The organism is Micromonospora sp. L31, assembly GCF_052068075.1.
In the GTDB taxonomy this organism is placed as follows: Bacteria; Actinomycetota; Actinomycetes; order Mycobacteriales; family Micromonosporaceae; genus Micromonospora; species Micromonospora purpureochromogenes.
On the sequence record NZ_JBQHDC010000010.1, the window covers coordinates 165,070 to 222,740 of the forward strand.

Sequence of the window (57,671 nt, forward strand, 5' to 3'; positions counted from 1 at the left end):
TGCTCTGAGGGCCCGACCGACGCACGCGGGGCCGCGGACGACGATGTCGTCCGCGGCCCCGCAACGTCTGTGCCCGCTCGGGCCGGGTCAGTCCTCCTCGGCCTCCGGGCCGGCCACCTCGACGCCGTCGCTGCCGCGCACGACGTGGATGCAGTCGCCCGGGCACTCCTTCGCCGAGTCGATCACCTCCAGGCGCAGGTGCTCCGGCACGTCCACCCGGCTGCCCGGGGCCAGTCGCAGCTCGCCGTCGGGGCCCTTGACGTACGCCAGGCCGTCGACGTCGAACTCGAAGACCTCCGGCGCGTACTGCACGCAGAGCCCGTCGCCCGTGCAGAGATCCTGGTCCACCCAGACCTGAAGCTGGTCCGTCACGACCTCCGCCACGATGCACCCCCCATGTTCTCCCGTCCCACGCCCCGACGGTACCCGAACGCCCGTACCCGCCCCGGAGGCGACCCTTGGCGATCAAGGTTCGGTGACGAGGGTGTTGCGTAGGACCGAATCGCGCTCATAGCGGCTAGTGTTAGGGCAGAACGTTCAAGCCCCCCGGGGAGGTGGGACGTGGCACGCAGCGACGACGCGGACTCGCGCGCCGCACGGTGGGAGAAGGAAGCCCACGATCTCTCCACGCAGGTCGCGTTCCTGCAAGAGGAACTCGCTCTGGTGCGGCGCAAGTTGACCGAAAGCCCCCGACACGTCCGGCAGCTCGAAGAGCGGCTGGCGGCCACCCAGGCACAGTTGGCGCGGCTGACCGAGAACAACGACCGGCTCGTGAGCACCCTCAAGGAGGCTCGCGCGCAGATCGTGACGCTCAAGGAGGAGATCGACCGGCTCGCGCAGCCACCGAGTGGCTACGGTGTCTTCCTCGCGCGGCACGAAGACGGCACGGTGGACATCTTCACCGGCGGACGCAAGCTCCGGGTCGCCGTCTCGCCCTCGCTGGACGCCGCCGAGCTGCGGCGTGGCCAGGAGGTCCTGCTCAACGACGCGCTCAACATCGTCGACGCCTTCGGCTACGAGCGGGTCGGCGAGGTGGTGATGCTCAAGGAGATCCTCACGGGTCCCGACGGCAGCACCGGCGACCGCGCGCTGGTGGTCTCGCACTCCGACGAGGAGCGCATCGTGCACCTCGCGGAGACCCTGATCGGCTCGCCGATCCGGGCCGGCGACTCGCTCATGATCGAACCCCGCTCGGCGTACGCGTACGAGCGGATCCCGAAGAGCGAGGTCGAGGAGCTCGTCCTGGAGGAGGTGCCCGACGTCGACTACGGCGACATCGGTGGCCTCCAGTCGCAGATCGAGCAGATCCGCGACGCGGTGGAGCTGCCCTTCCTGCACGCCGACCTGTTCCGCGAGCACCAGCTCCGGCCGCCGAAGGGCATCCTGCTCTACGGGCCGCCCGGCTGCGGCAAGACGCTGATCGCCAAGGCGGTGGCCAACTCGCTGGCCAAGAAGATCGCCGAGCGCCGGGGTGAGGAGAAGCACACCAGCTTCTTCCTCAACATCAAGGGCCCCGAGCTGCTCAACAAGTACGTCGGCGAGACCGAGCGGCACATCCGGCTGATCTTCCAGCGGGCCCGGGAGAAGGCCGGCGAGGGCACCCCCGTCATCGTCTTCTTCGACGAGATGGACTCCGTCTTCCGCACCCGTGGCTCCGGCGTCTCCTCCGACGTCGAGAACACCATCGTCCCGCAGCTGCTCAGCGAGATCGACGGTGTGGAGGGGCTGGAGAACGTCATCGTGATCGGCGCCTCCAACCGGGAGGACATGATCGACCCGGCCATCCTGCGCCCCGGCCGGCTCGACGTGAAGATCAAGATCGAGCGTCCGGACGCCGAGGCGGCCAAGGACATCTTCTCCAAGTACATCCTCTCCGGGCTGCCCCTGCACCCGGACGACCTCGCCGAGCACGGCGGTGACCCGCAGGCCACCGTGGCAGCGATGATCGACGCGGTCGTGCTCCGGATGTACTCCGAGACCGAGGAGAACCGCTTCCTCGAGGTGACCTACGCCAACGGCGACAAGGAGGTCCTCTACTTCAAGGACTTCAACTCCGGCGCCATGATCCAGAACATCGTCGACCGCGGCAAGAAGATGGCGATCAAGGAGTTCCTCACCTCCGGGCGCAAGGGCCTGCGCCTGCAGCACCTGCTCGACGCCTGCGTCGACGAGTTCCGCGAGAACGAGGACCTGCCCAACACCACCAACCCGGACGACTGGGCCCGGATCTCCGGCAAGAAGGGCGAGCGGATCGTCTACATCCGCACGCTCGTCTCCGGCGGCAAGGGCGCCGAGGCCGGCCGGTCCATCGAGACCGCCAGCAACACCGGCCAGTACCTCTGACCGGACGACGAGGAAGCCCCGCGGCGCCCGCGCCGCGGGGCTTCCTCGCATGTCACGACACGTTCACCTGGGCGATGCGTCCCCACGGAGGGGAATGCCGGACTCGTCGGTAGACTTCGCACACCGCCGTCGACCGTCCGAGGAGCTTCGTGTCGTCCGAGGTCACCGTCGTCGAGCCGCCCACCACGGCGGTCGAGGACGCGCACCCGCCCGCCCCGACCCGGCGCCCCTGGCGACGGGTCCCGGTCGTGCTCGCGGCGCTCGTGGCGGCCTGGGCCGTACCCGCCGCCACGCACGCCCTGCACGGCGACTGGCTGCTGCCGCCGCTCGTACTGCTCGCCACCGCCAGCGTGCTGCGCGGCGGCCGTACCCTGCTCGACCGGCTGGTGCTCGCGCTCGCCCTGCTGCTCGGTGCGGCCACCGCCGGCGGACTGCTCTTCGCCGTCTGGCCCTGGGGCATGCGGCCCGTGCCGCTGACCGGCCTCGCCCTCACCGTGGTCGTCCTCGGCGCCGCCGGGCTGCGCCGACGCCCCCGCCTGCCGCGCCCCGGCCGGGTCGACCTGTTCCCCGTCGCCGGCACCGCCGCGATGCTCACGTACCTCTCCGCGCCCTGGCAGCGCGCCACCGACCTCGCCGACCAGCTGACCATCCTCGCCCGCGGCGAGGACAACTGGCGGCACCTGGCCCTCTTCGACGTCGTCGGCCGCCTCGGCGGCTACGCCTTCGTCGACCCCGCCGCCGCCAAGGACCAGATCCTCTCCCAACTGCTCTACTACCCGCAGGGCTGGCACCTGGTCACCGCCCTGCTCGACGGCTTCCTCACCCCCGTCGGCGCCGCGCCCCGCGGCCCCGCCGCCGTCGACCACTACGCCGGCTGGCTGATGGCCAGCTTCGGACTCCTCGTGCTGGTGCTGCTCTGGGCCGCGCACCGCATCGCCGGACCCGTCCACCCGATGCACCGCATCGTGCTCACCGTCGTCGTCGGCGCCCTGATCCTCGGCACCCAACTGCCCCGCCTGATCGTCTCCGGCTACCCGACCGAGATCCTCGGGCTCGCCCTCACCGTGCTGCTCGCCGCGCTGGTCGGCCGGCCGCTCGCCAACACCCGCGAACAGGTCGTCCTGCTCGCCGCGCTGCTCGTCGCCATCGGCTTCACCTACTACCTGTTCCTCCCGCCCGCCGCCGTGCTGGTGCTCTGCTGGGTGCTCGGCCACCGGCGGGAGGCGCTGCGCCGCTGGCCCACCGTGCTCGCCGTCGGCCTCCTCACCGCCCCCCTCGCCCTGGTCGCCCCGCTGCTCGGCGTGCTGCGCGCCAAGCAGACCGAGGCGCTGGCCGTCAACGGCGGCATCGAGGCCCGCACCGAAGCCTGGCGCGCCCTCATCTGGCTCGGCGGCATCGTCGGGGTGGCCCTGCTCGTCCAGGTCCGCCGCGCCGATCCCACCTGGCGGCGCTGGCTGCTCGTCGCCGCCATCGGCGTCGCCCTGCCGTTGGGCATCGCCCAGTACAACACCACCTCCGGCGTCGAGCCCGGCTACTACTTCATCAAGTCCACCCACCTGGCCACCGCGCTGCTCGTCGTCGGCGCCGCCGCCGTGGTCCGGCTGCTGCCCGTACCCCGGCCCGGCCGGTCGCCGCGCGGCGTCGCGACCACCGTCGCCGGCGTCGTCGTCATGGCCATCGCCGTGACGCTCTGCGGCGTCACCGGCTGGCACCCCAGCCTGCTCATCGCCAACGAGCGGACCTGGACGCAACGGTGGGTGCACCAGGACCTGCACCTGCCGTCCAAAGAGGCGTGGGTCTGCGCCGCCGCCGTGCAGCGCTACCCCGACCTGCCCGACACCACCACCATCGTCCTCGACCGCGGCCCCTACCGGGGCTACGTCGAGACCCTCTGCGTCGACGCCCTGCACGGCACCACCGCGCGCACCGAACCCGGCGTATACAACCTGGACTTCCTCGAACCCGAACGCACCGACCAGATCGTCCGGCGGGTCTCCGGGCCGATCCGCTTCATCACCGCCGACCCCCGCGCCGAACGCCGGATCCAGCGGCTGATCAGGACGGACCCGTCACTGCGGCACCGGGTCAGCTTCGTCTCCCTCACCGTTCCCGAGTGCGACGTGCTCCCCTCCGAGCCGCCCCCCGTGCCCGGCGCCCCGCCCGCGACACCCGCGCCGCCTGTGCCGGCGTGCCCCTCTACGCCCTGAGGCGGACTACGCTCGACGTGACGGGGGACCGGGTCGGGCGAGCGAAGCGGGTAGGTCGATGAGCGTAAGACGGATCATGGGCACCGAGGTCGAGTACGGGATCTCCGTGCCCGGCCAGGCCGGAGCCAACCCGATGGTCACCTCCTCCCAGGTGGTCAACGCCTACGGAGCGCGCCCCGAACTCAACCGGGGCGGCCGGGCCCGGTGGGACTACGAGGAGGAGTCGCCACTGCGCGACGCCCGCGGCTTCACCTACTCCGGAGCCGCGTACGACCCCGCCGAGGCGCTCGCCGACGAGGACCTCGGCCTGGCCAACGTGATACTCACCAACGGCGCGCGGCTCTACGTCGACCACGCCCACCCCGAGTACTCCACCCCCGAGGTGACCAACCCGCTGGACCTGGTGCGCTGGGACAAGGCGGGGGAGCGGGTGATGGCCGAGGCCGCCCGCCGCGCCGCCACCATCCCGGGCACCCACCCGATCCACCTCTACAAGAACAACACCGACAACAAGGGCGCCAGCTACGGCGCGCACGAGAACTACCTCATGCGCCGGCAGACCCCGTTCGCCGACATCGTGGCGTACCTGACGCCGTTCTTCGTCACCCGGCAGATCGTCTGCGGCGCCGGCCGCGTCGGCATCGGTCAGGACGGCGGCCAGAGCGGTTTCCAGATCTCCCAGCGGGCCGACTTCTTCGAGGTCGAGGTCGGCCTGGAGACCACCCTCAAGCGGCCCATCATCAACACCCGGGACGAGCCGCACGCCGACGCGGACAAGTACCGACGGCTGCACGTCATCATCGGCGACGCCAACCTCTCGGAGATCTCCACCTACCTCAAGCTCGGCACCACCGCGCTGATCCTCACCATGATCGAGGAGAAGGCGCTCGGGTCCGACCTGGGCATCGCCGACCCGGTGAGCGAACTGCGCGCGGTCAGCCACGACCCGTCGCTGAAGCACCTCATGCGGATGCGCGACGGCCGCCGGCTGACCGCCCTCGACGTCCAGTGGGCCTACCTGGAGCGGGTCCGGTCCTTTGTCGACGACCGGTACGGCGACGACGTCGACGAGCAGACCACGGACGTGCTGGACCGGTGGGAGAGCGTGCTGGACCGGCTCGGCCGCGACGCGTTCCTCTGCGCCGACGAGCTGGACTGGGTGGCCAAGCTGCGGCTGCTGGAGGGCTACCGGGAGCGGGAGAAGCTCGGCTGGGGCTCGCACAAGCTCCAGCTGGTCGACCTGCAGTACTCCGACGTGCGCCCGGAGAAGGGCCTCTACCACCGGCTGGTGTCCCGCGGGTCGATGAAGACGCTGCTCGACGACGAGCAGACCCGCACCGCGATGGTCCAGCCGCCGGAGGACACCCGCGCCTACTTCCGGGGCCGCTGCCTGGCCCAGTACGCCTCCGAGGTGGTGGCCGCCAGCTGGGACTCGGTGATCTTCGACGTCGGCCGGGAATCGCTGGTCCGGGTACCGATGATGGAGCCGGAACGGGGCACCCGCGCGCACGTCGGCGCGCTGTTCGACCGGTGCGCGAGCGCCAAGGACCTGCTGGAGACGCTCACCGGCGGCTGACCGGCCGCCGACGTACGCCCGTCGGGTGCCGCGAGCCGGCGCGCGGCGGGCTTTTCGTCGCTCAGGCGAGGTAAGTTCATCGCAGACGATCGTGGAGGAGGCAGCCATGGCCACTCGTGACAGCGGCGGGCAGTCGCAGTCGGGCAAGGCCCGTCAGGGCGAGGAGATCGAGGACGTCACCACCGAGGCGAACCCGGAGGTCGCCGAGCGGCACGCCGAGATCACCGAGGACGTCGACGACCTGCTCGACGAGATCGACTCCGTCCTCGAGGAGAACGCAGAAGAGTTCGTGAGGGGCTATGTACAGAAAGGGGGCCAGTGAGGGATATGTCCGATTTGCCCTCGGACAAGGTGTGTCCGCAGTGCAAGCGGGCACTTCCCCTCACTGAGTTCCACCGCGACCGCCGACGGGTGGACGGGTTGGCCTTCTACTGCAAGGCCTGCGCGGCCGCCCGGTCGGAGGCGAGCCGTCGCAGGCGCGGCATCGCCCCGCAGAAGAGGTCTCCCGTGCCGGTCGCCGAGGGTCTCAAATGGTGCCCGGACTGCGAGCAGATCAAGCCGGTGGAGGACTTTCCCAGCACCACCAAGGCCAGCGGCCGGCACAGCTACTGCAAACCCTGCCATAATGCGCGGGGCAAGGAGACCCGGCAACGGCTCTACGGCGGCAGTCGCGAGTACCACCTGCGCCGCCGCTACGGCGCGGGGCAAGAGGAGTTTGACGAGCTCCTGGCCGAGCAGGGCGGCGTCTGCGCGATCTGCGGCGGCGAAGATCCGCAACACCTGGACCACGATCATCGCACCGGATGGGTGCGCGGGATACTCTGCTTCAACTGCAACGGTGGTCTTGGCCAGTTCCGTGACAGTCCCACGAGGCTGGCCAGGGCGATCACGTACCTGAGAGGAACCACGTGGCAGCGGGCTTTGATCCATCCGGGCGTCTACCAGATGTGTTCACCAACGCGGGGACGTCCTCCTTCACCTCGTTCCTGAGCAGGGTGGCCCCCGAGATGCTGCCCGGCCGACGGCCGCTGCCGCCGGGCATGGCCGCCGACCTGGCGCCGCACGCGACGACCATCGTGGCCATCTCGGCCACCGGTGGCGTGGTGATGGCCGGCGACCGGCGGGCCACCATGGGCAACCTGATCGCCCAGCGCGACATCGAGAAGGTGCACCCGGCCGACGCGTACTCGCTGGTCGGCATCGCGGGCACGGCCGGCATCGGCATCGAGCTGATGCGACTGTTCCAGGTGGAGCTGGAGCACTACGAGAAGATCGAGGGCGCGATGCTCTCGCTCGACGGCAAGGCCAACCGGCTCGCCTCGATGATCCGCGGCAACCTGGGCGCGGCCATGCAGGGGCTCGCGGTCGTGCCGCTCTTCGCCGGCTTCGACCTGGCCGCGAAGGACCCGGCGACGGCCGGTCGGATCTTCAGCTTCGACGTCACCGGCGGCCCCTACGGGGAGACCGGCTACGACGCGATCGGCTCGGGCTCGCTCTTCGCCAAGTCCGCCCTGAAGAAGCGCTTCCGCCCCGGGATCTCCCTGGACGACGCGGTCCGGCTCGCCGTCGAGGCGCTCTACGACGCCGCGGACGACGACACCGCCACCGGCGGCCCGGACCTGACCCGGCGGATCTACCCGGTGGTGATGACGGCGACGGCCGATGGCACCCACCGGCTCACCGACGCGGAGACGGCGGCGATCGCCGAGGCGGTCGTGGCCGCGCGGATGGAGAACCCGGGCGGCTGAGGCCCGCTCCCACCTCACAGTCAGCAGTCGTCAGCACAGCGCCCGAAGGAGAACCGCCGCCGTGGCCATGCAGTTCTACGCCTCGCCCGAGCAGATCATGCGCGACCGCTCCGAGCTGGCCCGTAAGGGCGTCGCCCGGGGTCGCAGCGCGGTGGTCCTGAGCTATGCGGGTGGGGTGCTCTTCGTCGCGGAGAACCTCTCCAGCGCCCTGCACAAGGTCAGCGAGATCTACGACCGGATCGGCTTCGCCGCGGTCGGCCGTTACAACGAGTTCGAGAACCTGCGCCGGGCCGGGGTGCGGATGGCCGACCTGAACGGTCTGAGCTACGACCGGCGTGACGTCACCGGCCGGGCGCTGGCGAACGCGTTCGCGCAGACGCTGGGCTCGATCTTCACCGAGCAGTCCAAGCCGTTCGAGGTGGAGATCTGCGTGGCGCAGGTGGGTGCCACCGCCGAGGACGACGAGCTGTACCGGATCACCTACGACGGTTCGGTCAACGACGAGCCGGGCCGGATGGCCATGGGCGGTCAGGCCGAGGCAATCACCGGGGTGCTCAAGGCGCAGCACCGGCCGGAGATGACGCTGAGCGAGGCGGTGCGGGTGGCCGTGCAGGCGCTCAGCAGCGTCGGCGGTGAGGGTGGGGCCGCCCGGACGATCGCCGCCAACCAGCTGGAGGTGGCGGTCCTGGACCGGCGCCGGGTGGGGCGTACCTTCCGGCGGGTCACCGGGGCGGCGCTGACCGCGCTGCTCGACGGGGACGCGGCGGGTGACGCCGCGCCGGCCGGCGGCCGGGCGAAGACGCCGACGGTGCCGACGGAGGAGGCGCACAAGCCGACCACCTCGGCCGCCTCGGCGGACCTGGAGGGTCAGCCGGAGGAGACGCCGGAGGCGTAGCGATACCTGGTTCGCGGGGGCCGGGGAGTTCCCCGGCCCCCGCCGCATGTCCGGGTCCGCGCGGACCGGCCGCGGAACCCGCCGTCGCGTCCGACCGCACCCGGCCCCCGCGCGCCCACGCCCGTCTCAGGATCCAGGCACTTTCACGGGGTGGCTATTCCAAGCGCGGAATAGCCACTCTTTCCGTGAAAGTGCAGCGTCACGGGGACGCCCCGACGCGGCCGGGACGCCGTCGCCGCGTCGTCGGTCGGCGGGGGTTCGTCCGGGTCGGGTTTGGCCGGCGAGCGGCGTCACGAGGTGCCTCGGGGCGCCTGCGGGGGGGGCGTGGCGCGGATATGGCGACGGCCGCCCGGCGGCTGCCGGACGGCCGTGCACCGTTGGAACGGTCAGCGCTGGCGCAGCAGCGGCTTGGCCAGGGCCCAGTAGCCGGCGGCGATGGCGTTGAAGACGCCCATGCCGGGGGGCGAGTCGACGTTCGACGGGGCGACCCGGGCGGTCATCAGCTCGGCGATGACCCCGTCGGGCACGATCCGCTCGTCCTGGAGCTGCCGGCGGCGGGACTTCAGCCAGGCCCGGTTGGTCCAGAGCCAGCCCCAGCCGCGGAACTTCTGCGTGACCCAGCCGCCGGCGAGCGCGGCGGCGAGCATGGCCGCCTCGGTGAGCAGCAGGACCGGGGCGAGCACCACCAGCGTCCGGGTCTCGTACGCGGTGAGCAGCGTGACCAGCCGGTTGCGCTCGACCAGGTACAGCTTGAGGGCGTTGCGGGAGAACTCGTAGTGGTGCCGCACGACGGCGTCCGGGACGTACTCCAGCCGCAGCCCGCGCTGCCAGAGGCGCAGGCTGAGCTCGGTGTCCTCGTGGTAGGCGAAGTACTCGGCGGCGAAGCCGTCCAGCTCCCGCCACAGCGCCCGGTTGATGACGAAGCAGCAGCCGCTGAGCGACGGCACGGTGGTGCGGACGGCGTGGGCGCTGGCCGGCTCGCCGTTGCCGCCGGCCCAGGACAGCCCAGTGAAGTGCAGCGGGTTGCCGGAGGTGTTGATCAGCTCCGGGTTGTCGGCGAGGCGGATGGAGGCCATGGCGGCGCCCACGCCCGGCTCGCCGGCCACGGCGACGACCTTGGCCAGGGCGTCGGGGGCGACGATGGCGTCGCTGTTGACGAAGGCCAGCCACTCGCCGGTGGCCTCGGCGGCGCCGACCCGGCAGCCGCCGGAGTAGCCGGTGTTCTCCTCGGGGCGGATCACCCGGACACCGGGGAAGCCCTTGACGACGTCGATGCCGTCGCCGGTGCAGCCGTTGTCGACCACGATCAGGTCGATGTCGACGTCGGTGCTGTCCAGCACGGCCCGGGCGGCGTCGACCAGGTACGGCTCGGCGCCGTAGGCCAGCATCACCGCGGTCACCTGCGGGCGGGTCATCGGATGCCTCCGGATACTCCGGTCGCCAGGGCGTCGTCGAGGGACCGGGTCGGGGTGGGGGTGGGACGGGACTGGCGGCGCAGCAGCAGCGCCATGGCGGCGGCCACCACGACGGAGCCGACCGTGTAGGCCAGCTCGACGCGGAGCGCCACCGACGCCGGGGTGAGGGTCACGGCGACCAGGGCGGCCACGCCGACGGTCCAGGCGAGGGCCTGGGCGCGGTGCCGGTCGAGGGCGAGCAGCGCCTGGCCGAGGACCATCGCCCACAGGTAGGCCAGGGTGGCCACGGCCAGCCAGGCGAAGTCGCCGTGGCCGAGCACGTCGGCGGCGTCGAACAGGGTGCCCACCAGCCAGGGGCCGAGGGCGATCGCGCCGATTGCGCCGAGGACGCCGAGCGCGGTGACGATGCCCAGCGCCCGGCGCAGCAGGCTGTGGAAGCCGCGCAGGTCGCCGGTGGTGGCGGAGGTGGCCAGGCCGGGCAGCAGCGACGCCTGCAGGGAGGCGAAGACGAACAGCGGGATGCGGACCAGCACCAGCGCGGAGAGCAGCGCTCCGGCGGTGGCGACGTCCGACGGGTCGAGCAGCCGTACGTTGATCACGCCGACGTTCACCACGACCTGGGAGAGCAGGCTGGAGACGGTGAGCAGGCCGAGGCCGCGCAGCAGCGCGCCCCAGGCGACCGGTACGCCGCCGCCGGCGGCACGCAGCACCGGCGGCAGGGTGAGCAGCACGCCGGCCAGCGGGGCGATCACCAGCACCAGCCCGTACCACAGGGGTGAGGTGACGCCGGCGAACCCGAGCACGGCGACCATGGCGATCCGCAGTCCGCCGTCGACGCCGAGCTGGGTGCCGTACCAGGGGAAGAGTTGCAGGCCGGAGAGGACGCCGCGGGTGGTGTAGGCGACGGCCATGGCGACGAGCGCGCCGATCAGCACGGTGACCATGGCGGCGTCGCCGGCGAAGAGCCGGTCGGTGAGCGGCCCGTGCGCGGCGAGGATCACCACGACCATCACGGCGAGCACCCCGGCGGCGAGGACGGCGCCCCGGGCCAGCACCGGACCGGGCGGCAGTCCCTGGCTGCGGCGGGCGGCCACGACCCGGGCGACCTCCTGCTCGACGGGCATGAACACGCCGATGCCGAGGGTGAAGACGATCGACCAGAGCACCGACAGGGAGGAGTAGTCGGCCTCGGTGAGGCTGTGCCCGGCCACCGCGAGGTGGACGTAGGAGGCCAGTCCGAGCAGGGCCAGCCCGGCACCCACGGCGAGGGTGCCGGGCGGGACGAGGTGGAGCAGCCGCCGGATCACCGGCGGATGAGCGCCAGCGTGAGTACCGCGAACGCGCGACCGAGGTAGATCATCGCCTTGGCGGGGGAGTGGCTGGGCGTGCCCGCCATCCGCTTTCGCATGGCCACCGGCACCTGCCGGATCTTGTAGCCGCGCCGGGCGGTGTGCACCAGCGTCTCGACGGTGTCGCCGAGGTACTCGGCCGGGTACCAGCCGGCGAACATCTCGATCACCCGCCGGTTGGCGGCGCGGAAGCCGGACGTGGTGTCGGTGAGCTTGGTCTTGGCGACCTTGGAGAGCACGGCGGAGAGCATGACCATGGCCCAGCGGCGGGGGCCGCGGACGCTGTAGTCGCCCTCGCCGGCGAACCGGGCGCCGATCACCAGGTCGGTGTCGTCGAGCAGGTCGACGAGCTTCGGCACGTAGCGCGGGTCGTGCTGGCCGTCGGCGTCGATCTGGATGGCGACGTCGTAGTCGTTGTCCCGGGCGTACCGGTAGCCGAGCCGCATGGCCCCGCCGACGCCGAGGTTGTACGGCAGCTTGGCGACCCGCGCGCCGGCGGCGGCGGCCACCGCCGCGGTGCGGTCGGTGGAGCCGTCGTCGACCACCAGCACGTCGACGCCGGGCAGTTCGCCGCGGACCTCGCCGACGACGTCGGCGATCGAGCCGGACTCGTTGAGCGCGGGGATGATGATCAGAACGCGCTTGCCGTTAACCATCGTGGGACACCAGTTCGTCTCGGGCTGATTCGGTGCGGGCCGCGCGGTCGGCGTCGACCTGGGCGCGGAGCAGGGCGAAGTCTTCGGCCAGGGTGCGGGTCTCCTCCTCCAGGGCGCTGACCTCCCAGCTGAGGTGCACGCACACCAGCAGCAGGAAGACGATGCCGAGGAAGAGCACGAGGCTGACGCCGGAGACCACCCCGAAGAAGCCGGCCACGTTGTCGAGCAGGCGGGGGAACAGCGACAGCGGAATGACGATCAGGAGTACGGCCAGCCAGAGCATGCCGTACTTCTCGCGGAGCTGCCGGCGGCGCAGCAGCTCGACGATGGTGACCAGCAGGAGCAGGCCGGTCAGACCGGTGACCAGGGTGAGCTTCATGCGACCTTCCACGGGGCGGGTGGAGTGGGGGAGTCGAAGGCGTCGGACAGCGTGTCACGCCAGTCCGGCAGCGGCGGAAGACCTGCGGCCGCCCAGCGGTCGTGCCCTAGCACACTGTACGCCGGTCGGGCGGCCGGACGCGGAAACCGGTCGCTGGTGGTGGGTCTCACCCGCTCCGGGTCGAGCCCGGCCAGGGTGAAGGTGGCGCGGGCCAGGCCGCACCAGGTGGTCCGGCCGGAGCAGGTGCCGTGGTAGACCCCGGCCGGGGCGCGGCCGGCCAGCGCCGCGTCGGCCAGCGCCACCAGCTGGGTGGCCAGCGCGTACGACCAGGTGGGCTGGCCCTGCTGGTCGTCGACCACGTCGAGCTGCTCGCGCTGCTCGGCGAGGCGGAGCATGGTGGCCACGAAGTTCGGCCCGTGCGCGCCGTAGAGCCACGCGGTACGGACGACGTAGCCGGTTTCCGGGAGGAATCGGGCCACAGCCCGCTCCCCGGCCAGCTTGCTGCGGCCGTACGCGTTGACCGGGTCGGTGGGCGCGTCCTCGGCGTACGGCTGCTCGGCGTCGCCGGGGAAGACGTAGTCGGTGGAGACGTGCAGCAGCCGCGCGCCGGTGGCGGCGCAGGCCCGCGCGAGGTGCGCGACCGCGTCGCCGTTGACCGCGGTGGCGGCCGCCTCGTCCCGCTCCGCGCCGTCGACGTCGGTCCACGCGGCGGTGTTGAAGACCACGTCGTGGCCGGCGACGGCGGCGTGGACGGCCTCGGCGTCGGTGATGTCCAGCTCGGTGCGGGTGGCGGCGGTCACCTTCAGGTCCGGCCGGGTCGCCAGCACGGCCAGCAGGTCCCGGCCGAGCATCCCGCCCGCGCCGGTGACGAGCACTCGGCTCATGCGCCCTTGGCCGCCTTCAGCGGCTCCCACCAGGCCCGGTTGTCCCGGTACCACTGCACCGTCTCGGCCAGGCCGCGGTCCAGGTCGATGCTCGGGGCGTACCCCAGCTCGGCGCTGATCTTGCTGATGTCCAGCGAGTAGCGGCGGTCGTGGCCCTTGCGGTCGGCGACCGGGACCACCCGGTCCCAGTCGGCGCCGCACGCCTCGAGCAGCCGGCCGGTGAGCTCCTTGTTGCTCAGCTCGGTGCCGCCGCCGATGTTGTAGACCTCGCCGGCGCGGCCCTTCTGCTGCACCAGGGCGATGCCCCGGCAGTGGTCGTGCACGTGCAGCCAGTCGCGGACGTTGCCGCCGTCGCCGTAGAGCGGGACGGTGCCGCCGTCGAGCAGGTTGGTCACGAACAGCGGGATGACCTTCTCCGGGAACTGGTACGGCCCGTAGTTGTTGGAGCAGCGGGTGACCACCACGTCCATGCCGTGGGTCCGGTGGTAGGCCAGCGCGAGCAGGTCCGAGCCGGCCTTGGAGGCCGAGTACGGGGAGTTCGGGGCCAGGGGCCAGGTCTCCGTCCAGGAGCCCTCGTCGATCGAGCCGTACACCTCGTCGGTGGAGACGTGCACGAAGCGGCCGGTGCCGTGCCGCAGCGCGGCGTCCAGCAGCGTCTGGGTGCCCAGCACGTTGGTGGTGACGAACGGCGCGGCGCCGGCGATCGAGCGGTCGACGTGCGATTCGGCGGCGAAGTGCACGATCACGTCGTGATCGGCGACGACCTGGTCGACCAGGACCGGGTCGCAGATGTCGCCCTGCACGAAGCGCAGCCGGGCGTCCTCGCGCACCGGGGCGAGGTTGTTCAGGTTGCCCGAGTAGGTCAACTTGTCCAACACCGTCACCGCGGTGGGCTCGACGACGGGCACCCCGGCAGCGTCGCCGCCGGGCACGCCCAGCAGCATCCGTACGTACTCCGACCCGATGAATCCGGCTCCGCCGGTGACGAGAATCCTCACGGGTCCGGAAGTGTACGCGAATCCTCGCGGACCCCGGGGGACGGCGACCCCGGTGTCCGTTTGACGCCGGTGCAGGTAGTCTCCCCGGGTGCGTGGAATCCTTCTCGCTGGTGGCACCGGGTCCCGGCTCTGGCCGATCACCCGGGCGGTCTCCAAGCAGCTGATGCCGATCTTCGACAAGCCGATGGTCTACTACCCGCTGTCGACCCTGGTGATGTCCGGGGTGCGGGAGATCCTGGTGATCACGACGCCGGAGGACCAGTCCCAGTTCGAGCGGCTGCTCGGTGACGGCAGCCAGTGGGGCCTGCGGCTGGAGTACGTCACCCAGGCCCGCCCGGAGGGCATCGCGCAGGCGTTCGTGCTCGGCGCGGACTTCATCGGCGACGAGTCGGTGGCGCTGATCCTGGGCGACAACATCTTCCACGGCGTTGGTCTGGGCCGGCAGCTCGCCGCGCACGGCGACCCGGTCGGCGGGCGGGTGTTCGCGTACCCGGTGGCCAACCCGGAGGCGTACGGCGTGGTCGACTTCGACGACGAGGGCAAGGTGCTGTCGATCGAGGAGAAGCCGGAGAAGCCGAAGTCCCGGTACGCGGTGCCGGGCCTGTACTTCTACGACAACCGGGTGGTGGGCATCGCCCGCGACCTCAAGCCCAGCGCCCGGGGCGAGCTGGAGATCACCGCGGTCAACGAGGCGTACCGGGAGGCCGGGGAGCTGTCGGTGACCGTGCTGGACCGGGGCACCGCCTGGCTGGACACCGGCACCTTCGCCTCGATGATGCAGGCCGGCGAGTTCGTCCGGGTGATCGAGGAGCGCCAGGGCATGAAGATCGGCTGCGTCGAGGAGGTGGCCTGGCGGGCCGGCCTGATCGACGACGACCAGCTGCGCGTGCTGGCCGAGCCGCTGACCAAGAGCGGTTACGGCGACTACCTGCTCGGCCTGCTGGCCGAGAAGCACGGCGAGGCGGTGGCCCGCTGATGAAGATCCGGCAGCTGGGTATCGAGGGGGCCTGGGAGATCAGCCCGCAGCAGCACGGCGACCCGCGCGGGCTGTTCATGGAGTGGTACCGCTTCGACCGCCTCGCCGAGGCGGTCGGGCATCCGCTGCGGCTGGCCCAGGCCAACCTGTCGGTCTCCGCGCGCGGCGTGGTGCGCGGCATCCACTTCGCCGACGTGCCGCCGGGCCAGGCCAAGTACGTCACCTGCGTACGCGGCGCGGTGCTGGACGTGATCGTGGACCTGCGGGTCGGCTCGCCGACGTTCGGCCGGTGGGAGGGCGTCCGGCTCGACGACGTCGACCGGCGCGCGGTCTACCTCAGCGAGGGGCTGGGGCACGGCTTCTGCGCGCTGACCGACGACGCGACGCTGAGCTACCTCTGCTCGACGACCTACAACCCGACCGGCGAGCACGCGGTGCACCCGCTCGACGCCGACCTGGCCATCGAGTGGCCGGCCGAGGTCCCGCAGCTCTCCGCCCGGGACGCCGCCGCGCCGACGCTGGCGCAGGCCCGCGAGTCCGGCCTGCTGCCGGAGTACGAGGCCTGCCGGGCGTTCACGGCGAGCCTGCGGCCGGACGGAATGTCGCACTCGGACGGTATGTGATCGACCGGAGAGCACGACCTGTGCGGTGACAGTGACGAACGGGGCCCCCGGGCGGCTAATGTCACAGCATGGAGCGGCGAATCTTCGGCCTCGAGACCGAGTACGGCGTCACCTGTACCTACCGCGGGCAGCGTCGGCTGTCCCCTGACGAGGTCGCCCGGTACCTCTTCCGCCGCGTCGTGTCGTGGGGCCGGTCCAGCAACGTGTTCCTGCGCAACGGTGCCCGGCTCTACCTGGACGTCGGTTCGCACCCGGAGTACGCCACTCCGGAGTGCGACTCGGTGGTGGACCTGGTGGCCCACGACCGGGCCGGCGAGCGGATCCTGGAGGGGCTGCTCGTCGACGCCGAGAAACGGCTGCACGACGAGGGCATCGCCGGCGAGATCTACCTGTTCAAGAACAACACCGACTCGGCCGGCAACTCGTACGGCTGCCACGAGAACTACCTGGTCTCCCGGCACGGGGAGTTCGGCCGGCTGGCCGACGTGCTCATCCCGTTCCTGGTCACCCGCCAGCTGATCTGCGGCGCCGGCAAGGTGCTGCAGACCCCGCGCGGGGCGGTGTACTGCCTGTCGCAGCGGGCGGAGCACATCTGGGAGGGCGTCTCCTCGGCGACCACCCGCAGCCGTCCGATCATCAACACCCGAGACGAGCCGCACGCGGACGCCGAGCGCTACCGCCGGCTGCACGTGATCGTCGGTGACTCGAACATGAACGAGGTCACCACGCTGCTCAAGGTGGGCAGCGCCGACATCGTGCTGCGGATGATCGAGGCCGGGGTGGTGATGCGCGACCTGACGCTGGAGAACCCGATCCGGGCCATCCGGGAGGTCTCCCACGACATCACCGGCCGGCGCAAGGTGCGGCTGGCCTCCGGCAAGGAGGTCAGCGCGCTGGAGATCCAGCAGGAGTACCTGACCAAGGCGACCGAGTTCGTCGAGCGCCGGGGCGGCGACCAGACCGCCAAGCGGGTGGTGGAGCTGTGGGGCCGGGTGCTCAGCGCGGTGGAGAGCGGCGACCTGGACCCGGTGGCCCGCGAGATCGACTGGGTGACCAAGCTGCGGCTGATCGAGCGCTACCAGCGCAAGCACGACCTGCCGCTGTCGCACCCCCGGGTGGCCCAGATGGACCTGGCCTACCACGACCTGCGGCGCGGCCGGGGCCTCTACGGGCTGCTGGAGCGGCGCGGGCAGGTCGACCGGGTGGCCACCGACCCGGAGATCTTCGAGGCGAAGGAGACCCCGCCGCAGACCACCCGGGCCCGGCTGCGCGGCGAGTTCATCCGGCACGCCCAGGAGAAGCGGCGCGACTTCACCGTCGACTGGGTGCACCTGAAGCTCAACGACCAGGCGCAGCGCACCGTGCTCTGCAAGGACCCGTTCCGGGCGTACGACGAGCGGGTGGAACGCCTGATCGCCAGCATGTGAGGACGTCGGCGGCCGGTGCCGGGCACCGGCCGCCGACGCACCGGTACGCTGGCGTCGCGATGAACACTTCCTCACCCTCCGACCGCGATCGCGGCACCGAGAAGCTGAACTGGGTCGAACGGCGCCGGGAGAAGATCCGCGCCGAGATCGAGCGCAACCGCCGCGGCGAGTACAGGGTGCCGACCTGGGTGCTCGCGGTCGCGCTGGTCGCCATCGTCGGTGGCTGGCTGGCGCTGATCTTCCTGGTCGGCTGAGCCCGCCGCGCCGCCGTTTGCGGCGTGTCGCGGTGACCGCCGCCCAGGACACCCCGACTCGCCGCAAACTATGAAACGGGGCCGACGCGCCGGGCGGTCAGCCGATCAGGCGGGCCGCGTGCCGGCCGGCCGCGGCCGCCGCCAGGAAGTAGGCGTGATCGGCGTCCAGGCCCCGGCCCATGGTGGACAGCCCGACCGGCAGGGCGCGCAGCGCCGCGTCCAGCCCGTCGGTCGGCACCCGGACGAGGGTGTGCCGCCCCGCGAGGGGGGCCAGCGCCGCGTCCACCTCCGCCGCCAGCGCGGCGTCCAGGCCGTCGGGCACGACGAGCTCCGCCGGGGCCAGCGCCACCCGGCCGTACGCGGTGAGGCTGTGGTGCGACACGCCACGGTGCCGGGGGCGCGGATCGGCGTCGGAGATCCGCAGCGAGCCGACCGGCCGGCCGCCGAGGGTGGCGACGGCGTTGACCGCCTCGCCGACGGCGACCCCGGAGAAGCCCCAGGTGGTCCCGGTGCCCAGGTTGCCCGGGCCTTGGGCGACGATCGCCACGTCGGCGCGGAGCACGTGCCGGGCGGCCAGCAGGCCGCTGTGCAGGGTGGTGGCCTCCAGGTCGCCGCCGAACGCCTGTCCGACGCTGACCGCGCCCACCAGCTCCCCGCGTAGCCCGTCCAGGGTGCGGGAGAACCAGGCCGGCAGCGCGCCCCCGTCGGTGAGCAGGTACGCCACCCGGGCATCGGGGGCGTCGGCGCGTACGCCGGCCAGGATCGCCGGCAGCGCCGAGTGCAGGTCGGCGGTGACCACGGGCAGCCCGTCCAGGCTCTCCGCCCGGGCCAGCAGCTCGTGGTGCTCCGACGCCTCCTCGTCCACCCCGAGCATGATCGCCTGCAACGGGGTGTAGCGGGCCTTGACCAGGTGGCCGGCGTCGCGGGTGTCGCCGGCCTGCGGCGGGTCCGGCGGCAGCCGGTCGGGCAGCGCCACGACCAGGGCGTAGCCGCCGGTGCCCAGCCCCATCAGCAGGGCGCCGGCGTTGAGCAGCACCCGGTCGCCGGGCACCGGGTCGCCAACCAGGGCGGGGTACGCCAGGGCGCGCAGGGCGCCGCCGTCGGGCAGGTCGACGTCGAGTTCCACCGCGCCGGCCCACCGCCGTCGTACCGCCGTCACCGTTCCGGACCGCCATCGCACCATGCCGGGCACGCTATCCGCGCCCGGCGGCGGCGCCGCGCCCGGGTCAGGGCGGGCCGGGCCGCCGGCGGTCCTGCTCCTGGTCCTGGGTACGCCGGGCCCGCCGCCCGTCGGTGCCGGGCATCGAGCGGGTGGGATCGAGGAAGACGAACCGGATCTCCGGGTAGCGGTCGGTGAGCCGGCGCTCGGCCTCGTCGGCGGCGGCCTCGATGTCGGCGCCGGTGGCCTGGTCGTGGAAGTCCACCTTGGCGGCGACCAGGATCTCCTCCGGGCCGAGCAGCATGGTCATCAGCGTGTCGACCCGGTCGACCGCCGGCAGTTCGGCCAGTTCCCGCTCGATCTCGCGGTGCAGCCGCTCCGGCACGGACCGGCCGACCAGCAGCGACAGGTTGCTCCAGGCCAGGATGGTCGCCACCACCAGCAGCAGGAGACCGATCCCGATCGAGGCGAGTCCGTCCCACAGCTCGTCGCCGGTGAGGTGGGACAGGCCCAGCCCGACGGCGGCGAGGAGCAGGCCGACGAGGGCCGCGCTGTCCTCCAGGAACACCGCCTTGACGGTGGTGTCGGCGGTCAGCCGCAGGAACCGGCGCGGGCTGGTCCGCCAGCGGCGCGACTCGTTGCGCACCTGGCGCACCGCCCGGGTCAGCGAGATCGACTCGATGACGAAGGACACCCCCAGCACGACGTAGGAGACGAGGTAGTCCCCGCTGTGCCGGTGCACCAGGATGGTGGTCACGCCGTGGGTGATGGCGAAGCCCGCCCCGGCGACGAAGGTGAACAGCGCGGCGAGGAACGCCCAGACGTAGCTCTCCTTGCCGTACCCGAAGGGGTGCCGGGTGTCGGCGGGCCGCGCGCCCCGGCGCAGCGCCAGGTAGAGCAGCACCTCGGTGGTGGTGTCGGCGACCGAGTGGGCGGCCTCGGAGAGCATCGCCGCGGAGCCGGAGATCAGGCCGGCGACCAGCTTGGCCACCGCGATGGCGAGGTTCGCCGCGCCCGCCACCACGACCGTGCCGACGCTCTCGGCCTTGACCTCCCCCTCCGACATGCGCCTCACCCTAGGGCGGTCGGGCCGACACCGTCCGGTGACCGGCGGCACTGCGCCGCGCGCCGCGCCCGCGCGGGTGCACGGCCGTGGCGCGCGGGCTGCTAGCGTTCACCTCGTGTCGCGGAGCCGTACCGAACGCCTGGTCAACCTGGTGATCTGTCTGCTGTCCACGCGACGGTTCCTGACCGCCGCGCAGATCGCCGCGACCGTGCCCGGTTACGAGCACGATCCGGACGACGCCAAGGAGCACGAGGCGTTCCAGCGCAAGTTCGAGCGGGACAAGGCCGAGCTGCGTGAACTGGGCGTGCCGCTGGAGACCGGCACGGCCAGCGTCTTCGACGCCGAGCCCGGCTACCGGATCGCCCACCGGGAGTACGCGCTGCCGGAGATCCCCCTGGAGCCCGACGAGGCCGCGGCGGTGGGCATCGCCGCGCGGCTCTGGCAGCACGCCGGGCTGGCCGCCGCCGCCTCCTCCGGGCTGGCGAAGCTGCGCGCGGCCGGCGTCGACGTGGACCCGCAGGCCACCCTGGGCCTGGAGCCGATGGTCACGGTCGACCCGGCGTTCGCGCCGCTGACCGCCGCCGCGCGGGACCGGCGCGAGGTCGGCTTCGACTACCGGGTGCCCGACCGGGACGCGCCGACCCGCCGCCGGTTGCAGCCGTGGGGCGTGGTCTGCTGGCGCGGCCGCTGGTACGTGGTCGGCCACGACCTGGACCGGGACGCCACCCGCTGCTTCCGGCTCTCCCGAGTGGTGGGCGCGGTCCGGGTGACCGGCGAGCCGGGCGGGTACGAGCGGCCCGCCGGCGTCGACCTGATCAGCCACGTGGCCCGCTGGTCCGGGCCGGTCGAGCGCACCGGCCGGGCCACCGTGCTGGCCGCCCCGGGCCGCGCCGCCGGCCTGCGGCGCTGGGCCGTGCAGACCCTGCCGGGCCCCGACGGCGACCGGCTGGTCCTGCCGTACGCCGACCCGGACTCCCTCGCCGGCCACCTCGTCGGGTACGGCCCGGACGTGCGGGTGCTGGAACCGCCGGAGGTGCGCGACGCGGTGATCCAACGACTCAAGGAGATCGCCGTCCGGCAGGACGACCTGGCCGTGGCCGGAGGCCCCCGGTGACTCGACCGGCCGCTCGGAGCGGCTCCCGCACCTCCGCGGACCGACTGGCCCGGCTGCTCAATTTGGTGCCCTACCTGCTCGCCCGCCCCGGCATCGAGATCGCCGAGGCGGCCGGCGACCTGGGCGTCACCGAGCGGCAGCTGCGCGAGGACCTGGAACTGCTCTGGGTCTGTGGGCTGCCGGGCTACGGCCCGGGTGACCTGATCGACATGGCCTTCGACGGCGACCGGGTCACCATCACCTACGACGCCGGCATCGACCGGCCGCTGCGGTTGACCCCGGACGAGGCGCTGGCCCTGGTGGTGGCGCTGCGGATGCTCGCGGAGACGCCCGGGGTGGCCAACCGGGAGGCCGTGGAGCGGGCCCTGGCGAAGATCGAGAACGCGGCCGGCGACCTGGTCGGCGCGCCGGTGGCGGTGCGGCTGCCCGGGGACACCCGGCAGGTCGAGGCGCTGCGCTCGGCGGTCGAGGGCGGTCGGGCGCTGCGGATCACCTACTACACGGCGGCGCGGGACGAGACCAGCGAGCGCACCATCGACCCGCTGCGGATGCTGATGGTCGGCGGCCGGGCGTACGTGGAGGCGTGGTGCCGCCGGGCCGAGGCGGTCCGGCTGTTCCGGGCCGACCGGATCGACGCGGTCGCCGAGCTGGACGAGCCGGCAGTGGTGCCGCCGCAGGCGCGCCCGCACGACCTCACCGACGGGGTGTTCCGCCCCTCGCCGGACCTGCCGCTGATCACCCTGCGGATCGGTCGGGGCGAGCGGTGGATCACCGAGTACTACCCGTGCGAGCGGGTGGAGGCCGGCGACGGCGACCAGTGGCTGGTCTCGCTGCGGGTGACCGACCTGGGCTGGGCCCGCCGGTTCGTGCTCGGGCTGGGGCCGGACGTCACCGTGGTCGCCCCGGCCGAGCTGGCCGATCAGGTGCGGGCGCAGGCGCTCGCCGCGCTGGAGGCGTACGGCACCCCGGTGGGCGACAACGCGCCGTCGGCCGACCCGGCGGTGGGGGCCGTCACCCAGTAGGCTGACCGCCGTGGTGAAGTGGATCGTTCTCGCGGTGGTGCTGTTCGCACTCGTCGTGCTGGCCCTGGCGGTCCGGCCGGTGCTGGCGCGGCTGCCCCGGCTGCGTCGGGCGGCGGTCGCGCTGCAGCGACGCCAGGCCGACGCGGACGCGCTGCGCGAGGCCGCCGAGGCGCTCTCCGAGCGGGCCGAGACACTCCAACGGCAGGTCGAGACGACCCAGCAGCGGGTGGAGCTCATCAAGGCCAAGCGCGGTAAGTGATCGACCCCGGTCGGTGAATCGCGCGTCGGCTGCGCGATCCGGGTGCCTTTCGCGCACGGATGGACGTCCCCAGGTGGTTGACGGGACACGCGAGGGTGGTCAAGACTTCACCGGCCGGACGCGTCACCAGCGGCCCGGCGGGTGGCAACGGCTCTCGACGCACGTACGATGGGCTGCGACACACCCTTCGACACAGAGCGACTGGAGCTTCCCATGGGTGCCCTCAAGCCGTGGCACATCGCCGTACTCGTGGTCGTGCTGATCCTGCTCTTCGGCGCGAAGCGGCTCCCCGACGCGGCCCGTTCGCTGGGCCGCTCGCTGCGGATCATCAAGGCGGAGACCAAGAGCCTGCAGGACGACGACCGCGACCTGGCCGAGAAGGCCGACGCGCAGGCCGGCTACCAGCCGCTGCCGCCGCACGTGCAGCAGCAGTACGCCCCGCAGCAGGCCCCGCAGCAGCCGGTCGCCCCGCCGGTCGACCCGGTGCAGCGCGTCCGCGACAACTGACCGAAGGGCCCGAGCACCGTGGCCTTCGCGCTTCGCAAGCGCGGCCCGAGCGATTTCGAACGGGCCGCCGACGGCTCCATGACGCTCATGGAGCACATCCGTGAGCTGCGCAACCGTCTCTTCCGCGCCTCGCTGGCGATCCTGGTCGGCTTCGGCTTCGGCATCTGGCTGGCGACGCCGGTCCGGGAGCTGCTGTCCAAGCCCTACTGCGACCTGCCTCAGGCGGCAGACCCCGAGACCGGGCTGTGCAAGTTCGTCCAGCTCGGTGTGGCCGACGTCTTCCTGCTGAACCTGAAGATCGGCCTCTGGGTCGGGCTGATCATCGCGGCACCGGTCTGGCTCTACCAGCTCTGGGCGTTCATCGCGCCGGGCCTGCACCGGAACGAGCGGCGGTACGCGTACGTCTTCACGGCGCTCGCCGCGCCGCTCTTCGCGGCCGGTGCGGTGCTGGCGTTCTTCGTCACCACCAAGGGCCTGGAGTTCCTGCTCGACGTCTCGGGTGACGACATCTCCACGACGCTGGAGGTCACCCGGTACATCTCGTTCGTCACCAACCTGATCCTGCTGTTCGGGGTGGCGTTCGAGTTCCCGTTGATCGTGCTGATGCTCAACTTCGTCGGCCTGGCCAGCGCACGGAAGCTGCTGAGCTGGTGGCGGGTCGCGGTCTTCGTGTTCTTCGCCTTCTCGGCGGTCGTCACGCCGACCCCCGACCCGTTCGGCATGACCGCGCTGGCGATCTGCCTCTGCGCGCTCTACTTCGCCGCGGTCGGGGTGGCCTTCCTCAACGACAGGCGTCGGGGTCGGGGCAAGGAGAGCTACTCCGACCTCAGCGACGACGAGGTGTCGCCGCTGGAGCTGGACAACGAGCCGGTCGAGGCGTCCGCCGGCGTGGACTTCTCCGGGCCGGTCGGGGCGCCGGCGCCGGTCGCCGCGCCGGCCCCGATCGACCGACGCTTCGACGACATGACCTGACGGGTTCCGCGCCCCGGGCTGTCCACGACGCCGCCTCCGCCTGCCGGGGGCGGCGTCGCCGTGTCATCCCCGCCGATCGGCGAGAGCCGGCGGGACGTCAGGAGCGGCGACGGGTCGAGACAGGCATGGGCCGGGCCCCGTTCGGGACCCGGCCGGCGGGAACGTCCTGATCGGGGCTAGCTCGAGTAGCCGCGCGCGGCGATCCAGTCGGCGAGCTTGTCGTCGGTCATCCAGTAGGTCTTCGTCGGGTCGTACGGGTCGGCGACCTTCATGGTGTCACCGCCGTCGCGGTATCCGACGATGGTCAGATAGTGTCCGCCCTCGTACGAGTAGCGGTTGCCCTCGGTGTCGACCGAGGTGCCCATGATGTTGGCTACCACGCCACGGTTGGCGTCGACCGCCTCCACCACGTCGGTACGCAGCTCGGCTTCCTGCTGCGGGTCGGCCTCGGCGCCCTGGATCTCGGTGGTCTCGTAGCCGCCGGCGGTCATCTCGTTGAGCACCCGGGTGGTGGCGTCCACCGAGTCGGTGCCGGCCTGCGTGGTGCCCAGCTTGTCGGCGACCTCACGTTGGCTCACCACCTTGCCCTGCGTGGACAGGGCGATCCGGGTCGCGGCGGGTGCGCAGTAGTACTCGTTCGGCTGCCGCTGATAGTCGTAGTGCAGCACTCGCTGACCGTCCTCGGGCGGAGGAGCCGGCGGAGGCGCCTGCGCAGGAGCCGGCGGGGGCGCGGGCGGCGGCGGGGGCTGGTCGGCGGAGGCGGGCACGCTCTGCACCGGGGCTGGATGCGACGGGGTCATCGGATCGGCGGACGCCTGGGCGGCGATCGCCGAACCAGTGAAGGCGCCGCTGGCCAGCACGGCAACGGACAGCACGCTCTTACGGAACAGGGAATTCATCGTGATGCTCCCCTCGACTGGTCTTACCGGCCTTCGCCCGCCGCTTACCCGGGCCTGGTCTGCGAAAACGCGCGACACTACCCGAGTAGCGGGGGTTCCGGCCGGCTTTGCCCGATCACGCGCGGAAATCCCGCAGGAGGAGTAGAAGGGGCCGGGCCGCGCGGGGGTTGGTGCGAAAGATGGCGGTGGGACCGGGTGCGACGTGAGGGATGTCGGAGCCGGGTCATCCCACGCGGCGGGCGGGCGGCTATGCACCGATGCGCGGATTGTCCTGGTCCAGTGGGCCTTCCGTGAGGCCTGACGGGCGGCATTTTGTTGGCCGGTGGAGGTGGTCATCGAGCGGGGCGTCGCACGAGCCGGATCGGCCTCGTTGACGACTTAGCGGCCTCGCCGGTGTCCTCGGTGTGTGGGCGGGGATAGGGTCTTCCGGCCGCCCACCGCCTCGTCGTGGCTCCGGACGGCCTGCCGGCACAGTCAGGCTGCGTACGTGAGCCACGGTGCCCGCAGGGCGTCCCTCGGCCCGACTGCGCCCGGCGGTGAGGACCGCATCCCGGGGGGCTGACGAGGGGTCCAGCGCTGCCCGGAGCAACCTCGTGGTCGTCAGTTCACCCTGAGCTTTAGCGCTGGCCGGGCGGTGAGCGAGTGGCCGTCCAGGAAGGCCAGGTCGACTGCCACGCCACTGAACGTGACCGGGCCCGGCGAGGTGGTGGCGATCCCCGGGGGGAGCGGCAGGTCCGGGCTCAGCGTGATCGTCACGCCGAGGATTCGTCCGACGAATCGGGTGGCGTAGACGGCGACCTCGCCGCTGAGCGTCAGCTGATCGGTGGCGACCCGCATGGTGCGGCCCGCCGGGCCGGGCGAGCGCAGTCGGGCGTCGTCGGTCATCACCCGATCCATGCTGAACTTCAAGGCCCGCAGGGTGCCGCCGGCGGTGGGCAGCTCGACGATTCCCTCGATCCGCAGCCCCGTCATGGTCATGGTGGAGCCGGTCAGGTGGACCGGGCTCTTCGCCACCAGCGGCTGGCCGGGCTCGGCGGGGATCCGCGGCAAGGTTCTCCCGGCCCCGGGGGCGGCCGGGGTCGGCTCGGGGCGGGCGCAGTCGAGAGCCAGGACGATCGGCCCGGAGCTGGCGGCCAGCAGGGTCGACAGCGGTGGCGGGCCGGGCGCAGCCGCACGCTCCGACTGCGCCCGGGCACTTTCCTCGTCGTCCTGGCCCCCGTGGAACGCGCCGAGGCCGCCGAGGCCGCCGAGGCCGCCGAGGCCGAGGACATTCCGGTTCGCCCTGGCGTACCCGCTCGGGCTGATCGAGGACGAGCCGGCCGGCCCGTCCGGCGCCGGTTCGGTCGGGCAGGTGGGTCCGTCCCGAGCCGGGGCGGGTACGGCCGACGCCCTCGCCGGGCCGGGCGCGGCGAGCGTCACGGTGGCGGAGATCCCGAGCAGCCCCATCAGTGCCGCGAAGAACCGTAGGCCGCGCTGTGGGGGCCCCGGCTGCTCGGGCTTCGTCCGCTCGGCCGGCCAGAGCCTCAGGGCCGCAGCGGACTCCTGGTACGCGCCGGGCGACGGCCGGGTGAGGTGCAGCCCCAGGCTGTCCCGGCCGAACATCAGTTCGTCGACGAGGGCCGGCTGCCCGTGCTGGGGGCAGCGTCGGGGGCCGACAGGTCAGCTCCCGCACCTGGCCTGGGCTGGTCCGGCCCCGTCCCGTCCGCCGGCGTCCCGGGCCGCGCCGTCTCGTCGCCCGCGGCCTCGTCGGGCACGGCCGCGTCGTCCGCTGGCTCGTCCCGCGTCCCTGCCGCGCCGGCCGGCTCGCTGGCCGGTGCGGCGCTCGGCGGGGTGTCCGGCGTCCAGGCGAAGCCGAGGGCGCTGCCGACCAGGCCGAGCAGCAGACCGACGAAGAAGCCGCCGAGGTTCACCCCGATCAGCGAGAAGAGCGCGGTCACGGCGGCGACCACGGCGTAGAGGACCCGGTGTGGGGGCTTGAACCACATCAGCAGCCCACAGGTCACCAGGATGGTGGGGATCAGCCAGGACAGGAAGCCGGTCGTCCCCGTCTGGAGAGTGAGACCGGCGAGCGACATCTGGGTGGTGCCGAAGATCTGCAGACCGGCCAGTGCGGTGAACAGGCCGCCCCAGAATGGTCGGGTCCGCCGCCAGCGGCGGAAGCCGCGCAGGTCGCGGAGCCGCTCCGGCCGGGCGTTCCGCGGTTCGCCGTTGTCCACCCATGCCTCCTGCCGAGTGAGGGGTCGAGCGCAGCCCCCGCCACACGGAGAGCGGGGCGGTGGTCAGCTCAGAAGCACTCCTTGGCGGCCGCGCCCGTTCTGACCTTCAGCTTCAATCCGGTGAGGTTGAACGTCCGGGCCTCGGTGGAGCGGGCCACCTGGCGGAGGTTCGTGATCGTGACGGTGTCGGCCTGCTGGCCGAACGTCCCCCGGGGACCCCTCGCGTTGGGGGGGCCGCCCTCGAGGGTCGACGCGTCCCGATTGATCTGGATGTTCGTGAACCGGGCGTCACCCTCGAGCTGTTCGGCGTCGATCAGCAGGTCGGTGGCGGTGGCCGGCCGGCCACCGCCGCCGGCGTTGATGGTGATCACGACGGGCGCGCCGGGCGCCTTCACCGACTGGCAGAGGTCGAAGAGCTGCGCCCTGCGGATACCGGTGGTCGCCACCGGATGCCTGGTCCCGTCGACCTCCGTGGCGACGCCGCCGTACTGGACGAAGCCCTCGCCGCGCAGCTCCGAGGCGGAGACCTTGAACGTCTGCCCGGACACGGCGAACGAGGCGGCCATGGCGCCGTTGGCCATGCCGAGCACGATCGCGCCGGCGACCGCGGTCGCCGGGATCGCCAGGGCGGCGAAGCGCCGCCAGCGGGTACGTCCTGGGATGTCGGACCTCTCCTGCACGGTTCCTCCTCAGGGTGGATGTCGTGCCGGTGGTCGGACGAGCGCCAACGAGGGCTCGTGGGCCAGCTGGGCGATGACGGAGGCCGAGATGGGCCATCCCCCTGCGCATGCGCCAGCAGGCACCGCCACCCCGACGCTAACACGCTGTAGACATCCGGGTGCGGATTCGTCACCTAGCGTCAGGCGCCATGGATGGGCTCGGGGCGCGAGGTCCGCTCGCCGCACTGCCCGGTGCCACCTTCGACACCCTCGTCCCAGCGGCCACGACTTCTCGCGATGCCCTGCGGGGTCACCCGAACGAGAACCATGATGCCGGTGTCGACTGCCTCTCCACGTCGGTGCGTCGACGACTGTGCCCGCGTGCAACCGAATGTGCCAGCCAACGGCGGGAGCCGTCCCTTCGGAACGGACAGCAGGGCGAAGGCCTCACGCGATCCGAGCAGATTCGTGTTCCGAGGCCGCGGCATCAATCCCGGGAGGTTGTTGTATGTACGCACGGAAGCGGCGCCTCTACCTGTCCGCGCTGGTGCTGACGCTCGTCTTTCCGGCCCTGTCGTCAGCGGTCACCGGAGCGAACACGGCTGCGGCGCGTGCCGATTCGTGCGCGAATCCCACCACCGGCCGGGAGGCCGACGCCGTGGGTCGGAAGTTCATGGTGGCGGCGGCCAATCCCTTCGCGGTGCAGGCCGGCTGCAAAATCATCGCCAAGGGCGGCACGGCCGCGGATGCGGCGGTGGCCGTGCAGGCGGTCCTGGCCGTCGTGGAGCCACACGCCTCCGGTCTGACCGGTGGCACGCTCATCAACTACTGGGATCCCGACAAGCACACGGTGCGGTATTTCGACGGCATGTCCCGAGCGCCGAAGAACGTGCCGCAGAACCTGATGACTCCCACCGACCAGGAGCGCAAGGCGCTCGGCGTCGACCGGTTCCCGTACGCGGCGTCGGCGACGGCCCGGGCGTTCGCCGTACCGGGCACGCTGCGGGTGCTCTCGGACGTCCACGACGTGTACGGGGATCTTCCCTGGGACGAGCTCTTCGACGACGCCATCAACCTGGCCGCGAACGGCTTCCCCATGCCGGAAGCCCTGAGCAGTGGACTCGACGAGCGTAACAACGGGCGCAAGCGCTGCAACTACCCCGATCTGCGCCCCCGTTACTGCAACGGCGACAAGGCCAAGAAGCCGGGTACGACGATCCGCAACCCGGAGATCGCGCAGGTGTTGCGGGAGGTTCGGGACGGCGGGGCGGATGCGTTCTACGACCCGAAGGGCAAGATCGCTCCGGCGATCGTGCAGCACGCGGCGAAGGGGCCGTTCAAGTTGAAGGGAAACACCGCCGGACCGGTCGTGATCCCCAGTCTCATGACCGCCGAGGACTTCGCCGAATACGCCGCCATCGAACGCAAGCCGCTGTGCCGCAAGGTGTTGGGCGTGCTGGTGTGCACGTCGGCGCCGCCCGCGTTCGGGGGAGTGTCCGTACTGGAGATGCTGGGCCTGCTCGACCGGGGCAAGGTGGGCGAGAGCGAGCCGGACTCGGCCGACCGGATGCACCTCTTCGTCGAGGCGAGCCGCCTGGCGAACCTCGATCGCCGGGCGTACATCGGGGACCCGGCCTACCACAAGGTGCCGGCGGCCGGCCTGCTGGACAGCAAGTATCTCGACCAGCGCTTCTCCCTCTATTCTGCGGACCGGGCGATCGACCCGATCAGGCCGGGAGAGCCGCCGGAGCGCATCCCTCCCGGGCCCACCGGGGACGTCCCGAGCACCATCGACGTCGGCGACCCGACCAGCAACGTGAGCATCGTGGACAGCGACGGCGACGCCATCTCGATGACGACCACCATCAACACGCACTTCGGAGCGCACATCGAGGCGCGGGGGATGATCCTCAACAACGCGATGAACAACTTCACCGACACGTCGTCGGTCTCCCCCGGCAAGCCGGTGAACGTCATGCAGTCGAAGAAGCGCCCCACGGCGTCGATGGCGCCGACCATCGTCCTCGATGAACAGGGACGGCAGCTGAAGCTGGTGGTGGGCGCGGCCGGCGGCTCGCACATCCCGGACTACGTGACCCAGGCGCTGGTCGGTGTGATCGTCGACGGCATGGGGCCGGCCGAGGCCATCGACCAGGGGCATTTCAGCGGGCAGGACATCACGCGCAAGTGCGGGGGGTCTGTCGGGGCGCCTTCCGAGCTCGAAGCGGGCCGGCGGATCAGCGCGATCATGGCCGAACTCGTGGTCCGGGAGCATCCGTGTCCCCGGCTCATCGCACTGGACAGCGGTCTCACCGCCATCGAGGTACGCGGCGACCAACTGCTCGGCGCGGCGGACAAGCGCCGCGACGGCAGCGCGATCGGGCGCTGACGTACCGGTTCACCTCCGCGGTATGAGCCGCCCTCACCCCGCCGGCCGCCACGCTGGTGCCACCGCTCGACGTGGCCGCGACGCGGATTCGACCCCCGCCGAGTTCATCCCGGTCGGGTGAAGTCTCCTCACCCTGCCGAGTTCGATGATCGACACGACGCGCAAGTTCCGATGTCGCCGAGAGCGAAGGGTCGCCATGAACAGCAGGAACGGAGGCGAGCAGCCCGCCCCCGACCGGGGTCGCGATCAGCAGCCCTTCCGCGGACGCGCGTCCGTGCCGTCAGTGCCCTCGGACCCACCACAGGAGCAGGCCGTCCCGTGGCGGCGGCGGGCGCTGGACCAGCAGCTCCCGGCAGCCGGCTTTCCCGCCGGCTCCGGTAAGCCGTCACTGCTGTATCTCTGGGCGATCATGGGTCTGGCGGCCGCCATCGTGCTCGGGTTCGCCATCAACAACCAACGGGGCGTCCCCCCGGCCGTCGTCGACTCGCAGCGGGACAACGTGTCGAAGGTCGCCTCCAGCATGCGGCTGACCATCAACCACTACGTGGAGGACCTCGACCAGCGCATCGCGGCTCGGCCCCCGACGACGCCCGACCCCGAGTTCGTCAAGCAGGTGGTGGGCAACGGTACGGAGTGGACCGGGGCCGCGATCGTGGAGACCGGCTCGCGGCGCCCGTTGGCCACCGCCGGCACCGGCGTACCGATGGAGCTGCTGCCACCGGCACTTCCCGCCAAGGACACCTTCCCGATCACCACTCCCGACGGGCCGGCTCTGGTCCGCAGCGTCGCGCTGGACGGCTCGCGGACGCTGCTGGCGACCCAACCGCTCGACGTGGACGAACTCCGCCTCAACCCCAACGCCCGACAGGGCATCTTCGTCATCACGCCGGACGGCAAGAGCACCCTGATGCAGGGGGTCAGTGCCGTACCCGACGTCCACCTGCCGGTGGTCTTCCAGGGGCTGGCCGGGTCCCAGTCCACCGAGGGCCACCCGATCCGGGTGACGGAGTGGCTGAACAAGCAACTGGTCGTCTCCTCCGCTCCGGTGGGGGAGACCGGGGCGACGGTGGCGACCCTCATCGTCGCCGAGGAAACGGGCGGCACTTCCACCCTGCACGGCTTCCTGCTCGGCCTGACCCTGCTGGCGATGGCGGTGCCCAGCTTCCTGCTGATGCGGCTGGCGCTGGTCAGCCCGGTCCGGTCGCTGCTGGAGCGGGCCAAGGCTGACGCCTGCGGTGAGGTCCCCGGCAAGCGGTACCCGTTGCGCATCGCGGAGGCCCACCGCATCGCCCGGGCACTGTCCCTCACGTCCGACGATCCATCGTCCGGCACCGGCGGCCGGAAGCGCTGGCGGTGGCGGTGGCGACCGACCGCGAACCAGGGCCTGGCCCTGGCCACCGTCGTGGCGCTGCTCTGGCCGGCGGCGGCGGTGGCCTACACGCTGAGGTCACCTGAGCCGCAGATCCCCAACCAACTCGTCCGGGACGAGGAGAGCAGGGCCGAGGCGGCGAGCAACGTGATGGGCAAGGCGCTGAACAACGGCCTGCAGACGGTTACCCGGATCTCCCAGGCATCGGAGGTGACGCCCGACCCGGCTCAACTGGCCCCGCAGCTGAAGCAGGAGCTGGCCGACAAACACCGCTTCCGCAGCCTCTACCTGATGGACCCGAACGGATCGGTCGTCAGCGCCGCGGGACGGGACCCGCTGCGCAAGGAGCCGCTGCGCGGTGAGACCGGCATCGAGCTGGACGGCGCAACCGCGCGCGTGCCGCTGGTGTACGCCTTCCGGGTCGCTCCCAACGGCGTCGCGACCGTCGGCGAGTTCGACATCGACTACCTGCTGGAGATGATCCGGGCGGTGGACGGGCAGGTACGGGTCGTCGACGAGGACCTGCGCACCGTCTTCGACTCCAACGGCTTCCGCGCCTTCCAGCAGTTGGAGGGCACCGCCCGGGTGGCCGCCTCCGAGGCGCTGAAGGGCGGCACCGTGGGTATGGCGAAGACGCCGGACGGCAGGCCGGCACTGATCGCCGCCGCCGGGCTGAACAAGCCGAACACCGTCGCTCCGCTGAAGTGGTCGCTGGTGGTGGAGCAGGACCTGGCCGGGCTGCGGCTGCCGGAGAGCGACGGCCGGCGGTGGACGCTGCTCGTGGCCGGTGCCACGACGGGCGTGGTGCTGCTGACCCAGACGTGGCAGTACTTCGTCTTCGCGCGGCCACTGCGCCGCCTCGCCGGGCAGGCCGACCGGATCAGCGACGGGGATGTGGAGGAGCCGATCTCGCCGCAACGTCACGACGACATCGGGGCGTTGGCGATGTGCCTGGAGGTCTGCCGCCAGGTCCGGCACACCGGCTCCAGTCGGCTGGGCGGTGCGAGCCGGCTGCGCGGCACGGAGGAGGACCGCACCGTCGTGCTGCCCGAGGTCCCGCCGCAGCCCGAAGCCGGTCGGGCCACCCTCTGGTACAGCGAGAGTGCCGACACCCGCGCCGACGACCGAGACGAAAGGAGCTGACGTGGTCTACCTCTACGTCGTTTTCGTCCTCTGCTGTGTGGCCCTGTTCGGCGCGGGGATGGTCGAGCAGCGTAACCACTATCGCAACCTGAACATGATTCCCGATCGGGTGCTGGTCAACGGCATCCGGGGCAAGAGTTCGATCACCCGGCTCTGTGCCGGCGCGTTGCGCGGCGGTGGGCGGGTGGTGGTGGCCAAGACCACCGGCACCGCGGCCCGGTTCATCTTTCCGGACGCCAGTGAGGAGCCGGTGCACCGCAAGTTCGGCATCGCCAACGTGGTCGAGCAGATCGGCATCGTGCGGCGGGCCGCCGTCTACCACCCGGACGCTCTGGTCATGGAGTGCATGGCGGTGATGCCGGCGCTGCAGGAGGTCAACCAGAGCAAGCTGATCCGGTCGAACATCGGGGTGCTGTGCAACGTGCGCGAGGACCATCTCGCCGAGATGGGGCCGACCCTGGACGATGTCGCCCGGTCGCTGAGCCGGTCCATGCCGGTGGGCGGCACCTGCATCACCGCCGAGCGGGAACGGCTCGCGATCCTGCAGGAGGAGGCCGACCGGCGGGACTGCCGCCTGATCGCGGTCGACCCGGAATCGGTCAGCGACCACGAGATGAACGGCTTCGGTTGGATCACCTTCAAGGAGAACGTCGCGATCGCGCTGGCCGTCGCCGGCGAACTGGGCGTCGACCGGCAGAGCGCGCTCAAGGGCATGTGGGAGGCGCCGCCCGACCCGGGCGTGCTCTCCGTGGCCCGGGTGATGCACGGCGACAAGCGCTTCCGGTTCGCGAACATCTTCGCCGCCAACGACCCCGAGTCGACCTTCATGAACATCCAGCAACTGGAGGACCAGCAGCTCATCACCCGGCCGCTCACGATGGTGATCAATTGCCGGCCGGACCGGATCGAGCGAAACGGGCAGATGGGCGAGCTGAGCGGCCGGGTGAGACCGGAGACCATCGTCCTGATCGGAGAGGTCACCAAGAGTGCCCGGACGACCGTGCCCGCGGACCTGCAGGACCGGGTGGTCGACCTCGGCGGCAAACCGGACCCGGACAGCCTGCTGCAGGGCGTGAGCGCGGCGACCCCGGACGACTCCTCGATCGTCGCCGTCGGGAACATCCACGGGCAGGGTGAGGTGCTGGTCCACCAGCTGGCGACACTGCCGGGCTGGACCTGCGAGGACGGCTCTCCCTCCGCCTCCACCCTTCGTACGTCCACCGGAGAAGGGAGCCAGTGATGACGTTCGGCGGAGAACTCAGCGCCCAGCTGGCCACGGCGAGCCTCGGCATCGGGCTGGTGTTCGCCCTGCTGTGTTACCTGACCACCAACCTCTCGCCCGGGGGCATGATCACCCCGGGCTGGATCGCGTTGACCCTCATCGAGGACCAGCTCCAGTCGGTGATCGTGGTCGGGGTCACCATCGTCACCTACCTCATCGCCCGGCTGATGCACCGGGTCATCATCCTGTACGGGAAGCGGCTGTTCGCCGCCATCGTGCTGGTCAGCGTCCTGCTGCAACTGACCATGTTCGTGCTCGTCCAGCGCGACCTGCCACTGCTGTTCGCCCACCAGACGCTGGGCTTCGTGATCCCCGGCCTCATCGCCTACCAGTTGGTGCGCCAGCCGCCCAGGGCGACCATCCTGGCCACCGTCATCGTGACGGCGATCACCTTCGGCATCACGTACAGCGGCGTGGTCGCGGGTTTCGTGCCGGTGACCTGACCCTTCCTCGCAAACGTCACTGAAAGGAGAAGCAGGAATGAGCTACCGCAGGTACCTCCGCAGGCCGGCCGTGTCGAGCGTCATCGGGCTCGTCCTGCTGATCACCGCGAGCATGCTCACCTACCTGGTGGCCCGGCCGTCGCCGGCCGACGAACGCGAGCTGACCCTGGGCCTGGCAAAGGCGACCGAGGGCCAGGCGGCCGGCGCGTCGGGCTACCACTACCAGCGGTCGTCCGAACCGGACCGTACGGAGATCATCGACTCGTCGGGGGAGCCGGTCGCGGTCATGACCGACGGCGCGCGGACCGCGCACATCTACGGTCCGTCCCGGACGTTCGAGGAGCCGAGCTTCACGGACGCGAAGGTCGAGACCGACATGTGGGTCCGGCTCGCGCCGCAGCCGTGGCGGGCCGGCGCCGAACAGGAGCAGTGGTTCATCGACTGGTTCGCCGCGGCCCGCCGGGACCGCTCGCCGGACGTGCTGGCGATCTCCTTCGAGTACGTCGACGGGGCCCCGGTGAAGCGGGACAACCAGGGACAGCAGTATTCCGGAGACGCCTCGTTCGGGCCGCCGGACCCGGCGGACCCCGACGGCCGTCAGGAGCGCTCCGACTTCTACGACTACCTGGGTCTGCCCTGGTCGTTCCTGGACGGCAAGGCGGCGGTGCCCGAGCCGCAGCGCAAGCTGGCCCTGGACTGCTCCGGCTACCTGCGGATGGTCTACGGTCACCGGCTCGGATATCCGCTGCGCGGTACCAACACCCCGGGTGAGGGTCTTCCGCGCCGAGCGTACGCCATGGCGGAGCTGGGCCCGGGTGTTCAGCTGATGCCCAACTCGGGCCAGCGGGCCCGCGGAATCGACAAGCTGCTCCCCGGTGACCTGGTCTTCTTCAACGCCCAGCCGGTACCGAACCGCCAGATCGACCACTCCGGCATCTACCTCGGCATCGACGACGGCGGGCACCACCGCTTCATCTCCAGCCGGTCCCAGACCGACGGTCCCACCATGGGCGACGTCTCCGGTGCACCCCTGCTGGACGGGGTCGGCTACTGGCCGGACAGGTGGCTCACCGCCCGCCGGCTCTGACCGGCCCCGCCGGGGTGTCCGCCGCTGCTCAGAGCACCTGGGACAGGAAGCGGCGCAGCCGGGGGTGCTCCGGCGCCTCGAAGATCGCGGCCGGCTCCCCGGCTGCCAGGACCACGCCGTGGTCCATGAAGGCGACGGTGTCGGCGACCTCGCGGGCGAAGCCCATCTCGTGGGTGACCACCACCATGGTCATGCCGCCTGCGGACAGGTCGGCCATCACCGCGAGGACGCCCTTGACCAGTTCCGGGTCGAGCGCCGAGGTGGCCTCGTCGAAGAGCATCACCTGCGGTTGCAGCGCCAGCGCCCGGGCGATGGCCACCCGCTGCTGCTGCCCGCCGGACAGGTGCGCCGGTCGGGAGTCCGCCTTGCCGGCCAGCCCGACCAGCTCCAGCTGGGCGCGGGCGACCGCGGCGGCCTCGTCCTCGGAGAGCTTCCTGATCCGGCGCAGCGCCAATGTGATGTTGCGCAGCACGCTCATGTGCGGGAAGAGGTTGAACTGCTGGAAGACCATGCCGACCCGCTGGCGCAGCGCGTCCGGGTCGTCGCGCAGCACGCTGCGCCCGTCGAGCAGCACGTCACCCCGGTCCGGCTCGATCAGCCGGTTGATGGTGCGCAGCAAGGTGGACTTGCCCGAGCCGGAGGGGCCAATCACGCAGGCGGTGCCGCCGCGCCCGACGTCCAGGTCGGCGCCGCGCAGCACCCGGTTGGCGCCGAAGGCGAGGTGGACGTCCCGGACGGCGAGGCTGACCGAGGTGGTGGTGGCGGTGCCGGTCATCGGTGGTCCTTTCCGGTCTGCGGGGGCAGGGCGGTCTCGCCGGCCAGGGCCAGCCCGCCGTCGTCGTCGGGGTCGACGGTCACCGACCGGCCCTGGCGCAGCCGCCGGTCGATCCAGTTGACCGCGTGGGTCAGCGGCACGGTCAACGCCAGGTAGAACAGGCCGGCCAGCAGCAGCGCCGACTCGTTGCCGGTGGTGGCGGCGTAGTCCTGGCCGATCCGGAACAGTTCCCGCTGGCTGGCCACCAGGCCGAGGAAGTAGACCAGGCTGGAGTCCTTGATCAACGCGATCAGCTGGTTGACCCAGGCCGGCAGGACCCGGCGTACGCCCTGCGGGATGATCACCAGCCGCATCGCCTCACCCCAGGAGAAGCCGAGCGCCCGGGCCCCCTCGAGCTGCGCGGCCTCGACGCTCTGGATTCCGGAGCGGAAGATCTCCCCGATGTACGCGCCCGCGATCAGCGACAGCGCCAGGATGCCCAGCGGGTACGGGTTGGGTCCCCACACCTCCATGCCCAGCGGCGCCAGGCCGACACCGATGAGCAGGATGGTCGCCGCGGCCGGCAGGCCGCGGAAGACGTCCGTGTAGACCCGCGCCGGCCACCGCAACCATCGGGTACGTGAGATGCCGGCGATGGCCAGCAGCATGCCGAGGATCGAGCCGAGCAGGGCGGCGGAGATCGCCAGGATCAGCGTGTTGGGCAGCCCGACGGTCAGCATCTCGGGCAGCGCCTCGCGCATCGAGTCCCCGTCGAAGAAGGTCTCCCAGAGGTTGCTCAAGGTGTCCATCGGTCTCGTCCCCGTCCGCCCTGCTCGCTCGTCATCCGTACCGTCAGGAGGTGGTCGATGCCGACGCCGCCGGCAACGCGACGGTGCCGCTGCCGGGCTTGAAGTCGGCCGGGATCGGCCGGCCCGGGTAGTACTGCGCCTGGAGCCGGGTCCAGGTGCCGTCGGCGATGACCTCGTCGAGGCCCTTGTTCAGCGCCTCGCGCAGTTTGTCGTTGCCCTTGGCGAACGCGTACGCGGTGGGGGCGGGGCTGAGCTGCTTGGCCGCCACGGTGATCTTGCCGTTGCTGTCCGCCGCCGATTTCTCGCCGATCTCGGCGGGGGCGATCCAGGCGTCGGCGGTGCCGGCCTTGAGCTGGTTGATCGCGCCGTTGTAGTCGGGCACCCGGACCGGGTCGAGGTTCCGGCCGGTGGCGTAGTCGTCCTGCACCGTGCCCTGCACGACGACGACGCGCTTGCCGGCGAGCTGGTCGAAGCTGGTGATCGGGGAACCGGCGGGCACGTCGAGGCCGAAGTAGCCGAAGTCGTAGCCGTTGCCGAAGTCGACGGTCTTCTTGCGCGCCTCGGTGATGGTGATCGAGGAGCTGCCGATGTCGAACTTGCGGTTGTTGACCTGGGACAGCAGCGCGGAGAAGTCGGTCCCGACGAACTCCACCTTCAGGCCGACCTTCGCCGCGGCCGCGGTGAGCAGGTCGTTGTCGAAGCCGGTGAACGTGCCGTCCTTCAGGTACACGTTCGGCGGTGCGTCGGTCAGCGTGCCGGCGCGCAGCACGCCCGGCTGGAGCAGGCCGTAGGGGTTGTCGGCGGCCTCGGACGAGTCGTCGCCGCAGGCGGTCAGCGCGGTGGCGGCGAGGACGGCGGCGGCGCCGAGCGCGGCCACCTTGGACAGAGCGGGAAGGAATCGCACAGGTGTCTCCGGATCGATCGGTCGGCGGGCACACAGGCGCGCCGGGAGACGGCGTGCCGGACCGGCACACCGCTGCGGGTGGTACGAGGAAGGGGTCGTCGACTACGCGGTCGGGCGGCGACAGCCGTCGCTGCAGACCCGCATCAGGTCGACGTGTCGCCGCTTGACCAGCATCAGGCCGGCAGCCGGCGCGTCGGACGGGGCCGCGGGCACGGCGCCGCCGACGGGCGGGGCGAAAAGATCAGCAGACATGGTTCTCCTGGGTCGGTGCTGACCTGGGAACCAGGCCACGCTTGCACCGGTGCCACACCGGTGCCTGGTCCTCACCCGGAGCACCCCACCGTGGAGGAGGGTTGCCGGCCAGCGAGCCGGGGCTTGACGCTGGCGCTCATGACCTGCCGAGAAGGCTAGCAGCAGGGCCGGGCCGATCGTCCAGCCGTTATGACGGCCCTCACGTCCGCCCCTTACCGGTCACCGTCACCCGGGCGTCTCGAGGGGCAGTGCTCGCCACCACCGCGCTCGGCGGCGCAGGCCACCACGGCGGAATTGGCCGCCGCGCGCCGCACCAGCCGGTGCCAGGGTGGGGACACCGGCGCGCCCGTCGCCGTGCCGCACCGCGTCATCCGAGCTGCCGCTTGATCGGGTTGCCGTCCTGACGGCTGGTGCCCCGACCGCCAATCCGCGTCAGGTGCCGGTCGCTGAAAACCTTGTGGGGGAACTTGGTCACGAAGACCAAGTGGGCATGCAGGGCGAACGCACAGTGTCTGCCTGCCCGGATTCCATCGATATCACTCATAGACAAACGCTAGATGGTGCCGTTGCGTTATCTGATCGGGAGACGCGGTACGCCCGGGTCGGGTCCGCGTCAGATGACCCGGGCGAGGTCGCTGAACGCCGAAGCGACTCGGAGCTTGGGCTGACTGTCGAGCCCGAGTTCGTAGTGTCCGCGGCGGAGGTTCTGGATGAATGCGTGTCCGGCGATGATCACTTGTGCGGTCTGGTCGGTCCGGAGCCCGCGCATCGGTCGTAACCGGTGCTTGAGCTGACTGTGGTCGGCCTCGATCGGATTGTTGGCGTGCTGCTCGACGTGGTGCAAGGCCGAGGGGATCAGGTCGTCGAGCACGGCGGGGTAGACCGGGGTGGCGTCGGTGACGACTTCGCTGGGCGTCACCTTCAGCGCCTTCAGCGCCCGCTGGAAGAACCGCCGGGCCGCGGCGGCATCACGGCGGGCCGAGACGAGCACGTCAATGACCTGCCCGTGCTGGTCGATCGCGCGGTAGACGTAGCGCCACACGCCGTTGACCCTGACGTAGGTCTCGTCGACGAACCACCGATCACCGGGGGAGTGGCGGGCGAACCGGGCGGCGTCGGCCAGCAGCGGGGTGAACCGTTGTACCCACCGGAACACGGTGACGTGGTCGACCTCGACACCGCGCTCAGCCAGGAGTTCCTCCACGTCCCGGTAGGAGAGGCTGTAGCGCAGGTACCAGCGGACCGCGACGACGATCACCTCCGCGGGGAACCGGAACCCGGTGAACGCCGACTTCGGCGGCGACCAGGGACGACGAGGACTCGACCGCTTCACCCGTCAAGCCTGCCTCGGTCCCTGGACATGGACACGGGCAACGCAACAGACCCCTAGTGACTGCTGGTGGATCTCGGTGATCAGCCCGGTAAGCCAGGCGTCCCGCACCGAACGCGCCGACACGGGTCGGGTCAGCCACTCGTAGTAGCCCGAGCTCGACACGTTGACCACCCGACACGCCACCTCCCCCGAGATGCCTTCAGCGGCGGCCATCACCTTGACCGCCTCGTAGCGTCTTTTGGGGGCACCACCTTCCGTACCAACTCCATTGCACGAAGGGTGGCCTGCAACTTCATTTCAAGCTGGGCGATCCTGCGCTTCGCCGCGGCCAGTTCCTCTTTCTCCACGCTGTTCAGCCCCGGCACCAGACCACGGTCGATGCGGTCCTTTCGCCGCCAGGTGTAGATCGACTGACCGCTGATTCCCAGGTCCCGAGCTACGTCGGTCACCGACCGCCCGGCCTCGAGCAGATCCAAGACCTTGCGCTTGAACTCCGGCGGGTAGCCCCGTCGCCCCATGCCACTTTCCTCAACATCGAGTGACACAAGATCCCAACAATCCGCCTCCGCGCAACCGGGGCAGACTCTGCGGAGGGCCCGATGACGCGAACGGAGCTGGTTGGGGCGTTGGGCCTGCCGGTGCGAAGGTCGAGCATGGACCGAGTTGGAAACGTACTCCATGGACTTCCGGCTCTTGTCCAGGTAACGGACTGCCGGAGCGCGGGCGCATCATGAGCCGGAGCGCGTCAGCCACTCGGTCAGAGGTCTGTCAGACAGCTGACCCTGTCGAGACCGGGTATCGCCCGGAGACAATACTTTGCGCACGAGCGACTGCTGTCGCATCGCGTACAGCCGGGGAGGGTGTCGTGGACGAGGCCGCTCCGTTCACCGTCATCAGCACCGAGCTCGCCGATCTGCACGTCGCCCACGACGTCGACGTCGATCCCTTCACCGGTGCCGCCTCGGTCCGGGTGCCACTGCCGCTGACGGAGGGCCGGGCGGATCACGGTCCGTCGCTGGCCCTGTCCTACAGCTCCGGCGGTGCCAACTCGATCTTCGGGCTGGGCTGGTCCCTCGCCGGCATGACCCCTGTCACCAGGAGTTTGAGGCGGCGCCTGCCGAGCTATGACGACAGCGACGGCTACCGCTACGGCGACTGCGATCTCGTCCCCGCGCTCGAGCCGGCCCAGCCGTCCGGGTGGCGGCGGCGGACGGCGACGGTTGGGCCGTACAGGGTGCAGTTCTTCCACACGCGCGCGGACATCGGGCCCGTCCGGCTGGAGCGATGGGTGCGCGCCGACGGCGAGCAGCACTGGCGGATGCGTGACCGGCACGACGTGGTGACGGTCTTCGGCCGGCAGGCCACCGCGCAGATCTCCGATCCGGACCAGCCCGAGCGCGTCTACGCCTGGCTGCCCCAGTCGCGCCACGACTCGCACGGCAACGTCGTGCACTTCGTCTACCGGGCCGAGGACCAGGCCGGGGTGGTGCAGTGCACCTCGGCCGCGCGATCGCACTCGCGCCGCGACGGCTGGCCGCAGCGGCATCCGGCGAGCGTCCGCTATGGCAACACCGTCCCGTTCGGACCCGACGAGGCGGTGCCTCAAGGCAACTCCTGGCTGTTCGAGGCGGTCTTCGACTACGGCGACCATGCCGACGACCGGCCGCTGCCGTCAGGGACGTGGCCGGCGCGGCTCGACCCGTTTTCCTCGTACCGGCCGGGGTTCGATCTTCGCACCCACCGGCTGTGCCGCCGGGTGCTGATGTTCCACCGCTTCGCCGAGCTAGGACCGCAGGCCGCGCTGGTCGGCGAGACCTCCTTCGGCTACGACGAGCAGCCGGCGGGCACGACGCTGGTCCGGGTCGTCCACACGGGGGTACGCCATGACGGCGGCGCCGTCTCGCGCCGCTCGCTGCCCCCGCTGGAGTTCGCCTACTCGGCCGCGCAGGTGACGGCGGACTTCGCCGACGTGCCGGCCGACTCGCTGCGAAACGCGCCGCACGGGCTGGCCGAGCCGGGCAGCCGCTGGATCGACCTGCACGGCGACGGGCTGCCTGGGTTGCTGACCGAGACCCCCGACGCCTGGTACTACAAACCCAACGACGGTGGCGGCCGGCTCGGGGCGCAGGTGCTGCTGGCCGCCCGGCCCACCCGGGCCGGGGCGAGCGCCAGCCTCGGCGACTTCGACCGCGACGGCAACACCGACCTGGTCAGCGTGTCCGGTCGCTGGGCGGGCGCGGCGTCGCTGGACCGCACGACAGGCCGCTGGTCCGGACACCGCCCGTTCGCGGCGATGCCCCGCACCGACGGCCTGGCGCGGCCGGGCACCTGGCTCGACGTCGACGGTGACGGCCTGGCCGAGCTGCTGGTCGCGGGCGCTTCCGGGCTGACATGCTATTCGGGGCAGGCGCGCGGCGGGCACGGTTTCGGCGCACCGGCCGGGGTGGGCCGCAGCGCGGGCGTTGACGCGCCGCCCGCCGTGCTGGAAGCGCCGGAGAAGGGCCTGTTCCTCGTCGACATGAACGGCGACGGGCTGGTCGACCTGGTGCAGGTGCGCAACGGCAGCGTGCGCTACTGGCCGCAGCTGGGCCACGGGCGGTTCGGCGACGTGGTGACCATGGACGGCGCCCCGGTCTTCGAGCCCGACGGCGGGTTCGACCCCGCCCGGCTGCGCTTCGTCGACCTCGACGGCAGTGGCACCGCCGACCTGATCTACCTCGGCCGGGGCGAGCTGCGCCGCTGGATCAACGCCGCCGGCAACGGCTTCCTCCCGCTGCCCGCCATGCAGGGGATGCCCTACCTGGACCGGCTCGCCGCGGTCGACGTGCTCGACTTCCTGGGCGACGGCCGCCCCTGCCTGGTGTGGTCCTCCCCCCTGCCCGGCCAGTCCGCCCCCGTGCGCTGCGCCCCGCTGGCGGGTCCGGTGCCCCCCCGGCTGCTCACCGGCGTCACGAACTCGGTGGGCGGCGAGATCCGGCTGCACTACGGCTCGTCGGTGCGGCACCTGGTGCGCGATCGCGCGGCGGGCCGGGACTGGCACACCAGGCTGCCCCATCACCCGGTGGTGGTCGACCGCCGCGAGCTGCTGGACCACGTGCTCGGCCAGCGGGCCGTCAGCCGGTACGACTACCACGACGGTCACTTCGACGGTGACGAGCAGGAGTTCCGCGGATTCGCCCTGGTTGACCGCTATGACGCGGACACCGCCGCGGACCCGCTGGCCGAGGGTGACCCGGTGGCCGTCTCCTGCGTGCGCACCTGGTCGCACACCGGCGCCGCCGACTGGCACCGCAGCCTCGCGGACGGCTACCGCGCCGATCCCGGGCTGGTCACCCTGCCATCGGCGACCGTGGCGGAGTCCGGCGTGCTGGACGCGGACGACGTCGCGGCGGGCCTGCGCGGCCTCGCCGGCCGGGTCGTCCGTGTCGAGACGTACGCGGTCACCCCGTCGGGCGAGCGCGCTCCGCATCCCTGCCACGTGACGCAGACGCACCACCGTGCCCGGCTCCTGCAACCGGGCACCCCGCCGGGGCGAGGCCCGGCACAGCCCGCGGTGCTGCGCACCCACGTCCGCGAGACCGTGCACCACGTCTACGAGCAGCAGCCGTTCGACCCCCGCGTGACGCACCAGGTCAACGCCGAGGTCGACCAGTACGGCACGGTGCTGCTCGCCGTCGAGGTGGGCTGCCCCCGCCGCCCGGGTCCGGACCGGCTCCCGCCGCAGGCCACGGCGGTGGCGACCGCCCAGCAGCTGCACGTCATCAACATCGACATGGCCGAGCGGTTCGAATGCGGCCTGCCCGCCCAGGGCACCGGCTTCGAGCTGGCCCTGTCTGGCGCGGCGCCCGGTGACACCTGGCCGGTCGACGCCCTCATCGCCGCGGTCACCGCAGCGGTGGCGAGCCCGCTCCTGCCGCACCAGCCGCTGCCCCCGCCCGCGACGGCACCGGCACCGCGTGGCTCCGGTCCGGTGGTGACGGCGCGCGTCGCCGGCCGCACACGGCACAGCTACTGGTCCACCGACCGGGCCTCGGCACTGCCGTCGGGCCAGGTCGGCGCTCCGGCGCTGCCGCACCACGTGGAGATCGCCTGCTTCACCCCGGCCCAGGTGACCGGGGCGCTGAACACTCCTGATCGGACCAGGGTCGACGACTCGCTGCTCAACGGGCTCGGTTACCGGCTGCGAGAGGGCTTCTGGTGGCGGTCGGAGCCCGTCCGCACGCATACGCCCGCGGCGGAGTTCGCCCAGCCCGCGGGCACGATCCGGTGGGACGGGGCGACGGAGGTGCTGCGCTACGACGCCTACCACCTCGAGCCCGTCGAGCAGGTCGACTCGGCCGGAAACCGCAGCTCGGCGGCCGTCGACTATCACCTGTGCACCCCGAAGCGGTTGACCGACCCGAACGGCGCCGTCGAGGAGGTGCGCCACGACCCGCTCGGCGTGATCGTGGCGCGCGGCAGCCGGGGCAGCGTCCTGGCCCTCGGCAGCACGGGTGCCGGGTCAGGCGCGAGTGCCGGGTCAGACGGCACAGTTGGTGGGTCAGGTGGCGCGACGGTCCTGCCCTACGGTGACGGTCCACTTCCGATGGTGGTGTCCTGGCCCTCCGGCGACCCGGCCGACGTGGTCGACGCCCTGCTCGCCGACGCGGGCGCCGTGCTCGGCGCGGCCGGGCTGGACCAGGCCGGGGAGGTCACCGCCTACGACGTCGGCTCCTGGAACCTGGGCATCGCGCCGAGAATGGTGCGGGTGGCCAGGGAGCGCCTGGTCCACGACGGAACCGGCCCGCCCACCGCACCAGGCGTGGGAGACACGCCCACCGCACCCGGCACGGGCACCGCATCCGGCGCGGGCGAGTCCGGCCGCAGGCAGGTCTCCGTGCTGCATCTCGACGGCTTCGGCCGCGCCGCGCAGGCAAAGTCGCTGATGTCCGCCGGTCGCTGGCTAACCTCGGGCACGATCACGCACGACGCCCGCCAGCATCCCGTCCGCGAATACGAGCCCTGGTTCAGCGCCACCCCGGACCTGGAGACCACCCTGGTGGGGGTCGCCCGGTCACATGGCTACGACGCGGTGGGCCGCGTGGTCCGGGTCGACGAGCCCGACGGCAGCCACGCGCGCAACGTGTTCTTGCCGTGGCAGAGCAGCCACTACGATCGCAACGACACCGTGCAGCAGTCGCTCTACCGGGTGTCCCGGGAGGCCCTGCCCGATGGCGAGCCGGCAAAGGAGGCGCTGCGCACGGCGCAGGAGCACGCCGGCACCCCGCTGGTGGTCATGCTCGATCCGCTCGGCCGCCAGGTGCGCCAGGTCGAGAACACCGGGGCCGAGTTCGGCGCGTCAGCCCAGGACGTGGTTACCCAGACCAGGCTGGACGCCCACGGCGAGCCGTGGCAGGTCATCGACCCGCGGGGCATCGTGGCGCTTACCTACACCCGTGACCTCGACGGCAGGCTGCTGCACCAGCACAGCGCCGACGCAGGCGAGGTGTGGCTGCTGCCCGACGCGGCGGGCCGCCCGGTGCACCGCTGGGACGGTCGCGGCGTGCACCTGCGCACCACCTTCGACAACCTCGACCGCCCCATCACGGTGCGCCTGGACGACGGCTCCGGGCAGGCGAGCCGCCTGATCGAGGACATGCTCTACGGCGAGGATCCGGGCATCGCCGACGCCGCCGCCCGCAACGCCCGGGGCCGCCTGATCAGGCACCGCGACCAGGCAGGTGTGCTGGTCGTGACGCACTACACGCCGGACGGCGCGCTGATGCGCAGCACCCGGCAGCTGTGCGCCGACTACGTCACCGGGCCAGATTGGGCCGACCCGGCCTCGGTGCTGATGGACCCGACCGTGCACGTCACCGAGCAGGGCTTCGACGGGCTGGGACGGGTGCTGTGGCGGGTGCTGCCCGACGGGACCCGACGCGGTTTCGACCACGCGCCGGAGGGGGGCGTCACGCGCGTACGGCTGGCCCTGCTCGACGGCTCTGCGCCCGAGCAGACGCTGCTGTCGCAGGCGGTCTACAACGCCCGCGGCGATCGCACCAGCGCGGTGCTCGGCAACGGGGTGCGGCTCAGCCACGACTTCGACCCGGAGACGTTCCGCACCACCCGGATCACCGCCGACCGCCCCGACGGCACGCCGCTGCAGGACCTGGCCTACACCTACGACCCGGTCGGCAACCTCATTCACAGCGTCGACCACGCGCAGCAGCCCTTGGCGGTCACGCCCCTGCTGACCGGGTCGACCGCGTCGACGCACAGCGACTACCGCTACGACGCGCTCTACCGGCTCGTCTCGGCCACTGGCCGGGTGCACCAGGCGCTGCTCGAACCCGATTACAGCGCGGGCTCGTTCACCCCGGGCGGCTACCGGGGCACCCGGCATCTGAGCCTCAACAACGGCCAGGCCGTCGAGCGCTACACCCAGAACTACACCTACGACCTCGCCAACAACCTGACCCGGCTGCGCCATCAGGGTGTCAGCCGCGGCTGGACCACCGACTTCTGGACCTCGGGCAGCTCCAACCGATCACTGCCCAGCCTCGACCCGGCCGGCGTGCCGATCGCCGACCCGGAGCGGCACTTCGACCCGGTGGGCAACCTGAGCAGGCTCTCCCACCTGGCCGCCGTCGAGTGGGGGCACGAGAACCAGGTACGGCACGCGGTAATCGTGGACCGGTCTGCGGCCAACCGGCCCGACGACGCGGAGTACTACACCTACGGCGCGGACGGCCTGCGGGTGCGTAAGGTGAGCCAGCGCGTCGTCGACGTGCAGACCGGCGAGGTCGAGACCGTCGACAAGGTCTACCTCGACGGCTGCGAGATCGTCCGGATCCGCCGTGGCGGGCGGCTGGTGCTCGAACGGATCTCGTCCCACGTCGACGACGGGGATCAGCGGGTGGCCGTCGTGCACCGCTGGACCGTGGACACCGCCACCCGCGAAGTGCAGCCCGCTCCGTCCGGCGCGGCCGTGCTGCGCACCCGCTACCAGCTCGGCGATCAGATGGGTTCGGCGGTTCTGGAGCTCGACGGCGGCGGGGGCGTCGTCAGCTACGAGGAGTTCTTCCCGTACGGCGGAAGTTCCTTTCTCGCCGGTGACGACCTGCGCGACGTGGGCGCCAAGGACCACCGCTTCCGGGGTGCCGAGCGCGATGACCTGACCGGCCTCTACTACGGGGGCCACCGCTACTACGCGGCGTGGATCGGGCGCTGGCTGAGCCCGGATCCGCTCGGCCCGGCGGACTCGCTCAACCACTACGAGTACTGCCGTTCCAATCCGATCGTCTACCGCGACCCCGACGGCCTCGCCTCGATAAAGCGCGCTCCGGCGAAGGCGGCCAAGAAGGCCGGCGCACCTCCGGCGCGTACGAATCTGGAGAGCGTGCTGCGCAACCAAATCGCAGACATGAAGCCACCGTATCGTGCGCTCGCCGAGCGTGTGCTCAAGGACATGTCCGGTGACCTGTCCACGGCCACCGCTGCGCGGTTGACCGTCACCACCACCGTGGTCAACGGGGAGACGACCGAGACTGTCACGCTGGATGTCGCGTACGGCACGCCGCAGCCGTGCGCCGAGGTCGGCGAGCTGGGCGCGGTGATCGTGCCGCCACCGGCCAAGCGCCCGCCAGCCCCTGCGGCAGCCGCGCCGCCGCCCGCGCCACCCGGGCAGCCGCCGTCGTCCGCTCCGGCGGCAACGGCGTCCGACGCCCCGAACGCGGTGCCCGCGCAGGACCCCAACCTCGGTGGCGCGACCCCGTCGCCTCAGGCCGCGCAGGCTCCGGAGGAGAGCGCCGAGGACCTCGACGACCTCGACGGCGCCTCGGTGCCGCAGGATCTGGGGCTGACCCCGGAGGATCTGGCGGAGCTCGAGTCGTTGGACCCGGCCGACCTTGCGCTGCTGGAGGACCTGCTGGCCGAGATGGAGGGCGCGTCCGGAGCCGGCGAGCCTGGCGACGAGAGCGTGCCCGTCGAGGATGGCCTGGAGTCCGCCGGCGACGGCGTGCCGCTGGTGGGCTCGGTCGAGTCGGGGTGGCGGCTGGAGGTCGATCCGTCCGAGCCGGCCGACGACCAGCTCGACGGCGAGCAGGAGGGGCGGCCCCGCGGACTGCGGGACGACTTCTTCGACGGCTTCCTGGACGAGGCGCTGGAGCAGGTGACGGACGCGATCGTCGGCGTGTTCGTCAGGAGGGTCGACCCGACCGCCCCGGCACGCGGGTTCGCGCAGCTCGGCGTGCAAATCAGCGAGACCTACCACGAGGAGGGTGGCGGCGGCTACGGCGTGCTGGGTGTGGTCAACATGTTCAACCCGCTGTCCCTTGCTCTGCGCGCTGGCTACACCTCCGACCAGGAGGCCGAGCAGGCCCTCTACCTGAACTCGCTAGGTGACAAGGAGGCCGCGGCGGCGCACGCTAAGGCGAGCGGCCAGGCCTACGCCAACGTCGTGATCCAGTCGATCTATCTCGGCATGCTGGCGGGCGGCGTGTCCGCCGTGGGCAAGGGGAAGGGGAAGGTCGTCGGCAAGGGCCAGCCCGGCGACGCGGGCGCGCACGGCAAGGTCAAGCCGACTGCCCGCAACACCGGCCTCGACTCGCACCACATGCCCCAGGCCGCGCGGAACTTCGCGCCCCGGGCCAAGGGCGGCGCGATGCTGGCGTGGCGCAAATTCCACAAACTCACCCGCACCTACGGGTGGAAGGGCCTGATCACCAAGATCAAGGAACGCAACCTGCCGTTCCGCCAGACCCTCACCCGGGACTTCTACGACCTGCGCAAGATCAGCAGGGAGCAGAAAGGGTCCACGCGTTACTTCAACAAGGGCATGCTGGAGCTGCTCGAGTACTACCGCAGCGGGCCCACGAAGGCGATCAAGGATCGGATGCTCCCGCCCAAGCAGCGCGTCCTGCCGAAGAAAGAGCTGAACTACCTCAAGAAGAACCACCCCAATCTATTCCTCAATTTCTGACATCACCTCTGAGATCTCCACCTCTGAGCCGGGACCGTGACATGACGATGCAGCCCAGGAACTCCGACGATCTGCCGCGCCCCCGACCGGCCGGCAGCGGTGCAGGCCACGGCGGAACGGAGCAGGGCGGTCCTGGCCGGATCATCAATCCAGACCAGGGCGGTCCAGACCTCAGCGGTCCGGAGCGCGGCGGTCCAGCGCCGGGTCCTGACAGCGGTGGTCCAGGGCAGAGCGGGCGGATCAATCGTGACCGGCTGGCCGAACGGCAGTTGCGGCAGCGCGAGGACCGGCGCGGCCTCGCGGTCGAGCTGGTCCGTACGGCAGGACTCGACGACGAGGTGGCCGCGAGGCTCATGACGAGCAACCCGGACCCGGTCGACCTGACCGGCCGGGCGCTGCGCCCGCTCGTCGAGTCGGGGCAGCTCAGCGCCGCGCAGGCCGCCAACCTGCACCTGCTCAACGGCATCGTCGGGCTCACCGACGGGCAGACCGCGCTCGGCGCGGTGATCCTCAAGGCCGAGCTACCCGGTCGCGGGGAGCCGCCCCGCACCCTGCGCGAGCTGGCCACCCTGGACAGCGGCGACTGGGCCGGCCTGATTACCCGGTCGGGGATCACCCCGCCGCGTGAGCTCTCCGTGCGCGGCTACGCCGACACGCTGCGGACCCGGTTCGAGCGGATCTTCCCCGGCGAGGCGCTGGCCGCCCGGCTCGCCCCCGACCTCAAGCATGTCGCGGAGGACCTGAACGCCGGCAAGGACGAGACGGCGAGGGCACGGCTGCGGCGACTGTGCGCGTCGTACCCGGGACTGGGCCTTGACCAGGTGCTGGCCGACGAAAAGCTGTCCCCCCGGCAGAAGGTCGAGCACATCGGCGCGGGCATCGACGGGTTGCGCCGGGTGCGCGAGGCGAACCCGGACGTGGAGCTGCTGGCGCTGGACCTGGCACCGGGCAGCGGCGACCTCGCCGGGCTGAACCTGAAGGTGCTCGACGAGCGCGACCGGGACGGCGTGCTCGCCACCCTCAAGGCGCATCAGCGCGTCTACCAGCTTTCCTCCGATGTGGAGGATGCTAGGACCCTGCTTGCGTCGGGCCTGGACAGCGGAGTCGCGGTGGCGCGTCTGACCCTGCAGGACCTCATCGACCGCACCGGCCTGCCACCGGACGTGGCGGAGCTGCACCACCACAAGGCCGCCCGGATGCTGTCCACCGTCACAGGGCTCTTCGGCGGCATCCTCGACCTCGAGGTGTCGGCACCCGCGACGGCGGCAATCGCGGGGACCGGCACGGCGACCAGCCCGCCGCCCGGGGTGCTCGACTACCTGCGCACCCTCGACGGCTACCGGGAGCTGTTCGGCAGCCAGGCCGCCTGCGACTGCGGTCACTGCGAGTCGATCCTGGGACCACCGGCCTACTTCGCCGACCTGATGCTGTTCGTGCAGCGGCACGTCTCCGACAGCGTCTTCGCCGGCGCGCGCGCAGGCCATCCGCTGCACCTGCGCACCCGGCGCCCGGACCTGTGGACGACGCCGCTGACCTGCCAGAACACCTCGACGATGATCCCGTCCCTGGACATCATCAACGAGATCCTGGAGAACTACACCGCCACCAGCCGCGGGCACATCGGCAGCCTGGCGGATCGGACCGCGGTGCGCCACGCCGTCTACGCCCAGGCGCTGGCCGTGTCCCAGGAGTCGCTGCGGCTGCCGTTCAGCCTGCCGACCCAGCGGGTGCGGGTCTATCTCGGCGACGGCGACGTCACCCGCTCCGACGTGGTGCTGGCCACCGGCGCGCCGGCCCGCGCCCAGGTCGCCGCGCGGCTTGAGCTGTCCGATCAGGACTATCATCTGATCGTCACGCCGGACGTGGATCTGGTGTCGCTACGGGCCCGGTACGGCCTGCCGCTGGTGCCCGACCAGGCCGGTGTGGTGCCCGGCTTCGACGCGCAGGAGCTGGTGCGGGCGGCCGAGGTGACCCGCGAGGAGCTGGGCGCGCTGCTGGCCACTAGGTTCGTCGGCGCCGCCGGGGCGGCCGTCACGATCCGAGCCGAGAAGACGAGCGCGGCGAGCGTCCAGCACGACGTCGAGCGGGTGCACGGGCTCACCGCCGCCGCGCTCGACCGGCTGCACCGCCTCATCCGCCTGTGGCGCAGCCTCGACTGGGGCGTCGGCGAGCTCGACCTGGTGCTGACCCAGCTCGCCGTCACCACGCTGACCCCCGACGAGTTGGCCTTGGTCGCCACCCTCCAGGACGTGCAGCTGCGGCTGGAGATCCCCGCCGCCGAGGTGTGCGCGCTGGCCGGTGCGCTGCCGCGGGTGCCCGCCGAGCCGGGCGCGCCGTCGCTGTTCGACCGCCTGTTCAACCTGGCCGCGTTCGTGGCGCAGGACGGCGCCTACCCCAAGGACACCACCACGTTCCTGCACCCGGCACTGCGCGGGGCGGCCACCGCGCCGATCGCCGGCCTCACCCAGCACCGGTTGCAGACCGCGCTGGGCGTCACCGAGTCCGAACTGCTCGTGATGATCTACGGGTTGAAAGCCGAGCTGGACGTCGATCCCGCCGCGACCGACCCGGCCGCCCGCGCCTTCACCCTCACCGCCGCGCACCTGTCCGCCCTCTACCGGCACGCCCGCTTGGCCCGGCTGCTCGGCCTGTCCGTCGTGGAGCTGCTGCGCCTGCTGTCGCACACCCCCGCGACCACCCCGCCGGCCGCCGACGCGCACCGCCCCGCCGCCGGGCTGACCGGCCTCACGGCCCTGCTCGACCAGCACCGGTGGTGGTCCGGCAGCGGCCGGACGCTCGACGACCTGGACGTGCTCGCCGACCGGGCACCGGTCGATCCGAGCCGCTACCCCGACCCGGCCGCGCTGGTCACCGGACTGCTCACCGAGACCGCCACCGAGCAGGCCCTGTCCTTCGCCGACACGGTCCTAGGCTTCCTCGACGGGGTCACCGAGGACAGCTCGCGGGCGGTGATAGCGGCCAACCCGACCCGGTTCAGCCCGGCCGGGACCGGCCGCTTCCGGCTCGCCGACGACTTCGACCTCGACACGCCGCTGACCATGCCGGCCGGGGTGACGCTGGTCCCCTCGGACGTGCGTGACCTGCTCACCGCCTTCCACCCGAGCGCGGTGCTGTCGACCAGGCTCGCCGGTCGCCTGCGGCTGCCGGTGGAGACGGTCCGCACCCTGTTGGAGCTGCTCCAGGCCGACCTGTCCGCCGGGGCGCTGCCGGCCGCCCTGCACGGCACCGCGTCACCGGCCGCGCTGGTCACGCTGGTCACCGAGCTGGTGCCGCTGATGGTGCTGTTCGCGCCGCCGAGGCTGGACACCGCGGCGGTCGGCTTCATCGCCGCGCACCCGGCCACGGTCGGGCTGACCGACCCCCGGCACATCGGCATGGCGACGGTACGGGCGCTGACCGTGGTCACCGCCGCGGGACCCGACGCCACCGCCCTCGACGCCCTGGAGGTGCTGGCGTCGTACACGCAGGCGGGTGGCTTCGCCGCAGCCGACCCGGCGAAGCTGGCCAGGGTGGTGGCCGCCCCGGTGGGGCTGCTGCCGGGCCTGCTGCGCGCGCTGACCCCGCCCACCGGCGGCAGCCAGCCCGCGATCGAGAGCGCGGCGGCCCTGCACCGGCTGGCTGAATGCGCGGCGCTGGCGCAGCGGCTCGGCGTCGGCGGCGAGACGCTGGCCCTGATCGGCTCGGCGAGCTACGGCGACCTGGACGCCGCCGCGGACGCGCTGCGGGCCGGCATCCACGCCCGCTTCACGCAGGCGCAGGCGGCCGAGCGCATCGAGCCGTTGCAGGACGTGCTGCGCTCACGGTGCCGGGATGCCCTGGTCGACTTCCTGATCCACTCGTCGTTCCCGCAGTTCACCACGCGCAACGATCTGTACCAGCACTTCCTGATCGACGTCGAGCTGGAGGGCTGCGTCCGCACCTCGCGGGTGGTCTCGGCGGTCTCGAGCGTGCAGCTCTACGTGCACCGCGTCCTGATGAACCTGGAGTCCGACCGGCGGGCGCCGTCGGACCCCGCGCACGTAGCGGTGTCACCGGGCGCCATCCCGGCCGACGAGTGGGCGTGGCGGCGCAACTACCGGGTCTGGGAGGCCAACCGCAAGGTCTTCCTGTGGCCGGAGAACTACCTCGAGCCGCACCTGCGCGACGACAAGTCACCGCTGTTCGCCGAGCTGGAGACGGCGCTGCTGCAGAGCCCGGTCGACGAGCAGAGTGTGCTCGACGCCTACGCCTCCTATCTCGCCGGTTTCGAGGAGCTGGCCGGGTTGCAGATCACCGGCAGCTACCACGACAAGGACCCGGCCGGGCGCACCGACGTGCTGCACCTGATCGGCGTCAGCTCCGCCGACCCGGCGGTCTTCTACCACCGGGCGGTCCGCAACGCGCACTACGGCGTCAGCGAGACTGACCGCGGCACCGTCTGGGAGCCGTGGCGCAAGATCGACGTCCAGATCGGATCTCGCCACGTCGCGCCCATCGTGGTGCGCGGCCGGCTGCACCTGTTCTGGAACGAGTGGACCACCAAGCCGAAGAGCCGGATCGTCGAAGGCGACTCGGTCTTCTCCGCCTACCTGCACACGATGGCGTTCAAGTGCACCACCCTGCGGCTGGATGGCAGCTGGTCGGCACCGCAGCGGATGAGCCTGCAGAACGTGTACCCCTTCATCAGCGACGGGATCTTCGAGGAGACCGTCTACAGCAATTTCACCACCGATCTGGACCCGCTCGGGCGGACGCACCAGGAGCCGATCGAGGACTACCGGCCGCGCGGCTTCGCCTACGACGTGGTCTACCCCGGCTTCACCGACTTTGGCAGGCTGAAGGTCGGCTCGGTCGGCTTCCAGATGGAGGCCTACGTCGACCTGCGCACCCGTGCCTGCGCCGACGCCTGGGATTCCTTCGACCCGGCCGAGGCCGGTCTGGCGCACGTCTACGCCTACCGGGGCGGCGGGCCGCGCACGCTGAGCCGGCTCACCAAGGCGCACTTTCCCTCCGGATTCGACATCCGGTCGATGTACCTCGACGGAAACAAGCTGGACGGCCTACGCGGCGTGGCCTACACGCCCGGCGAGTTCGTCGAGCGCGACTTCGGCCCGCTGCCGATCCTGACCCTGCCGCCGGGCGCGAACCTCCAGCTCGTCAACGGTTCGCTGAGCGACGCCCTGATCGACGTCGCCGGGGACGTCCTGCTGCTGCAGGGGTCGGTGCGGCCCGCGCCCGGCTACCTGCTGCGCCGGGTCGGCACCACGCTGGCTCCCGCGCTGGCCGAGACACTGTTCCTGGGCGGTGTGGACGGGCTGCTCGACACCGCCCACCAGCTCAGCCTGGCTGAGGCGGCACTGCCGGTGTCCGACCTGCACGACGTCGCCGGGGACGTCGCGGCCGGGAAGGTCGACTTCACCGGGCCGTACGGGACCTACTACCGGGAGATCTTCTTCCACATCCCGTACCTGCTCGCCAACCATTTGAGCAGCCAGCAGCGCTTCGGCGCGGCGCAGCGCTGGTACCACTACCTGTTCGACCCGACCGCGAACGAGACCATCACGGTGCCGGGCGGCGTGAGCCCGGCCGAGCGCGCCCACCGCGAGCTCGACCGCAACTGGCGCTACCGGGAGTTCCGCGGGCTGGACGTGCCGGCGCTGCGTGCGATCCTGACCGACCCACAGGCCATCGAGGCCTACCAGCGGGATCCGTTCAACCCGCACGCCATTGCCCGGCTGCGGCTGAGCTCCTACCAGAAGAACATCGTGATGAAGTACGTGGACAACCTGCTTGACTGGGCTGACAGCCTGTTCGCGCAGTTCACCACGGAGTCGATCAACGAGGCGACGCTGCTCTACGCGACCGCGCAGGCCATTCTGGGCGAGCGCCCGGCGCGGCTCGGCGACTGCGGCGACGGAGCCGTCGTCCCGAAGACCTACGAGGCCATCCTGCCCCTGCTGGAGAAGGGTTCGCAGTTCCTCGCCGAGCTGGAGACCACGGTCGTCGGCCGGCAGGGCAGGCTCAAACACCAGCAGCGCCGCGACACCGACGAGCTGGTGATGAGCCTGGACGACGAGCCGGAACACCGCCGGGTGCGGAACGTCGCCGCCGCCTCGGCGGCCTCGGCCGAGCAGACGGCGGCTGCCACGCAGGACGGGAGGAAGGTCAAGGGCACCAGCGACGTGTACGGCTGGCGCCGCGCGACGATCGCCCGCTGGGAGCCGGCCGGCACGGCCGAGCAGCCGCAGCTGGACCACATCCTGGTCAAGAACGGCAGCTCGGCGGTGGCCGGGCGCTTCGGCTGGAGCATCGTCACGCAGGTGAGCCCGGTGTTCTGCGTGCCCGCCAACCCGGAGCTGGGCCGGCGCTGGGACCGGGTCGAGGAGCAGCTTTTCAAGATCCGCAACTGCCTTGACATCACCGGCGCCCGGCGACAGGTCGCCCTGTTCGCGCCCGAGATCGATCCGCGCCTGCTGGTGCGCGCCCGCGCCGCCGGGCTCTCCCTCGACGACGTGCTCGGCGCGACCGCCGGCAACCTGCCGCCCTACCGGTTCCTCTACCTCGTCGACCGGGCCAAGGCGCACGCGGCGCTGGTGCAGTCGTTCGGATCGGCGCTGCTGGGCGCGCTGGAGAAGAAGGACGTCGAGGAGCTGACCCAGCTGCGCGCCATGCAGCAGCAGAACCTGCTGAAGCTGGCCAGCCAGGCCCGCCAGTGGGAGATCTCGGCGGCCGACGACGCCATCGAGGTGCTGGCCCGCCAGCGCACCGCCGCCGAGTACCGCCGGGACTACTACCAGGGCCTGGCCGACCAGAACCTCATCCCCTCCGAGCAGCAGCAGTCCGACTCCCGCATCGCCGCCTCTGGTCTGCAGAAGGCCGCCGGCGCGATGGACCTGATCGCCGCTATCACGCACCTGGTCCCGCAGGCAGGCGCGCCGACGGCGATGAAGTTCGGTGGCATGGAGGTCGGCCACAGCAGCGCCCGCTTCTCCGACGTGCTGCGCACCATGGCGAGCATGTACGAGGCCGACGCCGCCGCAGCGGGCCTGCGCGCCAACTTCGAACGCCGCCGCGAGGGCTGGCTGCACCAGACCAAGCTCATCCACCACGAGCTGGGCCAGCTCGACAAGCAGCTGGAAGCCGCCCGCATCCGCCGCGACATCGCACAGCGGTCACTGGAGCTGCACGAGGCGAGCATCGCGCAGGCCGACGAGGTGTTCGCCTTCTACGGTGAGAAGTTCACCGGGCTGGGCCTCTACACCTGGCTCGCGAGCACGCTGCAGCGCGCCTACCGGGAGGCCTACAACGGGGCCTACGCCATGGCCCGCCTGGCCGAGCAGGCGTTCCGCTTCGAGCGCGGCGACGACACCAGCACCCTGCTCGACGTGTCCTACTGGGACGCCGGCCGGGTCGGTCTGCTGGCCGGCGAGCGGCTGCTCGTCGACCTGCAGACGATGGAACGCCGCTTCATTGAGACGAACTACCGCACCCTCGAGGTCGACCAGGCGTTCTCGCTCACCATGCTCGCCCCCCAGGCGCTGGTGAAGCTGCGGGAGAAGGGCACCTGCGACTTCAGCGTGGACGAGTTCCATCTGGACCTGCTCTATCCGGGCCACTACCGGCGGAAGGTCAAGTCGGTGCGGCTGACGATCCCATGCGTCACCGGGCCGTACACCAATGTCAGCGCGACTCTGACGCTGCTCGGCAGCTCGCTGCGCCGGGAGCCGAAGACGGCGCCGACGGCGGTGGTGGAGGTGCCGCTGCGCCGCAGCGTGTCGATCGCGACGAGCACCGCGCAGCAGGACGCCGGGGTGTTCGAGTTCAGCTTCCGCGACGAGCGCTACATGCCCTTCGAGGGCGCGGGCGCGGCCAGCAGGTGGCGGCTGACCCTGCCGAGCACGCTGCGGGCGTTCGACTACCGCACCATCACCGATGTCATCCTGCACGTCACCTACACGGCGGAGTCCGAGGAGCTGCTGCGGCAGCGGATGGAGGCGCCCGTGACCGAGGCGGGCAGCCTGCTGCACCGGCTCAAGAACACGCCCATGACCAGGGTGCTCAGCCTGCGGCACGACTTCTCCTCGGCGTATCGGCGGCTGCTGGCGAGCCCCGCCGGCACGGTGGTGCCGCTGCGGATGGGGCCCGAGCACTTCCCGATGTACCTCGACCGCAAGGCGATCACCCCGGCCGGGGTCTCGCTGGCGCTGGTGCCCCGAACCGGACACGCGCCCGGATCGGTGACCCTGGCCGTGGACGAGGTGGCGACGAGCCAGTTCCCGCCGGCGACCGCGCTCGGCGGGCTGCCCACGGCCGACGTGACGGCGGCGTTCGGCGCCTCGCTGGTGGGCACCCACACGCTCGCCGTGGTCAATCCCGGGGCGCTCGGCGTGGTGGACCCGGTGCCGGGTGACGTCGCCGTCATCGATCATGACCTGCTGGAGGACGTGCTGCTCGTGCTCACCTACACCGCGGCTTGATCCGGACCAGCCTGATTCGAAGGCAGGGCCCGCGACCGGCCTGCCCCGCGGCCTGGTCTGGCGGCACGTGCCCGGACCAGGCGGTCCGGCACGTGCCGGCAAACCGCCCGGGAGATCGGGCAAACCGGGCTAACCTGCGGTTACGGCCGACAAACCGATCGCCGATTACGCTGGGTGCTATCCGGCAGCTGGTGCAAACAGCCGCAACAGGTCGGCCTGTTCCTGCTTCACTGTCAGCAGTGGATTGTTCGGCCGGGGGTAGATTTCCGCAGTGGCCCACTGGGCAGCCTTCACGCTCGACCCCGTGCCTATACACACGCCTCGGGCAAGCAGCTCGCCGCGCACCTGCCGGGCATCGAAAAAGTAGACGGAGGCGATACACCACGGGCGGGTGCTGCCGCGCGAGGACAAGAGCGCTGATGCCGGCCCCGCCAGTACCAGGTAGTGGTCGAGCGTCTCCGAGTCGGTCAGGTCGAGTAGGCCTTCACGCTTGAGGTACCACTTCACGTTGACGGTTCGTCCTTGAAGCGGGCCCGACGTGAATCGGCCGTCGATCCCGGGAGCTACCGCCGAGGCTTCGAGCTCGATCCCGAAGATCTTCGCCGCGATCCACTCGCCGAGATGTCCGGCGGTCATCGGGCGTTGGATGATCGCGGCGATCTGTTCATCGAGAGCGTTGCGCCGAGACAGGATCTCTGCAATCTGCGCAACACGTCGATCGTTCATAGGGGAAGAATGCCACGAGAGTGACCGAGTGGGGGACGGCCTATCAGCTGGTTGAGTGAACGCAGCGACTCGAAGCCCGAGACGCCTGCAGCCCCAACTTTAGCCCTCCACTCAACGCCCGCTCCACCATCCGTCGTGGTA

The 57,671-nt window shown here is 71.6% G+C and carries 44 protein-coding genes, 1 pseudogene and 1 riboswitch (1 of these 46 running past the window's edge); of the genes and pseudogenes, 24 read left to right on the forward strand and 21 right to left on the reverse strand.

Translation table 11 applies throughout. The features are described 5' to 3' along the window. Positions 1 to 8: the 3' portion of a hypothetical protein gene (locus tag ACTMS9_RS24735; protein ID WP_210776257.1), read on the forward strand. 565 nt of this gene lie to the left of the window's left edge; only the last 8 of its 573 coding nucleotides appear in the window; the start codon falls outside the window, past its left edge; its stop codon occupies positions 6 to 8. Between the two features lie 79 nt (positions 9 to 87). Here the strand turns inward: ACTMS9_RS24735 and ACTMS9_RS24740 are convergent, their stop codons facing one another. Then, the gene (locus ACTMS9_RS24740; protein ID WP_154937337.1) at positions 88 to 384 is read right to left on the reverse strand and encodes a ferredoxin; all 297 of its coding nucleotides are present in this window, start codon (positions 382 to 384) and stop codon (positions 88 to 90) included. Positions 385 to 561: 177 nt separating this feature from the next. Between ACTMS9_RS24740 and arc the strand changes: the two genes are divergently transcribed. The 7 genes from arc to prcA all read left to right on the forward strand — a co-directional run bounded on the left by arc (position 562) and on the right by prcA (position 8,769). After that, a complete protein-coding gene (gene arc, locus ACTMS9_RS24745) occupies positions 562 to 2,343 on the forward strand; it encodes a proteasome ATPase (protein WP_441149400.1) in 1,782 nt (593 codons plus the stop codon). A gap of 149 nt (positions 2,344 to 2,492) precedes the next feature. Beyond that, positions 2,493 to 4,550: a hypothetical protein gene (locus ACTMS9_RS24750; protein WP_441149399.1), complete on the forward strand. Its 2,058-nt coding sequence runs from the start codon at positions 2,493 to 2,495 to the stop codon at positions 4,548 to 4,550. Between the two features lie 58 nt (positions 4,551 to 4,608). Then, positions 4,609 to 6,126, forward strand: coding sequence for a depupylase/deamidase Dop (gene dop / locus ACTMS9_RS24755; RefSeq protein WP_441149398.1), 1,518 nt, complete (start codon positions 4,609 to 4,611; stop codon positions 6,124 to 6,126). Positions 6,127 to 6,232: 106 nt separating this feature from the next. Next, entirely contained in the window at positions 6,233 to 6,448 is a 216-nt protein-coding gene (locus tag ACTMS9_RS24760) for a ubiquitin-like protein Pup (protein WP_074477166.1), read from the forward strand. 185 nt (positions 6,449 to 6,633) lie between these two features. Next, positions 6,634 to 7,116: an endonuclease VII domain-containing protein gene (locus tag ACTMS9_RS24765; protein WP_441166136.1), complete on the forward strand. Its 483-nt coding sequence runs from the start codon at positions 6,634 to 6,636 to the stop codon at positions 7,114 to 7,116. Continuing rightward, the gene (gene prcB / locus ACTMS9_RS24770) at positions 7,035 to 7,874 is read left to right on the forward strand and encodes a proteasome subunit beta (RefSeq protein ID WP_441149397.1); all 840 of its coding nucleotides are present in this window, start codon (positions 7,035 to 7,037) and stop codon (positions 7,872 to 7,874) included. Before ACTMS9_RS24765 ends, prcB begins: the two co-directional genes overlap by 82 nt. 61 nt (positions 7,875 to 7,935) lie before the next feature. Then, entirely contained in the window at positions 7,936 to 8,769 is an 834-nt protein-coding gene (prcA, locus tag ACTMS9_RS24775; protein WP_441149395.1) for a proteasome subunit alpha, read from the forward strand. Between the two features lie 386 nt (positions 8,770 to 9,155). On the opposite strand, the gene ACTMS9_RS24780 is transcribed toward prcA, so the two are convergent. From ACTMS9_RS24780 to rfbB, 6 genes are read right to left on the reverse strand one after another with little or no spacing between them, the layout of a single operon-like run. Next, complete coding sequence (locus ACTMS9_RS24780; protein ID WP_441149394.1) at positions 9,156 to 10,184, reverse strand: glycosyltransferase family 2 protein; 1,029 nt, start codon at positions 10,182 to 10,184, stop codon at positions 9,156 to 9,158. Next, complete coding sequence (locus ACTMS9_RS24785) at positions 10,181 to 11,491, reverse strand: lipopolysaccharide biosynthesis protein (RefSeq protein WP_441166137.1); 1,311 nt, start codon at positions 11,489 to 11,491, stop codon at positions 10,181 to 10,183. The genes ACTMS9_RS24780 and ACTMS9_RS24785 overlap by 4 nt, the downstream gene beginning before the upstream one ends. Continuing rightward, positions 11,488 to 12,189, reverse strand: a complete 702-nt coding sequence (locus ACTMS9_RS24790) for a glycosyltransferase family 2 protein (protein WP_280841457.1) — start codon at positions 12,187 to 12,189, stop codon at positions 11,488 to 11,490. Before ACTMS9_RS24790 ends, ACTMS9_RS24785 begins: the two co-directional genes overlap by 4 nt. Then, positions 12,182 to 12,568, reverse strand: a complete 387-nt coding sequence (locus ACTMS9_RS24795; protein ID WP_154937316.1) for a DUF2304 domain-containing protein — start codon at positions 12,566 to 12,568, stop codon at positions 12,182 to 12,184. The genes ACTMS9_RS24790 and ACTMS9_RS24795 overlap by 8 nt, the downstream gene beginning before the upstream one ends. Next, positions 12,565 to 13,452 (reverse strand): dTDP-4-dehydrorhamnose reductase, encoded by an 888-nt coding sequence (gene rfbD / locus ACTMS9_RS24800; RefSeq protein ID WP_210776251.1) that lies wholly within the window; start codon positions 13,450 to 13,452, stop codon positions 12,565 to 12,567. The genes ACTMS9_RS24795 and rfbD overlap by 4 nt, the downstream gene beginning before the upstream one ends. After that, the gene (gene rfbB / locus ACTMS9_RS24805) at positions 13,449 to 14,450 is read right to left on the reverse strand and encodes a dTDP-glucose 4,6-dehydratase (RefSeq protein WP_441149392.1); all 1,002 of its coding nucleotides are present in this window, start codon (positions 14,448 to 14,450) and stop codon (positions 13,449 to 13,451) included. The genes rfbD and rfbB overlap by 4 nt, the downstream gene beginning before the upstream one ends. Positions 14,451 to 14,538: 88 nt before the next feature. Here rfbB and rfbA point away from each other — a divergent pair, with 88 nt between their 5' ends. The 4 genes from rfbA (at position 14,539) to ACTMS9_RS24825 (ending at position 17,730) form a co-directional block, all read left to right on the forward strand. After that, entirely contained in the window at positions 14,539 to 15,426 is an 888-nt protein-coding gene (gene rfbA, locus ACTMS9_RS24810; RefSeq protein WP_441166138.1) for a glucose-1-phosphate thymidylyltransferase RfbA, read from the forward strand. Then, a complete protein-coding gene (locus tag ACTMS9_RS24815; protein ID WP_441149389.1) occupies positions 15,426 to 16,049 on the forward strand; it encodes a dTDP-4-dehydrorhamnose 3,5-epimerase family protein in 624 nt (207 codons plus the stop codon). The genes rfbA and ACTMS9_RS24815 overlap by 1 nt, the downstream gene beginning before the upstream one ends. A gap of 68 nt (positions 16,050 to 16,117) precedes the next feature. Next, positions 16,118 to 17,476: a Pup--protein ligase gene (pafA, locus tag ACTMS9_RS24820; protein WP_441149388.1), complete on the forward strand. Its 1,359-nt coding sequence runs from the start codon at positions 16,118 to 16,120 to the stop codon at positions 17,474 to 17,476. 59 nt (positions 17,477 to 17,535) lie between these two features. Beyond that, positions 17,536 to 17,730 carry a hypothetical protein gene (locus tag ACTMS9_RS24825; protein WP_441149386.1) on the forward strand — a complete coding sequence of 65 codons (195 nt, stop codon included), beginning with the start codon at positions 17,536 to 17,538 and terminating at the stop codon, positions 17,728 to 17,730. 97 nt (positions 17,731 to 17,827) lie between these two features. Here ACTMS9_RS24825 and ACTMS9_RS24830 read toward each other — a convergent pair whose 3' ends face one another. Continuing rightward, positions 17,828 to 18,913: a DUF3866 family protein gene (locus tag ACTMS9_RS24830; RefSeq protein ID WP_441166139.1), complete on the reverse strand. Its 1,086-nt coding sequence runs from the start codon at positions 18,911 to 18,913 to the stop codon at positions 17,828 to 17,830. 43 nt (positions 18,914 to 18,956) lie between these two features. After that, positions 18,957 to 19,955 (reverse strand): cation diffusion facilitator family transporter, encoded by a 999-nt coding sequence (locus ACTMS9_RS24835; protein WP_441149382.1) that lies wholly within the window; start codon positions 19,953 to 19,955, stop codon positions 18,957 to 18,959. 115 nt (positions 19,956 to 20,070) lie between these two features. Between ACTMS9_RS24835 and ACTMS9_RS24840 the strand changes: the two genes are divergently transcribed. From ACTMS9_RS24840 to tatC, 5 genes are all read left to right on the forward strand, one after another. Then, entirely contained in the window at positions 20,071 to 21,069 is a 999-nt protein-coding gene (locus tag ACTMS9_RS24840; RefSeq protein WP_441149380.1) for a helix-turn-helix transcriptional regulator, read from the forward strand. Further along, positions 21,066 to 22,091 (forward strand): helix-turn-helix transcriptional regulator, encoded by a 1,026-nt coding sequence (locus ACTMS9_RS24845; protein ID WP_441149378.1) that lies wholly within the window; start codon positions 21,066 to 21,068, stop codon positions 22,089 to 22,091. Before ACTMS9_RS24840 ends, ACTMS9_RS24845 begins: the two co-directional genes overlap by 4 nt. A gap of 10 nt (positions 22,092 to 22,101) precedes the next feature. After that, on the forward strand, positions 22,102 to 22,350 hold the full coding sequence (locus ACTMS9_RS24850) for a hypothetical protein (protein WP_280841467.1): 249 nt from the start codon (positions 22,102 to 22,104) through the stop codon (positions 22,348 to 22,350). A gap of 213 nt (positions 22,351 to 22,563) precedes the next feature. Further along, on the forward strand, positions 22,564 to 22,857 hold the full coding sequence (gene tatA / locus ACTMS9_RS24855; protein WP_441149376.1) for a Sec-independent protein translocase subunit TatA: 294 nt from the start codon (positions 22,564 to 22,566) through the stop codon (positions 22,855 to 22,857). Positions 22,858 to 22,875: 18 nt separating this feature from the next. Beyond that, positions 22,876 to 23,829, forward strand: coding sequence for a twin-arginine translocase subunit TatC (tatC, locus tag ACTMS9_RS24860; protein WP_441166140.1), 954 nt, complete (start codon positions 22,876 to 22,878; stop codon positions 23,827 to 23,829). A 176-nt stretch (positions 23,830 to 24,005) separates the two neighbouring features. On the opposite strand, the gene ACTMS9_RS24865 is transcribed toward tatC, so the two are convergent. The 4 genes and pseudogenes from ACTMS9_RS24865 to ACTMS9_RS24880 form a co-directional block, all read right to left on the reverse strand. Next, the gene (locus ACTMS9_RS24865) at positions 24,006 to 24,728 is read right to left on the reverse strand and encodes a C39 family peptidase (RefSeq protein ID WP_441149373.1); all 723 of its coding nucleotides are present in this window, start codon (positions 24,726 to 24,728) and stop codon (positions 24,006 to 24,008) included. 600 nt (positions 24,729 to 25,328) lie between these two features. Next, entirely contained in the window at positions 25,329 to 26,330 is a 1,002-nt protein-coding gene (locus ACTMS9_RS24870; protein ID WP_441166141.1) for a hypothetical protein, read from the reverse strand. A 116-nt stretch (positions 26,331 to 26,446) separates the two neighbouring features. Continuing rightward, positions 26,447 to 26,944, reverse strand: a pseudogene (locus ACTMS9_RS24875) (DUF6114 domain-containing protein); the annotation flags it as partial. 68 nt (positions 26,945 to 27,012) lie between these two features. Beyond that, the gene (locus tag ACTMS9_RS24880) at positions 27,013 to 27,624 is read right to left on the reverse strand and encodes a DUF6230 family protein (protein ID WP_441149369.1); all 612 of its coding nucleotides are present in this window, start codon (positions 27,622 to 27,624) and stop codon (positions 27,013 to 27,015) included. Between the two features lie 352 nt (positions 27,625 to 27,976). Between ACTMS9_RS24880 and ACTMS9_RS24885 the strand changes: the two genes are divergently transcribed. From ACTMS9_RS24885 to ACTMS9_RS24905, 5 genes are all read left to right on the forward strand, one after another. Beyond that, entirely contained in the window at positions 27,977 to 29,992 is a 2,016-nt protein-coding gene (locus ACTMS9_RS24885; RefSeq protein ID WP_441166142.1) for a gamma-glutamyltransferase family protein, read from the forward strand. Positions 29,993 to 30,266: 274 nt separating this feature from the next. Continuing rightward, a complete protein-coding gene (locus ACTMS9_RS24890; RefSeq protein ID WP_441166143.1) occupies positions 30,267 to 32,504 on the forward strand; it encodes a HAMP domain-containing protein in 2,238 nt (745 codons plus the stop codon). Position 32,505: 1 nt separating this feature from the next. Continuing rightward, a complete protein-coding gene (gene pgsB / locus ACTMS9_RS24895; RefSeq protein ID WP_441166144.1) occupies positions 32,506 to 33,744 on the forward strand; it encodes a poly-gamma-glutamate synthase PgsB in 1,239 nt (412 codons plus the stop codon). Beyond that, positions 33,744 to 34,229: a poly-gamma-glutamate biosynthesis protein PgsC/CapC gene (locus ACTMS9_RS24900; RefSeq protein ID WP_154937278.1), complete on the forward strand. Its 486-nt coding sequence runs from the start codon at positions 33,744 to 33,746 to the stop codon at positions 34,227 to 34,229. The genes pgsB and ACTMS9_RS24900 overlap by 1 nt, the downstream gene beginning before the upstream one ends. Before the next feature lie 37 nt (positions 34,230 to 34,266). Next, the gene (locus ACTMS9_RS24905) at positions 34,267 to 35,316 is read left to right on the forward strand and encodes an NlpC/P60 family protein (protein WP_441149365.1); all 1,050 of its coding nucleotides are present in this window, start codon (positions 34,267 to 34,269) and stop codon (positions 35,314 to 35,316) included. Between the two features lie 28 nt (positions 35,317 to 35,344). On the opposite strand, the gene ACTMS9_RS24910 is transcribed toward ACTMS9_RS24905, so the two are convergent. The 7 genes from ACTMS9_RS24910 to ACTMS9_RS24940 all read right to left on the reverse strand — a co-directional run bounded on the left by ACTMS9_RS24910 (position 35,345) and on the right by ACTMS9_RS24940 (position 39,886). Further along, a complete protein-coding gene (locus ACTMS9_RS24910) occupies positions 35,345 to 36,091 on the reverse strand; it encodes an amino acid ABC transporter ATP-binding protein (RefSeq protein WP_357616323.1) in 747 nt (248 codons plus the stop codon). Beyond that, entirely contained in the window at positions 36,088 to 36,879 is a 792-nt protein-coding gene (locus tag ACTMS9_RS24915) for an amino acid ABC transporter permease (RefSeq protein WP_441149363.1), read from the reverse strand. Before ACTMS9_RS24915 ends, ACTMS9_RS24910 begins: the two co-directional genes overlap by 4 nt. Before the next feature lie 43 nt (positions 36,880 to 36,922). Beyond that, a complete protein-coding gene (locus tag ACTMS9_RS24920; protein WP_441149361.1) occupies positions 36,923 to 37,783 on the reverse strand; it encodes an ABC transporter substrate-binding protein in 861 nt (286 codons plus the stop codon). Between the two features lie 102 nt (positions 37,784 to 37,885). Then, positions 37,886 to 38,035 (reverse strand): hypothetical protein, encoded by a 150-nt coding sequence (locus ACTMS9_RS24925; protein ID WP_350795522.1) that lies wholly within the window; start codon positions 38,033 to 38,035, stop codon positions 37,886 to 37,888. Between the two features lie 32 nt (positions 38,036 to 38,067). Further along, positions 38,068 to 38,179, reverse strand: a riboswitch (SAM riboswitch). 223 nt (positions 38,180 to 38,402) lie between these two features. Then, positions 38,403 to 38,579: a hypothetical protein gene (locus tag ACTMS9_RS24930; protein WP_441166145.1), complete on the reverse strand. Its 177-nt coding sequence runs from the start codon at positions 38,577 to 38,579 to the stop codon at positions 38,403 to 38,405. Positions 38,580 to 38,648: 69 nt separating this feature from the next. After that, positions 38,649 to 39,368 (reverse strand): IS6 family transposase, encoded by a 720-nt coding sequence (locus tag ACTMS9_RS24935; protein WP_441166146.1) that lies wholly within the window; start codon positions 39,366 to 39,368, stop codon positions 38,649 to 38,651. A 212-nt stretch (positions 39,369 to 39,580) separates the two neighbouring features. Beyond that, on the reverse strand, positions 39,581 to 39,886 hold the full coding sequence (locus tag ACTMS9_RS24940) for a transposase (protein ID WP_441166147.1): 306 nt from the start codon (positions 39,884 to 39,886) through the stop codon (positions 39,581 to 39,583). 347 nt (positions 39,887 to 40,233) lie between these two features. Here ACTMS9_RS24940 and ACTMS9_RS24945 point away from each other — a divergent pair, with 347 nt between their 5' ends. Continuing rightward, on the forward strand, positions 40,234 to 48,327 hold the full coding sequence (locus tag ACTMS9_RS24945) for a SpvB/TcaC N-terminal domain-containing protein (protein WP_441166148.1): 8,094 nt from the start codon (positions 40,234 to 40,236) through the stop codon (positions 48,325 to 48,327). A gap of 269 nt (positions 48,328 to 48,596) precedes the next feature. Next, the gene (locus tag ACTMS9_RS24950; protein WP_441166149.1) at positions 48,597 to 56,804 is read left to right on the forward strand and encodes a neuraminidase-like domain-containing protein; all 8,208 of its coding nucleotides are present in this window, start codon (positions 48,597 to 48,599) and stop codon (positions 56,802 to 56,804) included. 177 nt (positions 56,805 to 56,981) lie between these two features. Here the strand turns inward: ACTMS9_RS24950 and ACTMS9_RS24955 are convergent, their stop codons facing one another. After that, a complete protein-coding gene (locus ACTMS9_RS24955; RefSeq protein WP_441149356.1) occupies positions 56,982 to 57,530 on the reverse strand; it encodes a hypothetical protein in 549 nt (182 codons plus the stop codon). Between the last annotated feature and the right edge of the window lie 141 nt (positions 57,531 to 57,671).

What these genes read in the sequence shown, in the direction of transcription:
- dop (WP_441149398.1), top strand. Translation starts at nt 4,609, where the DNA reads ATGAGCGTAAGACGGATCATGGGCACCGAGGTCGAGTACGGGATCTCC.
- ACTMS9_RS24760 (WP_074477166.1), top strand. Translation starts at nt 6,233, where the DNA reads ATGGCCACTCGTGACAGCGGCGGGCAGTCGCAGTCGGGCAAGGCCCGT.
- ACTMS9_RS24780 (WP_441149394.1), bottom strand. Translation starts at nt 10,184, where the DNA reads ATGACCCGCCCGCAGGTGACCGCGGTGATGCTGGCCTACGGCGCCGAG.
- ACTMS9_RS24790 (WP_280841457.1), bottom strand. Translation starts at nt 12,189, where the DNA reads ATGGTTAACGGCAAGCGCGTTCTGATCATCATCCCCGCGCTCAACGAG.
- ACTMS9_RS24795 (WP_154937316.1), bottom strand. Translation starts at nt 12,568, where the DNA reads ATGAAGCTCACCCTGGTCACCGGTCTGACCGGCCTGCTCCTGCTGGTC.
- rfbD (WP_210776251.1), bottom strand. Translation starts at nt 13,452, where the DNA reads ATGAGCCGAGTGCTCGTCACCGGCGCGGGCGGGATGCTCGGCCGGGAC.
- ACTMS9_RS24815 (WP_441149389.1), top strand. Translation starts at nt 15,426, where the DNA reads ATGAAGATCCGGCAGCTGGGTATCGAGGGGGCCTGGGAGATCAGCCCG.
- pafA (WP_441149388.1), top strand. Translation starts at nt 16,118, where the DNA reads ATGGAGCGGCGAATCTTCGGCCTCGAGACCGAGTACGGCGTCACCTGT.
- ACTMS9_RS24825 (WP_441149386.1), top strand. Translation starts at nt 17,536, where the DNA reads ATGAACACTTCCTCACCCTCCGACCGCGATCGCGGCACCGAGAAGCTG.
- ACTMS9_RS24830 (WP_441166139.1), bottom strand. Translation starts at nt 18,913, where the DNA reads ATGGTGCGATGGCGGTCCGGAACGGTGACGGCGGTACGACGGCGGTGG.
- ACTMS9_RS24835 (WP_441149382.1), bottom strand. Translation starts at nt 19,955, where the DNA reads ATGTCGGAGGGGGAGGTCAAGGCCGAGAGCGTCGGCACGGTCGTGGTG.
- tatA (WP_441149376.1), top strand. Translation starts at nt 22,564, where the DNA reads ATGGGTGCCCTCAAGCCGTGGCACATCGCCGTACTCGTGGTCGTGCTG.
- ACTMS9_RS24865 (WP_441149373.1), bottom strand. Translation starts at nt 24,728, where the DNA reads ATGAATTCCCTGTTCCGTAAGAGCGTGCTGTCCGTTGCCGTGCTGGCC.
- ACTMS9_RS24870 (WP_441166141.1), bottom strand. Translation starts at nt 26,330, where the DNA reads ATGTTCGGCCGGGACAGCCTGGGGCTGCACCTCACCCGGCCGTCGCCC.
- ACTMS9_RS24900 (WP_154937278.1), top strand. Translation starts at nt 33,744, where the DNA reads ATGACGTTCGGCGGAGAACTCAGCGCCCAGCTGGCCACGGCGAGCCTC.
- ACTMS9_RS24905 (WP_441149365.1), top strand. Translation starts at nt 34,267, where the DNA reads ATGAGCTACCGCAGGTACCTCCGCAGGCCGGCCGTGTCGAGCGTCATC.
- ACTMS9_RS24910 (WP_357616323.1), bottom strand. Translation starts at nt 36,091, where the DNA reads ATGACCGGCACCGCCACCACCACCTCGGTCAGCCTCGCCGTCCGGGAC.
- ACTMS9_RS24915 (WP_441149363.1), bottom strand. Translation starts at nt 36,879, where the DNA reads ATGGACACCTTGAGCAACCTCTGGGAGACCTTCTTCGACGGGGACTCG.
- ACTMS9_RS24925 (WP_350795522.1), bottom strand. Translation starts at nt 38,035, where the DNA reads ATGTCTGCTGATCTTTTCGCCCCGCCCGTCGGCGGCGCCGTGCCCGCG.
- ACTMS9_RS24930 (WP_441166145.1), bottom strand. Translation starts at nt 38,579, where the DNA reads ATGAGTGATATCGATGGAATCCGGGCAGGCAGACACTGTGCGTTCGCC.
- ACTMS9_RS24940 (WP_441166147.1), bottom strand. Translation starts at nt 39,886, where the DNA reads ATGGGGCGACGGGGCTACCCGCCGGAGTTCAAGCGCAAGGTCTTGGAT.
- ACTMS9_RS24955 (WP_441149356.1), bottom strand. Translation starts at nt 57,530, where the DNA reads ATGAACGATCGACGTGTTGCGCAGATTGCAGAGATCCTGTCTCGGCGC.